The sequence below is a fragment of the Ruegeria sp. YKSD179 genome (genome assembly GCF_059612885.1).
In genome coordinates, this window is record NZ_JBXWRL010000043.1 from 1 (window position 1) to 49,676 (window position 49,676).

Sequence of the window (49,676 nt, forward strand, 5' to 3'; positions counted from 1 at the left end):
ATCCGTTCGGCTAGAGCCAGCCCCGCAGCCAAGGGGAGACCGCCACCGACAATGGCATTGCCGCCATAGAAGTTCGTGGCGGCGTCAAACAGGTGCATCGAACCTCCGCGTCCGCCCGAGCAGCCTTCGGCCTTGCCATACATTTCGGCCATGACCGAGGACATTGAGACGCCGCGCATCAGCGCATGTCCGTGTTCTCGGTACGTGGCGACGACGCGATCTTTGTCCGACAAGAGCGGGATAATCCCAGCGGCAATCGCTTCCTCTCCATCATAGAGGTGCAGGAAGCCGCGAATTTTTTCCTGAGTGTATAGCTCCGCACATTTGTCTTCGAAACGTCGGATACGGATCATGTCACTCAGCAAGCGTTTCACATGGTCGCGGTCCAGTCTTGGTTTGCTTGTGGTCATTTCTCGTCCGTCTCCAATGTAGAGATGTCACCTTCTGGCAGACCAAGCTCGCGCGCCTTCAAAAGGCGGCGCATGATCTTGCCAGAGCGGGTCTTGGGAAGGGCATTTCGGAAAACGATCTCGCGGGGGGCCACAGCCGCTCCAAGCCGTTTGCGGGCAAGGCCGCGAATGTCGCGCTCTAGCTCCTCATCCGCGGTTTGGCCGGAATTCAGGGTCACGAAGGCTTTGACGATTTCGCCCGCTGTCTCGTCTGGAATACCAATCACAGCGGCCTCGGCGACGGCTTCATGCTCAATCAGCGCACTTTCAACCTCGAAGGGGCCGACCAGATGGCCCGACGTTTTGATTAGGTCATCGGCTCGACCGACGAACCAGAAATACCCATCACTGTCCCGCATCGCGAGATCGCCTGACAAGTACCAACCATCATTGAAGCATTTTTCGTACCGCGCCTGTTCGTGAAGATAGTCCCGCATCATCGAGGGCCAGCCCGGTCGCAGAGCAAGCTCTCCTATCTCGCCATCCGGTAATTCCCGCAAGCCCCCGTTGTCTGGTTCCACAATGCCAGCAACAACGCCAGGCAGGGGTTTGCCCATCGATCCAGGCTTGATGTCATGCGCTCTAGTATTGGCAATCATGATGCCCCCGGTTTCTGTCTGCCACCAATTGTCGTGGAACGGTCGACCGAATACCTCGTTGGACCAGACCACGGCTTCGGCGTTCAGAGGCTCACCGACGCTTGCAAGAAACTGCAGAGCACTGAAGTCGTACCCTCGTGCGGCCTCACTGCCAGCGCGCATCATCATGCGGATGGCTGTTGGGGCTGAATACCAGACCTCAACGCGTTCCCTTTCAACGATCCCATACCAGCGTTCGAGATTGAATTCTGCCTCGTCCACGATCATCGTCACGCGGTTCACCAGTGGTGAGATAATCCCGTAGGTCGTTCCGGTGACCCAGCCCGGGTCAGCGGTGCACCAGTAGGTCACGCCGGGCTGCAGTTCGAGCGCGTATCGACCCGAGAGCGCGTGGTGCTGAACTGCGCCATGCACGTGAACCGCACCTTTTGGCCTCCCGGTGGTACCCGAGGTGAAGTGAATCAATGCCGGGTCTTCCGTCTGTGTGTGGGCAGCCAGAAATTCTGTCGAGGCCTCTTGCAATGCCGGGGCCAGAGCGACGCAATCATCAGGAGCTTCGTCGCCAACGATGAGGACCAAACGCAGCGACGTCATTTCCTGACGCCACGATGCGATTTTGCGTTTGTAGAGTGATTTAGTCGTGACCAGAACATTGGCATCGCCGATTTCCATCCTGGTTCTCAGGGGTTCTGGCCCAAAGGCGGCAAAGAGTGGCGTAAAGACCATCCCGGCCTTTAAAGTGCCAAGGGCCGCAGCATAAAGCTCAGGCCGCCGCCCCATCGCGACAAAGACGCGGTCCCCTTTTTGTTGTCCGTGGTCATAGAGCAGATTTGCAAACCGCGACGACATGGCTGCGAGATCTCCATAGCTGAGCGTTTGCTGCGCTCCGTCCTTGGATAGCCAGATCAGGGCAGTATGGTTTCCATGCCCCTGCGCTACATGGCGATCGACAGCTTCAAACCCGATGTTGATCGAGCCATCTGGCAAACCTGTGAGAAGTCTGCGGCCAAGGTCGTTTGTCGGCTGCTCTAGGGCATCCGAGGTTGGTTGCCAACACGCAGCGGCGCGCTCTTCGGGTGATTTCCCGATGATGCTCATTGCTACATCCTCCCGCAGAAAGTCTGGTGGGGAGGTCTGGGGGAAAGCAATGACTCAAATCAAAGCGCGCAATATAGCGGACGGTTTCATGGCTGACATCGATCCCGCGCTCGTGCAGCAGATCTTCGACATTTCGAAGCGAGAGCGGAAATCGGATGTACAGAATCACCGCAAGGCGGATGATCTCAGGGCTAGTTTTGAAGTACTTTAAGGAGGCAGGTTTGGCCATGTCCGAAGGCTATGCAACCGCCCTGCCCCGCTCAAGCAAAGTTCTTCTGACAAGACCAGCTACGTAACCGCCCTGCCCTACTCAAGCCAAGTTATTCTGACAAAACCCTTTAATTGCTCGCGCCCCGCGCGGCCTGAGGGTTCTCAGTCAGAAAACCTCGCAAAACGGTGAAGAGAGCCCTCGCATGTTGAATATCGTCAGCATGCATTGCAGCGCGAATATCGTCGCAGATCATTTCATGTACTTTTTGCGGCCCGTGGTGAATTTGCATAAGGTAATTCCCCATTAGCGCGGCGTCGTATGTGGTGAAATGCTCGTGTTCAGCGAGCGCGTCGATCTCTGCCCTCTGAGCGCGGACATGTCTTCGATATCTTCAACCGAAATCATGGTTCTTTGCCTCCCAATGAAAGAACATTAACAATCCGATCGACGCAGCACATTGATTTGGCTCAAACGTCGCTGGTCAAGCTGGATTGTATATAACAACAAGCTGGGCGACCGATGCGGACCCCTCATGGACTTTTTGACTAATGATTTCTGATCCAAGAAAGCCACCGCTGAACCACACTAAAAATGTCTGCTGATATCGCTCTTGCGCCAGATCAATGACCCCATCCGGAGGCCGATGCATATTGCTTGCCGTCATTAGGGAGCTCGGTCTGCTGGGTAGATTTTCAAATACAATGGCTCGGCGCATTGGCGGATGGCTTGTCTTGCTTTGGTTCTCGCTTCTGGGGTTTGGAGCAGCTGCGCAAGAGGTGACTGTGTATATATTCTGGCAAGAGGGGTGCCCGTACTGCAGCCGAGCAACAGAAGCGATCAAAGAAATGACGGTTACCGACTCCCAACTTAGCCTGAAGCGGATCGAACTCAGCACCTCAGACGAAGATGACGATCTATTTCGCAAAACTGTGATCGAGCTTGGGATCGAAAACCCAGCTGTGCCATTGGTAGTGGTAGGTTCGCAGCACCAAACAGGCTTTGCCGCTGGGCGAAGTGAAGCGGTTTATCTTGACATGATCGAAACATGCCGTGCGAGTCATTGTTTCGACTTGATCGGAAGCCTGAAAGCCGCAAATGAGACTGGCCACACGGTTGGCGCAGCGACGGAGTGGGCAACAGATGCAGGAACCTTGTATTTACCACTTTTTGGCAAAGTGTCGCTGTCCGATCTGTCACTCCCAGTTCTCACCTTGGCGCTGGGTGCCTTAGACGGTTTCAACCCCTGCGCAATGTGGGTTCTGGCACTTCTGATAGGACTACTTTTAGGCATAAAGGACACCGCACGTATGTGGACATTGGGTTTTGTGTTCTTGGGCACTACGGGGCTGATGTATTTCGCCCTGCTTGCGACTTGGTTAAACGTGGTGCTCTGGATTGGCGTGGTGACTTGGCTTCGACTGTCCGTTGGTGTTGTGGCTCTTGCAGCAGGTCTATTTTACTTGCGCGAGTACTGGACAAACCCGGAAGGGGTTTGCAAGGTCACCAAGGTCGATCGAAAACAGTCGGTAGCGGCTTCCTTCCGGGGGATCGTTGAAGAACCGAGCCTTTTGTTAGCTTCGCTTTCCATCGCAGTGCTGGCGGTAAGTGTAAACCTGATTGAATTGATCTGCTCGGCTGGCGTGCCAGCGGTTTTCACGCAGATTCTTGCGATGCACGATCTGTCGCCAATTGCCCATTATTCCTACCTAGCAGTCTACATCTTGGTGTTTCTTCTGGATGATGCATTGATTTTTTTGTTTGCGATGATCTCTCTGCGGGCAGTGACGGCGACTGGACGATTTTCACGAATATCCCACCTGTTCGGCGGTATATTGCTTCTAGTGCTAGGTGCTGTATTGATGCTCAGGCCTGAGTTGCTCGGGTAAAGCCAAGCAACTAGTCCAATTTTTCGAGACGCTACTGTAGACTCAACATCAGCTTGCACCAACGCCAAACACGTGAAGAATTAGGCCAGGTCAAAGATCGGCTGTCAAAGCAGACATTTTCAGCGACCAGCCAGCTAACGAGTAGGGATGCCTCTTACACCGGACTGCGCTTCAATAAAAAGCCAATGATCAGGAGGGGAAAAGGTGAACGTGCTATATGCCGCGACTTGAAGGCCCAAGAGAACCAGACCGAAAACGTGGATCAACTTGTAAGTTTCATTTTTGTAAACTAGCAACAGAATTGAAACCGACTGACCGACGCATACTGCGGCGACAAATATACCAATATCAACCGCTAAAAGGTTGTATCCCAAAACTGCAGTGTAAGCCGAGAAGGCTGTCACAATAAAAACAGCAGTAGTAGCGAGGCTCACTCCTTTTGAACTTAAAATGTCCCGCCTCGAAACTTGGGGTAGCAGCGGCATCAGATATGCCCAAAACAATCCGGGCCAAAAGGCTAGTTTCAAATGCTCCCAAATTGACTCGTTTACTGCTGCTACAAGAGCCACTGGCGTCCAACTAGCAAGCAAAGCAAACGCAAAGTGAAGCCCAAACCCGAACAGGATCATAAAGACGGTGCCAACTGCTTCGAGCCAGACTAGTCGAAACGAGTTTTCCAACATGTTTGACCCCCCAATCCAGATCGTCGCGCAATATTCTTGGATGGTCAAAGTGAAGTGGCCTAAATGATAGTTCAGGTACTCAAGCAGTTTTCACTGCCAGTTTGGGTGGCCAATCCCAAATCTTTTTTAGCGCTTAATAAAGTTGATCCTTGCGGACGGTTCACCGCAGTTGATGTGATTGCTAAGCCAAAAAATTGACCGTAGGTTGGAACCAAAAGTGGGGTCCAGCATGTACGGCAATAGATGGGCAATATTAACAGTGGGTCTTATTCCTCTGGCAATGGCGTCCTGTACCAATTTGTATCAAAATGCTGATGTTATGCCTACTCGTACTGACGGGGCCGCTTTTTTTTCGAAAAACTGTAATTCTTGTCATGGCGTGGATGGTACAGGGGGCGGACCTGCAGCCGAAAATCTTTCCGTTGCGCCCACAGATTTGACAATGTTAAGCGCGAAAAACGGAGGCACTTTTCCTCAAGCCCGCGCACTAAGCTATATCTACGGCGACCCAGAGAACAGCCACCTATCTCGCGTTATGCCTCAATTTGGCGGAGAAATGGCAGAAGATCTCGTCCCCGTCGAAATTGAAGGTATCTTGACACCAACGCCACGCGAACTGGCGGGGTTGCTGTTTTACCTCGAAAGCATCCAACAGTAGACGAATGGATTGTAACTAAATTCTCAATTTGACAATTCGCTGTGTCTGTCGATTGGTACCTTCCAGAAAACCCACTTTGCCTTTAGAAACTGAATTACCCGTAGAAATTTACTTTAAGACTATGCCATTGGGATCAGCTTTGCCGGTCATTGGCGCATCGACAGCGGCTTTATCGATTTCGAACAGCTCGGCGTTTTCGAGAAGAGTGGTTACCACCCAACTCCCTTCGCTTTCGCGCAGGCCATAGCCATAACCGCGCAGGCGAAAAGGCCCCTGCACCAGAGCAAACAAAGTCCCACTCACAAGACCGTCGCCTGAAATACCTTGGTTTGTTGGTACTTTTACTCCAAAGACGTTATGTAGGCAGTCAATGCGTCCACCGACCCTGAGTTCAGGTAGATTCCGAAATTCGGCATTCCGCTGTGGATTGACGGAAACCAAATTCGGGACCGGATTTGCTCTTCAGAGCGAAACTTGGCGATAGCGGCGAAGGCCGGAGGGTGTTCTTTCATGGCACCATCTCTGCTCACATCGTGGCAGCGCACACAGTATTCTCGGGCGATCTCACCGCCCTCCTCTGCTGTTCCTTCAGCTAATATTGGGCTGGCCAGTACAAGGGTTAGGATTATCGCAGCACGTTTCATGTTCTCTCCTCCTCCAAATGCAACAATGCCTTAAGGTCGGCTATTCCCCATTGATTCACATCAATGACCTAGCGGCGGGCTACCACCTTTGCGATGAACCGCACGTACAGCATCTGTGCCAACGCCCAATCAAGTCATCATGGGGATGGAGCAGACGTCAATGTCTCAACTGGCCGAGGCCGCGCGTGAGAGCATGTCGTTAGGCCAAACCGAGGGACTTGCTTCCGTCATGTTTACGGATGTTGTGGCATCTTCTGTCATCGCAAAAACACTAGGGGACCGTGCGTGGTCTGCGAAGATCAATGCTCATTTTGCGGCAGTAAGACGGGTCATTGAAGCGAATGGAGGCCAATTCGTCAAAACACTTGGCGATGGTACGATGTCGTCTTTTGCGTCAGCTCGATCTGCAATGTCGGCAGCAGGTAAAATTCAGCGTGATCTGGCGAACGAAATTGCCGAGCCCCGGCTCGCCGTCAGAATTGGAGTTCACACTGGCGATGTAGTGCAGTCCCATGAGGATTTCTTTGGCTCGGTTGTCAATATTGCCGCTCGTATCGCGGCTGTTGCGGGTCGAGGCGAGGTTCTTGTGTCTGACGTGACGCGTGCATTGGTTGGTGATGATCCAAACCTGAAGTTTGAACTTTTGGGCGAATTTGAATTGCCGGGTCAACAAGGTGCAAGCATTTTGCATGCCATGAATTGGCGATCTTGACCTTCTGAAGTGATGGTCCGCTTTGGGCTCGGTGCAGACGTTCGCTGCAACTTGCTTGAACGACCGCTGTGCGGACGAAGGAGCCATTGCCTCCAGCCGCGCGCCTTATCTGTCAGGCATCGAGAAAACCCCGGAGCGCCTGGATAAACACATCGAATGTTGGGTGGCCAGGGACAGGCAGGTGGTTCGCGCTTTCCAACACCAACAGCTCCGAGCCGGGAATGCCTGCAGCAAGTTTCTTCGCCTGCACCAAGGGATGTATTGAATCGTTACGACCTTGAATGATCAGAGTCGGGCATTCGACATTCTTCAATACATCGATGATTGATGCATTGTTGGACCGGTCGCGGTGATCGAGCATGAATTTCTGAGAGGCGCTTTCCTGCATTAGTCCCACCATTTGCCGCACGCCTTCGGCCGGACCCTCGGGAAAATAGGCCGTGAGAAAGGCAGTGGCGATCCCGCCTTCATGCTGGTCCCAACCTGCCTCCATCATAGCCTTCAAGACCTCGGGCTGGCCTTGCGCCTCACGAATCCCGCGGCCCTCTGCATACCCGCCAACCATGACAAGGTGTGTGAGCCTCTCAGGATGCGTTGCAGCGAATAGGACGGCTGGCAAACACGCACCAGATTCGCTCATGAGAGCAAATCGGTCTAACCCGGCGGCATCGGCAACGGCGACCATATCCTCGACATTCTCTTCGATGCTAAGCGCTTCATCCAACGCCTCCGACAGACCCGTTCCGGCCCAGTCCATTTGAATGAGCGTACGACCCTCTCGATAGGCATCATAGCCATCTCGCAAGATCGGTATGTGCCACGCCTTCTCCTTGCTAAGCGGCGGACCATCAAGTTGAAACAGCGGTGGCCCGGAACCGGAAACAAGATAGGCCAAAGAGTGCCCGCGCTTTGAGATCGTGTATCGCACCTTGGGAGCCATTGGTTTTTCCAAATTTGGGCGGTCGGTGGCGTCGCCGCCTGTAACAACAGCAACCATTTCCAGACCTCGCCCGTGATGTGTCCGAATTACCTTCTGCTGCTTTCCGTTGTCTCCAATCGCACGGCGTGCTGCAGCGATCCGGGCGCTGACGGCACTTTCGGAAACGACGCGTCCGCCCCAGACGGCGTCAATGATCTCATCTTTGGTCACTAATCTTGAAGGGTTCTCCGCCAGAAGCCGCAGCAAATCGAAAACTTGCGGTTCGATGGCAACTTCCAGACCGGCGCATTTCAGTCGGCGGCTGGCAGTGTCGAGTTCGCAATCTCCAAAACGGTAAAACAATGAGACAAACCTTTGATCCAAGCTGATCTTTGAAATTCTAGACAAATCCAAATGAATTCACAGGGATTTCTAAGGGCTGTCTTCAAGCGAAGATCTTTTACCCCTGTCACAGTGGCAACAGGAACAAGGAGAAAGACGATGAATGCCCCTTTTGATACCGCCCTGCTCAAGCATTTGCCCGATCACCTATCCCCGCTGACCGAAGCTGATCGCGCTGCCGAAAAACTATCGCGTCCCTATCGCCCAACGTTCCATGAGTTCGCGGCGCAGGTTTTCTCCGCGGTGCCACGGCATCGAAAATCTGAGTTGCCACGAACTGCGGCAACTACGCGGCTGTGAAAATCGAAAGACCAATTTGGGCTCAACGCAGTCACCTGACTGATTTACTCAGATGACCGGTTAGCGGCTTTGAGCGGACGTTCAACCCAGAAAACTCGGACTTTCGACCAGGAACGACCGCTCTCACCAAAAGCGGTCGCTGTCCCAAATCTTGGCTACGACCGGCTTGCGGACATTTCTGCCGTTTGATGACGCAGCAAAATACGTCAAGTCTCGCAGCTCAAGTCGCTAAGCTGGTCTCGACATGGAGGCGTTGTTTTCGCAATGCGGTCGTAGCTGGATCAAAATGTATCTGACTGCACTACGAAACCGCACCGACCGACTTGATCCGGGTTTTTCTGACTTCACCTTGATAAGTGTGCTAGAGAATTGCTGCACGATTGCGAGCAAGCAAGGAGCTTGAAATGGCTGCTATTAGCCCCCCGGTTTGTGATTTTGGCCAACCTGCGCCAGACTTCGTGCTGCCCGGCACTGATGGAAAAATTTATAATCTTGCCGATGTAAAAGGCACCAATGGAACGTTGGTAATGTTCATTTGCAATCACTGCCCATACGTTTTGGCGATACTGGACAAGATAATCCGCGACAGCTCAGACTTGATGGCTCTTGGTGTCGGTGTGGTCGCAATATGTTCAAATGATGCGCAAAAATATCCAGCCGACAGTTTTGAGAATATGAAGCTTATGGCTTCAAAACACTCTTTTCCCTTCCAGTATCTGCATGATGAGAGCCAGTCTGTTGCAAAAGCATTTGGTGCAACCTGCACTCCAGATTTCTTCGGCTATAATGCTGAGCTCAAATTGCAGTACCGGGGTCGATTGGACGCAACGCGCATGACACCTGGTCAGCAAGTTCTCCCACGCGAATTGTACGAAGCTATGAGGCTGGTCGCGGAGACTAGTCAGGGTCCCAAAGAGCAAACGCAATCCATAGGTTGCTCAATAAAATGGAAATAGTACGAGTGACCGGGACTGCCGCTCGAAGCAGTTGTACACAATAATTCGAATGAATGTCCGCTTTGCATCAGCGCCTCTATTGGTGCAACGCCGCGATCGAACCTCAAGCAGTGCTGATCGATCAACTCTATGACGTTTCGGCCGCCATTCGGCTTTCGCGGTGCCAAATGTAGATTCCAGATGTCGCAATGATCAAAGCTCCTGTGTAAGTGAGCCAGTCGGGATACTCTCCAAAGAGTACAATGCCCCACAGAATTGCGAAGAGTAAGCCTGCGTAAGAAAACGGCGCCAAGGCACTAGCCTCTGCAACCATAAATGCGCGGATCAGGCAGAAATGCCCTAGTGCACCTACGATACCGATTAGTGTCATCAAAACAATTGAAGTTAAATCTGGCGGGACCCAAAAAAACGGAACGATCACACTGACAACTAAGGCACCGAAAGTCGCTGTATACAGCAAAGATGTCCAAGGGTCTTCATCGCGACCCACAAAGCGTGTCGTAAGTGCATAACCCGAATAGGCCACGGCGGCACAAAGCGGCAGCAGCGCGGCGTTTGAGAACACATCTGAACCAGGGCGAATTATGATCAGTGCACCCACCAAGGCTGTGCAAACACCAATCGCTCTTCGCGGGCCAAAACGCTCGCCAAGGATCAGAGCGGCGCCCACAGTAATTAACACAGGGTTGAGCGACATGATCGCCGCCGCATTCGCCAGACCAATAGATACAAAACCAAAGAAGAAGAATGACGTTGCGATGAGCAAAAACACGGATCGAAGCAATTGCAAACCAGGATACCCTGTTTTCAAAACCGCCTTCATTCGAGGAGCAACCAGAAGTGAAACCACAACTGTTTGTCCGGCATACCGCGCCCAGATCGCCATGACTGTATCAGTTCGGTTTGCCACCTCCTTTGCCATCGCATCCATAACGCTGAAGAAAAACATTGTCGCAATTATTAGTAAGATACCTCGTCCAGCATTGCTTAGGTTGGATTTTGGTACCATGTGGTGTGTCTTCCATTTGTATCGCACGGGCAGGCGGGGTGGACTTAATTAGTTCCATTAAGCATCCCAGAAATGTGCATCTACCGTTTCCACAGCCTAATCCAAATAAGATCTTCACCATATTCTGTTTCAGCAAAAAACACCGTTTCAATTTGTCTAATTTAGGTTCGACCTGGTCATCCGAGTCTTTTTCAGGTCAGCGATTGCAGGCTCACTGCCGACGTTCAGGACAAAATTTCAAAACCCGACCATAAATGGCTGCTTCCCAAAGGAGCGGACGTTGGTGAAAAACGCGGCTATGTCCGAGTCGCGGACGAAGCAGACGTTCATCAGGCTTTGAATGTCCTCTTCCAGGTACTCGATAGCGGCCGGGGTCATTTTTGAACCTACTTAGCGTGTTCTATGGCCATTAAACACAAGAGCTCGAACATGATTGAAGCTCCCAGAAATGCTGTGCCGCCACTTTTGTCAAAGGGCGGAGAGACCTCGACCAAATCTGCTGCGACGATGCGCAATCCTTTCAATTCGCGAACGACTTGAACGGCTTCATAAGAATTTGGACCGCCAATTTCAGGCGTACCTGTTCCCGGCGCGAAAGCCGGATCGACAAAATCAATATCGTAAGACACGTAAGTGTCGGTTGGTCCCACAATATCTCGGGCCTCTTCCATCACGCTCGCCACGCCCCGCGAATGGAACTCCTCGATTGGAATAACGCGAATACCGACCGATGACGCAAAGTCCCGATCTTCGCTGTCATATGTTGTTCCGCGAATGCCGATCTGGACCACCTTCTTGGGATCAAGCAATCCCTCCTCGACAGCACGCCGGAATGGCGTCCCGTGTGTGTACTTTGTTCCACCGAAATAGCTATCAAACAGGTCCGTGTGACTGTCAAAATGTATCATTGACAGCGGTCTATCCTTGGCCATTGCGCGCAAGACCGGTAGTGATGTCAGATGATCACCTCCCGCGGTGAGAGGACGAATGCCAGCAGATCGAACGGTTTCGTAGAAAGCAGTCACTCGCTCCATAGTATCCATGAGATCAGCTGGGTTTGGAGAAACGTCGCCCAGATCCGCACAATTGGCAACTTCAAAGGGGCGGACACCTGTTGCCCCGTTTTGCGCGCGGATCATTGTCGACATGTCGCGCAATTGACGTGGGCCGTGGCGTGGACCGGAACGGTTAGTCGTGCCGCTGTCCCAAGGTACTCCAATCAGGCCAATATCGACCTCGTTAATCCGATCATCTGAGAGAGCCACATGTGGCAATCGCATAAAAGTTGCGACGCCGGCAAAGCGGGGAAGGTCGAAACCGGATACCGGTCGAAAATATGTGTCTGTCAAACTTAGTCTCCCGTGGTCTCACAACTTCGACCAGTTTGACGCGTCAATCACGCGATTGCACCTCCTTCGATCGGTCGCGAATGCGGCCTTCTGGCTTAGACCGCGGTATGCGACCTCGTGAAGACAGAGCTTTATGATTTCCTTCAATGCTTTGCGGCACTGCCGCGCCGCTTCTCGCGATACGCAATCAGTAGACCCGAAGAAAAAATCACCGCCCCACCGATCCAGGTGAAGACGTCAGGAACCTCAGAAAAGACCACCAGTCCGATCAGGGCTGTCCAAACAAGCTTCAAAAAATCGAATGGCATTAGCGCGGTTGGGTCGGTTTCCTTGAAAGCCTGACTGAGGGACACCTGGGCCATTGATCCAAACACACCGATCAGCGCCAACCAGAACAAGTTGTTCCAAGACACTGGCTGCCAGACCCAGATCGCTGGGCCTATCGAAAACAAGCAAAGGAAAATACCCATGTAGGCCACGATGGTGATACTCGAGTCTGTATGTGACAAAATCTTGATTTGCATCATCGCGACTGCCCAGAGCAGGGCAGAGCCAGTTACCAAAAGGGCGCCTGTATCTAGAGGGATGATACCTGGGCGCAGAATAATCAACATGCCAGCAAAACCGAAGGCTATTGCCATCCAGCGATACAGGCGAAACCGTTCCCCCAGGAACAGCACACTCAGTAGAGCCATAAAAATGGGGGCCGCAAAGCTGAGGGCGGTCACGGTGGCGAGCGGGGTCAAGCTGAGTGCCGTGAAGAACATGAACATCGCCAAGATGTTTATTACCCCACGCATTGCGTGAAGCCCGATGCGTTCTGTTCGCAGCATTTCGAACCGCGAACGAAGAAGGATCGGCAACAGGACGACTAAGCCAAAGAGATTGCGAAAAAAGGCCACCTGAACTGGCGGTAATTCCTGCGAGACGAAGCGCACTAACGCGTGCATGACCGAAAATGCGACGGTCGAAATGCACATAAGTTGAATGCCGCGCATCGCTGGCGATTGTCGTGCCCAGCGAGTGCGCACACTAGCGAGATCAATTCGAAATTCGTGCAAGTCGTCGCGGGCAGTTCTGTTTTCTGAGACCAGAGTCACCGTTACAACATGTTCTTACTAGTTGCCATCGGGTCGTGTCAGACAAACTTGGCCATGCGCTCAACCCAGGCATTGCTGAAAGCCATTTGAGATTATTTGGGGGACGCTATCCTTTAGGGTTTTCCGGGCAAAGCTGAACGACCGCTTCGGGCTCAAAGCGGACTTGCGGCAACGCAGCGGTCGGGCGCCTACCCGATCCCCAAAAGCGGTCATCACAAGAATTGTTATGATCTCGCCACTTCAGCAGCTTAGCATCCTAAGTGGATATGACAGATAGTCAGGAAGGTGATGTATCGTTTTTTTCCATATGCAAGAACCGGACGTTTATTTGAACTGGGCCTAACTCCGAGCTGCGGACGAAAGCTTCTTTGACCCATCGAAACGAATTTCACTCACAACCAAAGACTAAACAAAGCACTTTACTCGCTTAAACCCGCATCGCGCAGAGATTGCTCCATGCGTTGTCTATACCCGGCATCTTCCAAATGCAGGAGGGTCATGATGGAGGACGGGGATGTGTCAAATCCCAGCATTTCGTATTCTTCGAGAAGCCAGAGCGCGTCATCCTGACGCCCCATGGCCCCATAATTCGCGATCTGGAACCTCAGGCAGTACGGTGAAGATGGCATCTTGGCCAGACACTGGCCCAGAGCGGTTTCGGCTGCTTCATATTTCTCATCCAGAAAAAGCGCTTGTCCGAGCAGAAAGTAGTACCAGAACGGTGCGTTCGGATGGGTCGAAACAACAGGCTCGATGATTGAGACGGCTTCTCCGGCCTTACCCTGAAATGTTTTGAGCGAGGCGTAGAAAATTCGTGCATCATCATTGGCGGGCTGCAGCGACATTGCCTTTTCCAGATGTATTTCCGCCTTCGTGAAGTCGTCTTCAGCGGAAATGGAATGCAACCGCCCTGCAGCATAATGGGCGAGCCAGAGATCGGGATCGATGGAAAGCGCCTTGTCCGCAAAATAGAGCGCTTTTTCCTCGTCTGCCGCGCTCAGAGCCGACCACCCGTTTTCGAGGCGAATGGCATAGATCGCCGCCAGTTCCGCATAGGCACGCGCGTAGTTCTGGTCCAGTTCAATGGCCTTGAGAAAATGCCTTTCAGCCACATGGCTCGTTTCTTTGGAGAACGCCGTTGCTGCCTGACGGCCCAAAATGATCTGCTTGTAGGCATCTGGGTTGCTGGTTCCGGTTCCGCGCAGGCGGTCAAGGTCTTTTTCGGTGACCTTACCACTTATCTCAGTCGCAACATCTTCTATGATGCGGTCTCGGAACTCGACCAATTGCTGCAATGAACCATCATATGCTCCGGCCCATGTGATTGTTTCCTTTTCACCATCTATCAACTCGACGGCAATCCTGAGTTGATCATCGCGAATAAACATACTCCCATCTACGACATATCTGGCCCCGAGCGATCTGGTGGCTTCAATTGCCTCAAGCCCATGGCTGGTGACCGAAAAGGCCAAAGAACTCGGAACGACGCTCACTCCCGAAACCTCTGCCAACCGGATAGTCAGGTCTTGTGAAATACCGTCAGAAATCGCCCTGTCGCCAGAAGATCCCCCTGAGTTTTTGAACGGCAGAACCGCGACGACATCCCGTAAGACTTGCTTCTCGTGGGGAGGTTCGGGTCGCATCACCCACCCAAAAATTGCGAGGCACAAAGCCAGACCGGCAACCGCATAGGGCCATTTCCGAGCCAGCTTTCCCCGCTTGTGTCGGCGTGCGGCATCTTGAGGCCAGCAGAATAGCTCCAGCGATCTCGAGATGTTCTTGACCTTTTGCTTTCCCAATGGCGCAAAATCTTCGCTGATTTTACCGACGATCTGATCCGCAACAACGGCGGAGATCAGGATGCCGCCCACTGGGGCCAGCGGCTCCAATCGGGCGGCGATGTTCAAACCATCACCAAGTAGGGTGTCGCCCTCTTCTGCGACGTCGCCGAAATGCACGCCTATCCGCAGTTGAAACACATCTTCGTTGCAGCCCGACAGGTCTTTCTGGATGTCCAAAGCGGATCTTACTGCACTGACCGACGTTTCAAAGGTTGCAATGACGCTGTCGCCTGCGGTTGCAAATATCGAACCACCATTGCGCGCGATCACCTCGTCGACCACGGATCGCGTATTCGAAAGTGCTGCAATGGCACTGGCTTCGTTCGCTTCCACACTGGCGCTGTAACCAACGGCGTCCGCAACAAGAAAGCATGCCAGCCTGCGCGGCATTCGGAAAACCTCGCTGTCAGAACTTGTGAGTTAAATCCTAAGTGAAATTGTATCACGCGTCCATTTGGGCGGACCCTCAGACAAAATTTTCAGTACAGAGTGGACCATTTGTCCACGTCTGCTTCGGGCTCAACGCAGTCATCTGAGTCTTTCAGTCAGATGACGGCTTAGGATCGGATAGCGGTCATTGTTGGTGGTCATTTCGAGGAATTTCGCCTGAAGGTCTGCATTGAACGGCAGCGGACGTTCGCTGAAATCTGCTCAAAGTCTGCTTTGCGGACTAAGCGGTCGTCCCACTTTCGCGCGAAAGACGCCTAAAACTGCGCAGTCAGTGTCTGCCGATTTAGGGAGGAATAGTCCAGTAACCAGTTGCGTTTGGTCATCGAATTTTCTCCCATCCAGTTTAATAGGACGGGCAGTTTAGCGGGCGTCGGCAAACGGGGTATGATTTAAGTCAAACCAGGTAGATTAAGCGGCCACACAAAACTATTCTGGCAGTCCGGCGGAACTGAGCGCTGTCCTTAGTCGCTCGGCAGTACTCGTGTCTCTATAGGGTGCAATGTAGATGAGGCTGGACAGCGTAAGATCCGGTTGAAGTGCCAAGGCTTCTTGAACCTCCCAATTCGCCTCCTCCATGTCTCCAAGTTCTGAATATGCCGCTGCAAGGAATAATCTGTTTCTGAGTGCTTCCGGATTTCTTTCGGTCGCCTCCAGGTTGTACCTAATCGATTCTTGGTAGTTGCCGAGGCTAAAGTGTACTTCCGCGATAGCGTTGAGGTAAGGAAATGGTGCGCGCGGGTTGAGAAGCAAAGCGTATTTGAAACCTTCCAATGCTTTCTCGGGTTCGCCCGCATAATGCCTGTTCCACGAACGCATGGCATAGGCATCTGCGTAATTCGGGTCCAATTCAATCGCACGCGCAAACGCTTCCTCGGCGGCCTCGAACTCTCGTCTGAACATTTGGACGAGGCCGAGCGTGGATTGTACCGCCGGCAGGTCAGGATCGTTGTTTTGCGCCTCAACTGCCAGTGACAGCGCACGATCTAGCATCAGCTCGTTGTTTTGCAGCATATCGCCGCTGCGATTGGTGTAACTGGTGGCCAAAAGTGCCCTGGCAAGAGCAAATTCCGGATCTATTTGTAGTGCTTGGCGCAAATATTGCTGTGCCTCGAGTCGACCAGTAGAATTGAATCTGAAGATTGCCTCCCATGCACGTAAATAAAGGTCGTATGCTTCGAGGCTTGAAGTATAGCGCTTGGAGAGCTGTCGCCTTTCATCTTCGGTCAACTGTATCTCTAAGGCTTCGATAATATCTGCAGCGGTATTGTCCTGGAGCTCAAAAAGATTTTCCAGTTCTCCGTCATATCGATCAGCCCAAAGTTGCAAACCTGTATGCGCATCCGTCAGGCTGACATTTATCCTTACCGTTGGACCCGACCTTTGGATGCTTCCTTCGACAACATATCGAACACCTAACGCCTTTCCGACCGACTTAGGATCTGTCGATTCACCGCGGTCTCGGAACGAAAAGCTGGTGTTGCGTGCAATGACCAGCAAATCGCCAACATGACTGAGATCCGTAATCAGATTGTTTGTCATGCCGTCAGAAAAATATCGTTGGCCTGGGTCGCCGGACAGGTTGTCAAACGGCATTACGATAACCGACGGTTTCTCAAGTGCTGACTGCATTGCGGTCACATCGGAAGACTCGGGCATTTCCTCTAGTTTCGTCTTTTCCAAAAAATATATTGCAAGAAGCGCAACAACGACCGCCAGTCCGATCAGAGCGCTTACTTTTCGAAAGAAGTTTCGATTGGGAGCCCGTTTCTTCCCAGTCGCGCGCAAGAAATATTCAACGTCGGAGTTTCGCTTTGCGTGGAAAATACGAATGGGTTTTGGAATGTTTTTTACTTCAACCTCTCCGACATCCTCAAAAGATATTTCCTTGGCGCCCTGCAAGTGTTCTTTCACTACTGCGGTCACTGCTATGCCACCTGGCTCTGCCAACGCTTCTACGCGCGCAGCGACGTTAACTCCGTTCCCATAAATGTCGTCGGCATCGACTATGACCTCACCCAGATTTAGGCCAATTCTCAAAAAAAATGGTGTCGTTTCCTGACTATCTTTTTGCACTTCCATCAACTGTTCTTGGATTTCCAGCGCACAGAGCATGGCTTCGGTCACACTTGAGAACTCAACCAGCAATCCGTCGCCAATGTTTTTTACGATTCTCCCAACGTGATAGGAAATCACCGGTTCCAACAGGTTGGAACGAACTTTCAAAAGACGGTTGAGCGTGCCCTCCTCATCATTGGCCATATGCTGGGAGTAATCTACTACGTCCAGCATCATTATCGCGGCCAACCGCCTCTGAGGGTGCTCATTCATACAGTTTGACTTTCCCGGAGCACCTACAATCATAGTCCGCTTAAAAAGAGCCCACAACTACGCATCATGGATGCTGTTTCTACAAAACAAATGATTTCGATCAGGCTGCTCTGGGCTCGGTGCGGTCATTCGGCAAAATTCCGTCAAAGTCTGCCTTATGGACAATCCTACCGTTAAAATTGGCTACAGGCATCTCCGTGCACACCCATGAGCATCTCGATGGCGTCGCCCGCGAACTCAACGAGCGGCCAAGAAAGACCTTGAATTACTTCTCACCCGCAGAGAAGTTCGAAGAGTGTGTTGCGTCGATCGGTTGAACCGGCAGGACTAAACTGATGTTGAACGAATTGACCGTGTGGGTATGGGGATCCCACGCTGCCAGACAAGATAAAAAATCGTGCGCTTTCACTCACGCCAAATACCATAGGAGCATAAATTTGACGACTCAACGAAATGCCGGCGTTGGGTGCTTTGGAGGCTGATATTTAAGCAGTAACGGCATCAATAATGTCCAACAGGACCCTTTTGTTCCGGTTAAATTGGCAAAAGATGCTCGGGAGATTACCAGTCGACGTTTTCACGCGCTTTAAGGTCTGCTCCGATGGCAGAACTTAATTGGACGCTACGTTTGCCGGCGGTTCCAAACCTGAGATTTCGAGGATCAATTTTCGACGGATTGCTTCTGCAAGATCGTCTTCATTCGCCGCAGTTACGACAAAGGCGCCGATACCACCGATTATCTGCTGCTCGTAGATTTCGGCGAGATCCGGATAACGGCCCGGCGTGTCGCAGAACCGGCAAAGGATTGGAAGCCCGTTGATCGTTATGCCAGACGCAACCACTTCCGCTCGTGCGGTTGATATCGCGGGTCCTGAAAAACTGTTCGGGCTGTCACCCGAGAAATCTATAACTTTTCGCCAACCTTCAAAATCGTTCTGCTCTATGAGCCTCTTCGCGTCGAGCAAGGCTGCCCCGATTGCATTTCGCCCATAGGCTTGCCGAGGCGGGCCTATCAATGCTTCTGCAAATACCTGTGCGCTTTTTGCTCCATCGATTTTGGTCCAATCGACAACAATTGCGGTATTCGCAGCCCACTCAACATAGGTCACCGCTATGGCGCCATAAGCTGACTCCTGTATTGCAGCAAGCACGCGAGGATCGGTGATTGCGTCAGCGTATCCTTGGCGCTGAAACTCGATTTCCGCCTCGGTTATTGATCCGGAAGCATCTGCCAGCAAAACGAGTTCAAGCTCCACCTCTTCTGAAAGAGCAGGCAAACCTAATAGGATGAATAGCACGGACAGGATACGCATACAGAAAGGGTAGCGTATCTCTACAACTTTGAAACCGCTTAACGCATGATACGGTTTTTTATCCTAACAACTAAAATTCCACCCAGTTGGTGGGTGGCAACGAAAGAATCCGAACCGTCGAACCCGCCAGGCCTCGACCTTCAACAACTCTGCTTTACCTCTTGTTCATGCGTTGGATTGCAGTTCTATTTCTCTTTGTTCCCGGGATCGCGTACTCGAATGACTGGGACTTTTACTCCGAGCCTGGAGCAATCGCGATTATGCGTCATGCGCTTGCTCCTGGTACGGGTGACCCGGCAAACTTCGAAATTGGTGATTGCGCGACACAGAGGAACTTAGACGAGCGTGGTCGGGAGCAAGCACGAGCCATCGGCGCTGCATTGCGAGAGCGGGGCATTAGTTTCGACGCAGTGCTCAGCAGCCAGTGGTGCCGAACTCTCGAAACGGCTGAGCTCCTCAATGTGGGGCCCGTCAGTGAAGCTCCACCCCTCAACTCATTCTTCGGCGATTATTCGACACGGGACAGCCAGACAACCCAGACACGCAACCTGATCGCTAAAACCTCAGGTCGTTTGATGCTAGTCACCCATCAGGTGAATATTTCCGCCCTCACGGGACAGAATACGCGATCCGGCGAGGTTCTCATAATTCGATCCACAGCAAATGGTGTCGAAGTTCTTGGCAGCATTATGATACAGCCGTAATTCAAGCGGTTGAGGCAAAGCTTACGTCCACCCGTGGCCAATTGAGATTTTTCAACCATTTCCTAATTCATTTATTCGGGTCCGAAGAGGAAACCGACCACCCAAAATCAAGGCCACTTTAGGTAAGTTTTTTTGACCCAAAACCGTAATTCTATCTTTTTTGCGACAGGCAGTAACGTGCCGAGGCACACAAATAAGGGTTTCGTGCATAGTCACGCAACCAAGTCTCTCAGCTAATAAAATAATGCAACAAAGACGATATTGACAGTTGCTCTTACCGACCCAGCGAACTGTGCATGCTCGCACATCGCTGGTGCGCGTCTAGACCGAACACTTCATTGATCTAGCTCCCACCCAATAATCTTTTTGGAGACATCCTGATGAGCACCACCGCAAAACTATCCCGACGGACAATCCTTGCTGCAGGCGCTGCTTTGCCACTGGCTGCAGGGGCAACCGTTCAACCGAGTGCAGCACTTGCCGGAGCGAACGGAGCAAGGACCCCGAACGCAAGTAAGTATTCGTTCAATCTCGGTAATTTTGAAGTGTCGACGCTTCTCGTTGGAACTCGTACAGTCGAAGAACCCCAAAAGACATTTGGGATGAATGTATCTTCTGACGAGTTCAAGGCTGTTTCAGAAGAGAACCTCATTCCAGCCGACAAAACCCATTTCTTTTTCACGCCGACCGTTGTGAACACTGGCGTACAGGTCGTTTTGTTTGACGCTGGCCTTAATGCAGCAGGCACAACAGCAGCTCTTGAAGCGGCAGGCCTGGCGCCCAATGATATCGACATTGTCGTGATCACGCACATGCACGGCGATCACATTGGTGGTTTGACGGGCGAGGATGGCGCCCCGACCTTTGCAAATGCCAGCTATGTCACAGGGCAGCTCGAGTACGACACGACCGCCGACGCTGAAAACGAAGCATTCGATGCCAAGGTTCGTCCGCTTGCGGACAAGATGACGTTTATTGGAGATGGCGACACGGTCGTTTCCGGTATCACTGGTATGGCGGCCTTCGGCCATTTACCTGGTCACATGATCTACATGCTGGAAAGCGGTGGCAAGCAGCTCGTAATTACGGCGGACACGACCAACCATTATGTCTGGTCGCTTGCTTATCCTGACTGGGAAGTTCGTTTTGACCGTGACAAGGCAGCGGCGGCTACAACTCGCCGAAAAGTCTTGGGCATGCTTGCCACCGAACGGATGCCCTTCATTGGCTATCACATGCCGTTTCCCGCTGTCGGCTATGTTGAAACGCGTGGCGACGGCTTCCGTTTTGTGCCGCACACCTATCAGACGTTGCTGTAGACTAAAGGCTGCGACTTGCGACTGAAGCAATAGCGGGGCGCATTATTGCGCCCGTTCAGCTAATTGATCTGTGGTAAGTTGCGATGAAAAGGGAGATTTCCGATGCAGATTGGGAAAGCCGGGAAGGCAATAACATCCATTTCGACAGCAACTCACGACACCATCACGGTACGAAACCATGACCTAGCACACGAATTGATGGGCAGTGTAACTTTTACCGAGTACTTTTATTTGTTGACGACTGGGCGCAAACCAACACCGGATCAGGCCTACTTTCTTGACGTCTTGCTGGTTTCGATCGCGGAGCATGGGCTGGTTCCAACCAACCAAGCTGCCAGGATGACTTACGCAGCTGACCCCGATTTCCTTCAAGGAGCAGTAGCCGCTGGACTGTTGGGCTGCGGCAAGGTTATTCTCGGAACGACCGAAATAGCAGGACGCTTTCTTCAGGAAACACACACCCGGATCGCGAAAAATGGCGAATCGCTGGACGACATCATTGTCGAGATGCGCGATGATGGCAGGCGCATTCCAGGCTTCGGACACCCCCTTCACAAGCCAATAGACCCTCGCGCGCAACGCATTCTTAACCTTGCCGAAGAACGGAAGGTCATGGGCACATACACACAGCTCGCCCGTGAGATAGAAGGTTCTGTGTCTCGCTTTTGGCCGAAGCCCTTACCGATGAACGTCTCTTTCGCAATTCCCGCAGTACTCCTCGATTTGGACTTTCCGCCTTCAGTGCTTAAAGCGGTCCCCATTCTGGCTCGCACGGCAAGTCTGTTAGCTCACCTCGCTGAGGAGAGCGAAACGCCTATCGGATTTACGTTGGCGCACCACGCGGAGATGGGCGTCAACTTCAAACCAACCAGGTCGTGAAATGGGCCAGCTAAAACTGTCTGACTTGCCTTGGAACGAACTCGCCGCTGCGAATGATGCGGCATACCGGAAGCAGCTTGCGTATCTCTGGGAACACTCCGAGTTCTACCAGATAAAGCTCGCCGCGGCGGGAATAGCCTCGGCCGAAGAAGCCGGGGGACTCGACGACGTTTCGAAGTTGCCTTTCACTGAAAAAGACGAGCTACGTGCGTCGCGAGACGAAGATCACCCCATTGGGCGTCATCTTGCGGCCTCCATGACGGAAATCGTTCGGGTGTACTCGACCAGCGGGACTACAGGAACACCCAGTTACATCCCGCTTACTGCTGATGATTTGGCTAATTGGGTTGAAATTTCAACTCGATCTTATGGCGCCAGCGGATTGTCCAAGGGCGAACGTATGGTTACGACGTATAACGCCGGGCCGTTCGTTGCGGGCGTGACGCTGGACGCTTTTGCTAAACTCGGGGTCTGTCACATTCCAGTTGGTGCTGGAAATACCGAGCGCTTGATGACTGCTATTCAACTCCTAAAGCCTACCGTTCTCGGCTGTACGCCGTCTTATGCGCAGTACCTTTCGGAATGGGCGTTCGAGCGTGGAGTCGATACTGCTACGTCCTCGGTGAATAAGATTCTCGTCGCCGGAGAGCCCGGGGGTGGCGAACCCGCAATGCGGCAACGCATTGAAAATGCTTGGGGTGCGCGGGTGACTGAAGCAATGGGAATCGGTGACATATCTGTGTCGCTTTGGGGGGAGTGCACGCATCAGAACGGAATGCACTTCTCCGGCGCAGGTTTTGTTCACTTCGAACTTATTGACCCTGAAACCGGCACCAGCATCCCCATCGAAGACGGTTCAGAGGGCGAGTTGGTCTACACCCACCTTATGCACCAAGCTGCACCTCTTCTTCGCTTCCGCTCACGTGACAGGGTACGTCTAAGCACTGGAGCTTGTCCATGCGGCCGAGATACCCCGCGAGTGCGTTGCATCGGACGGACCGATGATCTTTTGATTGTGCGCGGCGTCAACGTGTTTCCTTCCGCTGTGCGAGACGTCGTCGGAAAAATCGGGGTTGAGGTCAGCGGAGCAATCTCGATCAGGCCAAAGACTAAATCAGTTAAGCAAGCACCACCATTACCAATCGTCGTCGAGTTGGCAAAAGACCAAGAAGCCGACGTTGGGCTGTCCAGTCTCATTCGCAAGCGCCTGCGTGACGAACTGCTGGTGACGACCGACATTACTTTAGTTCCTTTCGGCACTCTGCCCAGAACGGATTACAAGTCAAAGTTGGTCGATTGGTCCGAAACGGAATGAAGCCAAAATAGGGGGGCAAACGAAATGGAAAAGAGCAACGACCTGCGGAAAATCCAAACGCAGGGCGTCCACCACATAACGATTATCGGAGCGGACCGGAAAACCTCCATCGACTTTTGGGAAGGCGTGTTGGGCATGCCGTTCGTCTTCGATCAGCCGAACCTCGACAATCCGAACGAAGGGCACATTTACTTCGATCCCGGTGACGGTCGTTTAATCACGATCTTCACAAATGAGGACCGCAAGCCTAACCCGACCGCTGTTCCCGAGGACATCGGATCGCTTCACCATCTTGCGTTGAACGTGAGCCAGGCGACGTTCTGGCAAGTTCCGTCGAGACTTGACGCACGTGGCGTCGCGCATTCCGGCCCTGTTGATCGTGGGTTTATGGATTCAATCTACTTCCGCGATCCTCTCGGCCTTCGGATCGAATTGGCTTCCTATCGTTTTGAGCCGCCCGAAGGCTGCCGCCACGCCGACGTGATGATCGAAGCTCACCGTATCCGGGTGACGAGGGGAGATCACCATATCGACAAGGAACATCTTGCTGACGCCATTGAGCTCCTAGTGCGTAGGGATCAGCAGTCCCTGTCTACGGATCGCTCGGCTCGAAACCCTTACTCCTAAATAGTGTCAGGTAAGTATGGCTTCCTTTACGTGTTGAAAAGAAAGTTAAGATGGATAATTTTTCGACCCAACTCTGTCAACGCATTGGCCTCCCGGGCGCGCTTTCAGTGCTGCTTAAAGAGTATCCCCGCGAAGGCTGGGAAGCACATCCAGGCTTTGAAGGCCTCGTCCGCTTTTGGCTGGACCGCCACATGATGTTCCGTCGGCTTTTGGAAATGCTGACGACTGAAACCGAGAAACATTTGGACCAAAAAACGGACCCGATGGTCTTCAAGGCGCATGTATCAAAGCTTGGCTCGATGCTGGTTGGCGAACTAAACGGTCATCACAATATAGAGGACGCTCATTACTTCCCCGTATTGGCGAAGAAGGAGGTCAGAATACAACGCGGTTTCGAAATCCTTGACCGTGATCACCACGCTTTGGATGATATCTTGCATCGTTACGTTGAAGCGGCGAATGCAGTGATAAATGCCGAACTCCAATCAACTCGAGAGATTGGTAAGTTCCTCAAAGAGACAAATGCACTTAAGAGTTTGTTGTCCCGCCATTTGATCGACGAGGAAGAACTTGTAGTTCCGGTGATCCTCAAGCACGGCGCGGGTGGTTTGGGATGAAATTCACGCCTAGCGGCAAGCAACAAACCCTCAAGCGGCTCGAAAAAAACAAGCTCGTCCGAATACAGTCGTATGCGAAAAAGCAAATAGCCTCTCTGTCTGTTGTGCCAACGTTCAACTCATCGACTTGAAACGTCTACTGTGTGGATTTGATGACGACAGGGAGACGACCAGTTAAAGTTTGTTGAAGAATCCGCATGGTCACCGGCGAACAATTCCATTCGTGCTATTGGCTTGTATAAAATTCCACTTTGGTACTCTGGGAGTATTCCTTGGTTACGACTTTGATCGTTCTCGCGCATCCTGACAGGCGATCCTTCAATGGTGCGTGGGCGGAGGCGACGCGAAAAGCCTGCATGGACGCAGGAGACACGGTTTTGTGTTCCGACCTTGTCGCCATGAATTTCGATCCAGTTGAGAGCGAGCGGCATTACTCGCACCTTTGTCCTGACAGATCTTTTGATCCGCTTCAGGCCCAAGAGGAAGCAGCCAAACTCAGGTGCTTGCCCTCAGAAGTTGAAAACGAGGTCAGGAAATTGCGTCAAGCTGACCGAATTATCTTTCATTTTCCCATTTGGTGGTTCGCCCCGCCCGGAGTTTTAAAAGGCTGGTTTGACCGTGTTTTCGCGCATGGAGCGCTTCACAGCGTAGAACAAAGGTTTGATACTGGACAGTTTCGAGGAAGGAAGGCTCTTTTCTGCGTGACCACTGGTTCAAGCGGCTACGAGAGTTCATACAACGGCAAGGAAGGCGACATCCAAATGCTTCTCTGGCCTGCGGCGTATACGCTTCGATATCTTGGGTTTTCCGTTCTGAAGCATGAAATCGTCCATGGTGTTCACGGCTATCATGGAGAGGAACAACGCAGAGAGTTAGAGGCGCTGCTAAGGTGTGTTTTAGGTGATCAGCGCAGGTTGATTGAGGATTTTGACAATCGCCCTTTGCTCCAATTCAATCCGGACAACGATTTCGATTCAGAAGGTAAACTAAAGCCCGACCGACCCAGCCATACTCATTTCATTCGTCATGAACCTTGATCGCATCGCCCGGAGGTTTTGATCAGACGAACTTGTCTTGAGCCGGGCACAGGGCTTTCATCGCCTCAGTCAATGACTAAATTATCGCTATTCATATATTTCAAAGCCCGTCCCGAGATCATTCGCCAAAGTTCAAGCCGATTTCGGGTGGAGTAGCGCTGTCTACTCTGATGAGACTTCAGCCAAACGGAGGACGATAAGACACTTTCGTGGACGCGGGATCACCAACCTCGCCGTATTTGTTAAAGTCCGCTTGCTTCGTAGAAGCTCTTTCAGTTCACTCAGTAATTTACATTCAGTATCGAAAGAAGATTCTTGATTTCTTTTATCGCTTCTGCCCTGTCATCAGGCGACATTTTTTGAGTTTCCAAGGTGACGCGAAGCCCCTGTGAGGAAATGGTGTGGATTGTCTCAATGAACCTCGTGTTGCCTGAAGGAAGATCGACAAGGTAGTTCCGAACCGGTTCTTCAAAGCCTTTGACGACCCTTGGCTCCGCCTCCGTAGCGTCGAACTGATTTCGAACCAGAGAAAATGTCTCATGCGCAATCGCGATTCTTCCTGGTTCGGCCAATGTCTGAAGCCTCGCGGCAAGGTTAACTTCATTGCCAATGATGGTGTAATCCATTCGGTCCTCGCTACCGAAGTTTCCCACAGTGCAATAGCCTGTATTGATGCCGATCCGCATCCTGAGAGGCTTCTCTATTCCCAAGTCCCTCCACTCACGCTCCAGCTCTTTGCCTCGTAATTGCATCTCGATCGCGGTTTGCACGCAGGCGACGGCGTCCTCACGGACACCGAGGGTTTCGGGATCACCAAAAAACATCATGATCTCGTCACCAATGTATTTGTCGATCGTAGCTCCGTTGCGCAAGGCGATCTTCGACATTTCCGTAAGGTAGTTATTCAATAAGTTGGTGAGCTCTTCGGACTCCAGTTTGTCAGCGGTTTCCGTGAAGCCAACAATGTCTGCAAACAAGACAGAAAGCTTCTTGCGCTTGCTCGCTATTTCCACTGTCTGCTGCCCACTGAAAATCGAAGAGTATATCTGTGGTGACAAATACTTGGACAACTGCGCTGACAACCCTTCAAGCGTTGCATTTTTCCGAGACACTTGCTCGGTTGCTTCCTCTGCTCGTCGTTTTGCCTCACGCAGTGCCAACTCCGATTGTTTTTGATGCGTAACGTCAGCGTAAATCGCAACGGTCCCGCCGTCGCTAGTCTTGTGCTCTGTCACCTCTATCCACCGATCCGGCATGTGGCGCTGAATAAAGGGACCTTCCGGTTTTTTGTGACGGCGGAGGCGATCGCGTTTCCACTCTTCTTCTCGATTGATTGCATCCAATATCTGCCCTGATCCCGCAGCCGCCTGAACGACCTCTTCAAACAAGATACCTGTTCTTAGAACTTCGTTCGTGTTTGGTTGGACAAGATCCTGGTATCGCCGGTTGGACAAGACCAAACGATCGTCACTGTCATACAATGAAAACCCTTCCGCAATACTTTCGATGGCATCGATGAGCCTTTGCCTCGCTTCAGCTACCTGACGAAGATTATTTTCCTCAACCTCTACCGCCGTATCCCTAAAAACCGTGAGCGCTTTTGCCATCTCAGCAATTTCATCTTTTGCTTTGGTTTCGGGGACGTGTGCACGCAGATCGCCACCCGCAATGGCCAACATCGAACGGCTTAAATCGCTCAACCGCGCTACGAAATTTCGGTCAACTACCAGCCAAGTAAAAGCCAACAGCATTACCACGGTCAGAACACCAATAGCGATCCCTGCTATAATCGGGCGATTGTGGATTTCGCGCTCACGGTTTACCGCATTTTGCAACTCCGCGCGCAATTCGCGGTTGAGTTCTTCTAGTGCTCCGGACAACGTAACAAGAGCGGCATCCAGATATACTGCTCTTTCCAGTAAAGTATCCATGTCAACCGCATCGACCGACAGCGATTGTTCTGTTGCTTCAAGCTCGCTGCGCAAACGGTCAAAGGCTTCTTGAACCGTTGTCTCCGAACCAATTGTGCTTCGACCGGCGACGCCCTTGTGGATTGATGCCATTCGCGTTTCCAGGCGCTCAAAGGCGGATCGAAACGGCCGTACATCATCACCCTGTACTGAGCTTTCGGTCATGAATGAAACCGGCAGCTTTTTTGCTTCATCGCGCAGGTTCGAAACTAGGTCTCCAGCCGCGAGACTGTTTTCAATCGTCTCATGTGCAGACGAAATGAAGTTCACCGCATTTTGTAGCTCGCGAATGAAAACATTCACGATTAGAATCTGCAAAATAAGAAGCCCAACGGGAACGGTAATAGCAAGAAGCAGCTTATTACGAATCCGCATGACCCTAACCTTTTGTGATCCGGCTATATTTTACCCATTTCCTGCCATTTGTCGAAAATCGGCTCGATGGCAGCGCCAGCCAGGCCCATTGCCTCTTGAGGTGTCGCAATTCCCTTTGCAACATGCGCGAACATGTCTGGGATAATGCGGCGATTCTGCACCTCGTCGGTTGCAGCATTTGAAAAGCCGGGGAACCCGAAGTTTGTAAGAGTCTCAGGTACGGCTGAAAGAACATCGTACCGCCTATTTGTCTCGGAAGGGGCAAGTATCAGCTCGTCGAGATCAGGAACCGCACCCGGAAAAGCCGGCATGTTTTGGAACCCACTTTTGATCAACCCATCCCGAAACGACCCGATGTAGTCGAGAAGAAATTTTTGTGCGCCATCAACGTTGCGGGCGAAGCGCCAGATTACATAAGTATTGGTAGCAAACGCCGGACCACCTCCGCCAAATGGTCCACTGGGAAGTTTTGAAAGCGCAAGATCGGGCTCTACCGGCAAGCGCTTTGCTTCTGCGGCTCGCACAACAGACATGGTGTCGATGGTCAAACTTGCAGCGCCGGACAACATTGCTTGGTTATTGGATGCTGAAGTCCAGTTGAGGACTTCCGGAGACATCGTTTCCTCATAAAGAGCCTTCCCGAACTTCAATGCCTCAAGAGTATTTTTTGAAACCAATGCCGGACGGTCGTCCTCGCTCTGAACAAAAGACCCGAAGGCTGCCATCAGTGCGCGCAAGCTATGGTCTGCATTGTGTTCGGCGGCGTAACTGAGCCCTACGGGCGCATCGAACAGAAGCTTTGCGGCGCGACCTGCCTTTCTAATACTATCCCAGTCTTCTGGTACTGTTCCAACGGCGCTCCAAACATCACTGCGATATGTGACAACTGTCGGTGCATAACTTTCAGCGAAGCCATGGTAGCGACCTGTACGCGGATTGAAAACACTTCGGCGCGTGAAGTCATAGGCTTTGCCAAATCGCTTTTCACACTCAAGATGGATACCTCTGTGATCGATAGTGTGATCTTCCAGCGAAGGGCGTGGTGACAGAAAAAGTACCAAATCGTGCCCCTCGCCAGCTTTCACTTCTTCAGCAGCAAGTTGCCCGATTTCGCCGAGGCCCACGTTTGATACAATAACGTCCGTGTCGTTGTCTTGTGACCACGATTTTACAAACTCGTCGTTAAACCAAGCTTCATATGCCGGAACAAAGTTCTTCCAACGCATGATACGCAGCGTTTTCTGAGATGCATTTGCCCTGCTAGGTAATAGTGTAGGCGTGGTGAGGCCAGCGCCGAAACAAGCGCTAATTCCGGAAATTATTTCTCTTCTGTTCTTCAAGTCTCTTTCGATCTGGCTTTTGAGATGCCCGGAATTTCCGTTGCCCCCCTAAATTGACCACTAAACAAACCTGTCGAAGCCTAGCTTAGCATATGCCAAATTGTCTATCGGCGCGCAAGAAATTCAACTTGTGCAACTTATAGAGCAAAAGGCGCATGTTGCCTGTTTCGTACATGACCGCTTTGGGCTCGATACGGTCATCTGAGCATTTTTGTCAGATGTCCACAAAGCGATTAAAACCGGACTCTCAATACCGGTCGGCTCCGCGACAACGTCTGCTTTAGAGCGCCGCTGGCCGCTTGCGCTGGAACCGGACGTTGGTTTGAACGGGAACTACTTCCGAGTTGCGGTCTTAGCAGAAGTTGACCGCGTTTATCCCATTCACGAAAATGAACAGTATCTCGTCGGATTTGGAGGATCACCTATGCCGCTTATAGATGTTCAAGTCATGGAAGGTGTCTTTTCATCTGAAGACAAGAAACTAATGATTGAGAAAATCACGCAAGCGTTCGGCGAAGTTGCAGGAAAAACGCTCGAATCTGGTGTCTCAATTCGTATCCACGAAATAGAGAGCGGATGGTGCTGTCAGACGAATTCGAACTCGTCTCTGTTAGGCCAGTGAAGCTGTCCTTTATTCCATGCCAAGTTCGCGCCACTCGGCAAGAGCGGCGCTGCGTGTCAGCTTGAAGGTGTCTCGGCTGGTGAGCGATCGCTCCTGGTTGAAGTGGTTGTAGACGGAGGAGTGAACAGCGGCGAATTTCTGCAAACTTCGCATGCGCGTGAAACGCTGCATGGCGCGTTCTCGTCGTCGGAACGGCAGGTGCGAATTCTCAACGCGGTTGTTGAGCCACCTGCCCGTCTGTTGTTTTTCGAGTGCGCCCATTTCTCTAAGTGCGGCCTTGTAGGAAGCGAAGCGATCCGTCACGATCTCTTCGGCACCGCCGTGCCGCTTCATCAATTTCTTGAGGAATTTCAATGCTGCAGCTTTGTTTCGGCGCTTCGTAACGACGGCTTCCAGCACCTCTCCTTCGTGATCTACGGCGCGCCAGAGGTAGTGACGTTTGCCGTTCACCTTCACAAATACCTCGTCCACGTGCCACTTCCATTTTGAGAATGCACGCAGTTTCTGGACCCGCTTTCGTCTGATCTCGGAGGCAAACATTGGGCCGAACCTGTTCCACCAGTAGCGGACGGTTTCATGGCTCACGTCGATGCCTCGCTCGTGCAGCAGATCTTCGACATTACGAAGCGAAAGCGGAAACCTGATGTACAACATCACCGCCAGGCGGATGATCTCGGGACTGGTTTTGAAGTATTTGAAAGAGGGAGGTTTGGTCATTCCCAAACGCTATGCAAACCCCCTGCCCGCCTCAACCCAAGTTCTTCTGACAAGACCGGGACTGGTCTTGAAATACTTAAACCAGGCAGGTTTGTTCATTCCCCAACGCTACGCAACCGCCCAGCCCTGCTCAAGCAAAGTTAATCTGACATGACCATCCCCAGGGCGGCATCCGGCCTTGCGCCCGGACGGACGAAGCCCGGACCATTGTCGGTGGTAAATCGGCAATGGCTTAATGGCTCATCGTGACGGGATCGTACCCTACCGGCCTTGACGCCGCGCCCGCGTGGCTGGAAGATCGATGCTTTCGCCGTCAAACTCGACACCGAACAACTCGCTCGCCTGTGCGACAGTGTAATACCCCAGCAAAACGTCAGTCCGAACCAGGTCCGGATCGCGATCGAACGGAGCGCCATAGCCGCCGCCGCCGGGGGTTTCCACATGCACGCGGTCGCCCGGCGCCAACGGAATATCCTGTTCCTTGCTTAAATGTTCCGGCGTATAGGGTTGCCCATCACGCCAGACCGTGACGTGGTTCACCGCCCCGTCGCTGCCGCCCAGCGCGCCCTGAGGCCCAAACCGTCCGTGATCCATCACAAAACTCGCTTTCGCCTCGCCGCGGCGTAGTTCCATGAGATAGTCCAGCCCGAAGCCGCCGCGCTGCCGCCCGGCGCCGCCGGAGCCCTCGCGCAGCCGGTAGTGGCGATAGAGCACGGGGAAGGCCTGTTCCATTACCTCGACCGGCGGCGCCTTGGAAATGCCTATGGTCGAGCACCCGTTGGCCAACCCGTCATGGTCAGCATTGCCGCCATAGCCTCCACCAGATAGCTGGTACATCACGAAATCGCGGCCGCGGTCCGGGTCATGCCCGCCCAACGCGAAGTTTCCGCTGGTGCCCGCCGGCGCCGCTGTCACCCGGTCTGGCAGGGCCGGAACCAACGCCGCAAAGACAGCCTCGGCGATGCGCTGGCTGACCTCGGCCGCGCAGCCCGACACCGGGCGGGGATAACGCGCGTCAAGAAAGGTGCCCTCGATCCCGATGACCTGCAGTGGTTCGAAGGCCCCGGCGCTGATCGGCACCTCTGGGAAGATATGCCGCATCGCCAGATAGACCGAGCTCAGCGTGGTCGCGCGGACAGAGTTCATCGGGCCGGCACATGGCGGGCTGGAACCGGAAAAATCGAAACCCAGGGCGTCGTCCCGCCGCGATACGGCAAGCCGGATCGCCAGCGGCTCGTCGATCACACCATCGCTGTCGACCCAGGCGGTGGCCTCGTAACGGCGCTCGGGGATGTCGCCGATAAATGCCCGCATTTGCTGTGCCGCGCGTCGGCGCAACTCGGCAATCGCTTCGGCCACGACCGCGTCACCATAGCGATCCATCAACGCGTTCAACCGCGCTTCGCCGACCTCAAGCGCCGCGGCCTGCGCCTTGACGTCACCGATCCGCTGATCGGCCACCCGGATGTTCGAACAGATGATCGCGTAGATCTCGGCGTCCAGTTCGCCCTGCTTGAAGAGACGCACCGGCGGCAGGCGCAGACCCTCTTGTTCGACCGCCGTCGCGCTAGCGGAAAACCCGCCCGGCACCGCTCCGCCTGTGTCGGGCCAGTGCCCAGTGTTGGAGAGCCAGCAAAAGAGCCGCCCGCCGCGATAGAACGGCCGCGCAAAACGCACATCCATCAGATGCGTGCCGCCCAGATAGGGGTCATTGACGATGTAGACGTCCCCGGGTTGCGGGGTGGCTGCCTTGCCCGCCGCGATCATCTCGATCAGCGTTCGCGTCGAATACTGCATCGTGCCGACGAAGACCGGCAGCCCCCCCGCACCTTGCGCGATCAGGCTGCCGTCCTCGGCGCTGTAGATCCCGTCAGAGCGGTCGTTGGCTTCGGCGATCACCGGCGAGAACGCGGCGCGGGAGAATGACAGGTCCATCTCGTCGCAGACCTGCTGCAGCCCGGCCTGGATGACCGATAGGGTGATAGGATCGAGGCTCACGCCGCGTCTCCGATGTCGACCAGCAGATTGCCGAACACATCGCTGCGCGCCCGGTCGCCGGGCTCGATCAATATGGTAGTGTCCATTTGTTCTATCACCGCCGGTCCTTCGATCACCGCATCCACTGGCAGCATCTCGCGCCGATAGACCGGGGTTTCGCACCACTCGCCGAAGAACACCGGCCGTGCGATTCTCTGCGCCTCTGCCAGCGTTGCCTTGCGTCCCGCAGGATCGACCAGCATCGCCAGATCGACCGGGGCACGTTCGCCGACAACGGACGTGTTGACATTGACGACATTGGCGCGAATCTCGGCCAGTTCGACCCGGAACCGATCGAAATAGACCGCCTCGAAGCGCCGGCGGAGCTCGGCCCGGTCAATCGAGATGTCTTCGAGCGGCACACGAACCAGATGTGTCTGCCCGACAAATTGCATGTCTAGAGAATGCAGGCACCGCGTCGATTTCAGGGTGATGACCTCTGCGTCGATCAATGCCGTACCCTCGGCGCCCTGCGCCCCGAACACTGCGCGCAGTTCGTCCATGTCGAGCGTGTCGAGAGGCCGGTTCAGAGTGCGGACGTAATCGTGCCGCAGATCGGCCACGACGCAACCCACGGCATTGGTGATGCCCGGGCGCGGTGGCACTATCACCCGCGGGATCCCGAGTTCCCGCGCCAGGGCGCAGGCGTGCAGCGGTCCGGCACCACCAAAGGCGAAGAGCGCGAAATCGCGCGGATCGGCACCCAGCGAGACAGAGACCATGCGGATCGCTCCGGCCATCTTGGTGTTGGCGACCCGCAGCACCGCTTCGGCCGCGCCGGTGGCATCCAGTTCCAGTGGAGTGCCAATCTTCGTGTCGAACATATCGCGGACATGGCCCAGTGATACGCCGCCCTCGACGGCTGTGATCCGATCGGGATCGAGCCGCCCAAGCAGCAGGTTGGCGTCGGAAATCGTCGGCTCCGTCCCGCCGCGGCCATAGCAGATCGGGCCGGGATCGGCCCCGGCGCTTTCCGGGCCAACTTCCAGCAGGCCAGCCGCATTCACCCGTGCGATCGATCCGCCGCCAGCGCCGACGGTGCGCACATCGACCATCGGCACGTGGATCGGCATGGCATATTCGATCTCGGTTTCGTTCGATACGCTCGGTTCGGCTCCGCGGATCAGTGCTACATCGGTCGAGGTGCCGCCCATATCGTAGGTGATCAGATCGGGCACATCGGCCACACGCCCTGCATAGGCAGCAGCCATCACACCCGAGGCAGGGCCGGACATCACCGTCTTGGCGGCCTCTTCGGCGACCCGTGCGGCGGAGACCATGCCGCCATTGCCGTTCATCACCAAGAGTTCTCCGGCATAGCCTCCGTCGTGCAACGCCCCGGCCAGGGCATCGACATAGCGCGCGAGCAATGGCTGGACGCTGGCATTCACCGCCGCCGTGACACCGCGCTCGAATTCGCGGCTTTCCGACAGCAGGGCATGGCCCATGGTGATATGCGCGTTCGGCCATATCTCTGCCAGGATTTCCGCGGCCAGCAGTTCATGCGCGGGATTGGCATAGGCGTGCAGGAAATGGACGACGACCGATTCGCAGCCCTTGTCCAGCAGCGTCGCCGCGGCCGTCTGAACGGCGTCTTTATCCAGGGGCTCTACCACACAGCCAGCCGCATCCATGCGCTCGGGCACCTCCAGCCGCAGATCGCGCGGGATGATCGGGCGAAACTCGCCCTTCATTCCATAAGCTTGCGGTCGGGTGCGGCGGCCAAGTTCCAGCACGTCGCGAAATCCTGCGGTGGTGATCAGCCCGGTGCGGCTGAGCTTGCGTTCCAGCACTGCGTTGGTCGTCGTCGTGGTGCCGTGCACGATCAGGTCCAGTGCCGCAAGGTCGGCGTCGGCGGCCTCCAGCGCGTGCATGACGCCGCGGGCCTGATTGTCGGTGGTGCTGGACACTTTGGCCAGCCGCACCGCACCGTTCGCCTGATCGATCATCACCAGATCGGTGAATGTGCCGCCGACATCGACACCAATGACTTGTTCAGATCCCTGTTTGCCCATAGGGCGGAGTGAATGCCGAAGGACCGGGTAAAGTCAATCCACGTTGACCTCGGCCGTCGCCATCACCTTCTGACCATCGACCCTAAAGGCGCGGTGATCGTTGGTGTTGAGCGTGACACGCAGTTCGTATTTGCCTTTTGGCAGGGCACCTATGATCACCTTCGTTCCGAAAACCCGCTGCAGTTTCAGCCCGTTCAGGTAGAGATGGCCATGACCGATGCCGGGCTCGTGGGCACCGTCGACCGCGTCCTTGGAGAAGGTGAAATCGCCGGTTTCCAGATCGATTGCCCATCCCTCACCCTCTGGCGTGACCAGGATAGAGATGGTCGGCCGCGGCTCGCCCGCGGGCACGTCAAAGCCTGAACTGTAGTCCATCTCCATCCCGCCGGTAATGCGGGCGCGGGTCGTCACCTTGCCGGCACCCTCAAACCACAGTGCAACCGGTACCAGCCGTCCCTCTGACGTGTCGCCCGTCAACCCCACGAGCATCCCGTGCACCCCGTCCATCGCAAGTCCGGGTGTACTGTCAGAGGGAATTGCCAGCGGCCCGGTGCCGCCCGACAGCATGGCCCTATCGCCATCCTCGGACCCGATACCGGTCAGAAGGTCGGGACCACCGGGATTATCGATCTTGGCGGTCAGGGCATAACCCGCGCCCATCGGCACCAGTTCCGCCCCGGTTACCGTGACCGCGCGCGTGTCACCGGGATCGGTGAACACAAAGAACGCCCCCACCGCTATGGCAATAAGGCTTGCCGCGACAGCGACGCGACTGGGTTTCATTGCATGCCTCCCAGGGTATCATCGGCCACATGCAGCATATCCGCAGCCTTGCGATTCTCAAGTTTACACTTATTTCGGCTCCGGGCCTCGCCCATGCGCATGCGTCCGAACAGGGGTTGGTCCTGCTCTTGCCCACCAATCTCTATACCGGTGCCGGTGTTGCCGCAGTGGCATTGACGGTTTTCGCGCTGGTGTTGCTGCCGGGTCGCCTGGTGATGGCGCTGTTTCGACCGCTGCCGCTGTTCCCGGTCTCGCTGCATCCCGTCCAGACATTCACCAGCACAATGGCCGCGCTGTTTCTGGGCCTGCTTGTCTGGGCAGGGTTCGACGGCCCGCGCGATCCGTTGGCCAACCCGCTGGTGCTGGTGGTCTGGACGGTATTCTGGATCGGTTTCGTCACGGTGCAGGCCCTGATACTCGACCTTTGGTCTCTGGTGAATCCCTGGAGCGGGCCGTTGCGACTGATCCGCCGGGCCTTTTCGCCCGAACCCCATGCGGCATTGCCGCCCGCACTGGGCTACTGGCTCGGCGTAGCGTCCTTTCTTGGGTTTTCCTATCTGCTTTTGGCCGATCCCGCCCCGGCAGACCCGGACCGCCTGGCCCGCCTGGTGGCCGCCTATTGGCTGTTCCACCTGGTCATGGGCGTGGTCTTCGGCCCCCGCTGGCTGCGGCGGGCCGAGGGCTTCACCGTGATGTTTCGTGCCTATTCGCGGCTGGCGATGCTGGCCCGCTATGGCGTGCGTCTGACTCTGGGCCTACCCGGTTGGCGCATGCTTCGCCTGCGCCCCATGCCCCTGTCGCTGGCCGTGCTCTGCGTGATCCTGCTCGGAACCGGCAGTTTCGACGGTTTGAACGAGACATTCTGGTGGCTTGGTATATTGGGCATCAACCCGCTGGAGTTTCCTGGGCGCTCTGCCGTGTCGGTTCCCAACACACTGGGCCTGGTGATTGCCAATGCCACCCTTGTCGCCATCGTCACTCTGACCGTCCTGCTCGGCCTTCGCCTTGCCGGCTCCGACCTCTCGCCGAAGCGCGGTTTTTGCTATTTTGCACCGACGCTCTTACCCATCGCGCTGGGTTATCATGTGGCACATTACCTTACGTCGTTCCTCGTCGACGGCCAATACGCTCTGGTCGCCCTCTCCGACCCTTTCCTGACCGGCGCAGATTGGCTGGGGCTGGGCGAATTCTACGTCTCCACCGGTTTTTTTGGCACCAAATCCAGCGTGAGCATCATCTACCTGACCCAGGCCGGAGCAGTGGTGCTTGGCCACATCGTCGCCGTGCTTGTCGCCCATGCGACGGCACTGCGTCTGTTCCATGATCACCGCCGCGCCGCGCTCAGCCAGGCGCCGATGGCTCTGTTCATGATCGCCTATACATTCTTCGGCCTCTGGCTCCTGGCCTCGCCCAGATTCTGACCGGTTGGAAAAAAATATGGACAGAATCCCGGGCGCCTTGCACAGTTTGTCGCAGGGGTATCCGGTTTGGCCGGAGCACGACCCGCACGACAAACAGGGGGATTACGCCATGACGAAACCCATTACCACCAGTCGCCGCGGCGCGCTGAAGACGCTGGCCGCCGGCACCGCTGCCGTCTCATTGCCGCTTTGGGCCCGCTACACCCATGCGCAGACATCCGAGCCGATCAAGATCGGCTTTCAGGTTCACCGCACCGGCATCGGCGCGGCCTATGGCCGTTGGTACGACCGCACCACAACTGCTGCCGCGGCACTGATCAACGAAGGGGGTGGCATCAATGGCCGGCCCGTCGAAATCATCGCTGAAGACGATGGCACCGACCCCAAGCGCGGCGCCGAGGTGGTCGAGAAATTCGCCAACCAGCATGGCTGCGACATCGGCTTTGGCACGCTGTTTTCCCATGTGGTGATCGGCTCCGCCCCCCGCGCGGGCGAGTTGAAACTGCCATATTTCGTAGTTTCCGAGGGCCATCACGTCGCCAGCGGCATGCTGAACCGTTACACGCTGCAGCCCGGCATCACGGATGTGAAGAGCCAGGTGCAGGCGATGGCCCCGTATGTGCATTCGGCGCTGGGCAAGAAGGTCACGATGATCTACCCCGACTTTGCCTTCGGCCACGACCACCGCGACTATTTCTCCGCGGCAATGGAGGCGCAGGGCGGTGAAATTCTGGCCAAGATTGCCATTCCACCGACCGAGACCAGCTTCACCAAATACTTCCCAAAGATCCCGCGCGATACCGAAGTTCTCTACCACGTCATGGTCGGCCCCGCCGTGCTGACCTTCGTCAAGGAACTCGGCGAGTTCTTCGGCCCCTCGGCGCCGGCGATCTTCGGCTTCATCGATTCGCTTGAGGCTGTGGACATCACCTCGCCGGGCCTCGAATTCCTCGAAGGAACCTACTTCTGGGAGGGCAGTCCGCGCTACGCCCAGGCGGAACAATCGCCTTACGATGCCTTCTACCGCGAGCGCGTCGGGGTGGATGCCAATGGCGCCTCGGTCACCGACGCCTCCGATGTCTCGACTTACGCCCACATGTTCGGCTGCTGGGAGACGCTGCACATCGTCAAACGCGGCATGGAGGCCGCGGGCTATGCCGGCCCGGATGATCGCGCCAAACTGATCGAGGCGGTTGAGGCGATGACCGACATGCCGCATTCGAACGAACACCCCCAGGGCGCCAAGCGCTTCAACGGCAAGACCCACCAGGTGTTCGGCCACCAGTATATCAGCAGGGTCGAGGGCGGGCGTCTAAACGTGGTACACACCACCAGCATCGAAGACACGTTCTACCCTGACGAAGTAGACTACACGACGCAGTCGTTCTGACGATTCCACCGCAGGCTCTCGCCGCGCGGGCGGGGGCCTGCGGTGGGAGTTCTTGGACCAAGACGAAAGTGCCCGGGCGGTCCCCAGGAGAGGAGGCAGGCGCAAGTGGAATTCGGACCCCATCTGATGCTCGCCTCGCTGGAAGGCGGGGTAACGGCAGCGGTGCTGGCGCTGACCGCCGTTGGGCTGTCACTGGTCTTCGGCGTGATGCGCGTGGTCAACGTCGCTCATGGCGAGTTTTTCATGCTGGGGGCGGTGCTGGCCTGGTGGATCGCCACCAGCCTGGGCGGTCATCCGGCAATCGGCTTTGTCGCCGCCTTGGTCATCGCTCCTGCCCTCGTGGGCCTGTTGGCTGTTGCCGCCGACATGACGATCCTGAAACGGGTGGAGTATGACCCAGAACGCACCATCGTCGTCACCATCGGGCTTCTCTATATCATCCAACAGGTTACGCTTATGACTTATGGGCCCGACGCCCGCCCGGTCGAGCCGCCCTTCAACAGCCGCATCATGCTGCCGCTCTTAGAGTGGGGCGACGGCGGGCCGAAGTTCTACTTTCCAACCGGTTGGGGGGCGCCCTCGATCACCTCGTACAAGCTCTTCGTGATCGGCGCGGCAGGGGGGGTGCTGATCGGTGTTTGGCTGCTGATGACCCGCACGAAGATCGGTCTGGTCATGCGAGCCACGCAGCTCGATGGAGAAATGGCGCTGGCCTTCGGCGTTCCGGTCGAGCGCGTCTATGCGCTGGTCTTCGGGTTGGGTGCGGCGCTGGCGGCGCTGGGTGCGGTGCTGGTGGTGCCGATCCAGCAGGCGCATTACCTGATGGGGCACGACCCGCTGCTGCTGAGCTTTATAGTTGTCATCATCGGCGGCCTCGGGTCGCTACCCGGCACGGTGCTAGCGGCGGTTCTGATCGGCATGTCCGACGGCATCATCTCGGTCTTCTTCACACCGACTCTGGCCAAGATCCTCGCCACGCTGCTGGTCGCCCTGGTTCTGGTCTTCCGCCCACAAGGCCTGTTCGGAACCCGCCCGGCATGAGCGACCTGCAGAAGTCCTTTACCCTGCATTGCGGGCTTCTGGTGCTGCTGACCGTGTTGCAGTTCCTTTTGCCCGCATATCACCACGGCAGCCTCGCTCGGGTGATGGTGCTGGCCAGCTATGCCATCGGCTACAACATCCTGTTCGGCTATACCGGGCTCCTGAGCCTTGGCCATGCCATGTTCTTTGCTGCCGGCATGTATGGCATGGGGCTGACCATCCGGCATCTGGGCTTCGCTCCTGCTCCAGCGCTGCTGACCGGCATCGCCTCGGGCCTCATGCTCAGCGCCGCCTTCGGGGCGCTGGCACTCCGCACCGCCGGGGTAGCCTTCATGATCGTCACGCTGATGTTCGCCCAGGCGGGTTACCTGATCATCCTTTATTTCGGGGATTACACACGCGGCGACGAGGGCTTCGTTATCCAACAAGCGGAACGCATCCTCTGGGGCATCGACCTTTCGCAGCCCACCGCCCGCTACTTCGCGGCTCTGGCGCTTTTCGCCACCTGCCTGATGCTGTCACTGCATGTCCTGCGCCGGCCCTTCGGCAAGGCGTTGATCGCGATCCGCGAGAACGAGGAGCGCACGCGGATGCTGGGCTACGATACCTTCGCCCTTAAACTCGGCGCGCTGATTCTCTCGGGTACGATCTCGGCGGCATCGGGCGCGTTCTACGGCCTGCTCTTCGGCTATGCGGGGGCGAGTTTCGCCACGGTGCAATATTCGATCCTGCCCCTCCTTTGGGTTCTGCTCGGCGGCGCCGGCACCGCCATCGGACCATTCATCGGCGCGCTCTTCACGTTTTACCTTATCGACATCGCCAGCGGGCTGACGGACGCGTATATGCTGATCGTTGGCATGGTGCTGGTGCTACTGACTCTGTTTGCCCGCCAGGGCATCGGTGGTGAGCTGCGGGCCCGGCTCTGGAGGTGGCTGCCATGACCATCCTGTCGACGCGGAGACTAACGAAGGATTTCGGCGGGCTGCACGCGGTGCAAAATGTCGATTTCGACCTGCCGCAGGGCGAGGTGCGGGCGCTGATCGGTCCCAACGGCGCTGGCAAGACGACTTTTGTCGGCATGCTCTGCGGTCGCCTTAGCCCCAGTGCCGGCTCGGTGCACTTCGACGGCGCCGACATATCCGCCCTGCCCGCGCATAAACGAAACCAGCTGGGAATGGCCTATACTTTCCAGATCACCTCGATCTTCCCGCGGCTCAACTGTCAGGAAAACGTGGCCCTTGCGGTGCGCCGCCGTCACGGCGACGAAGCGGCAGAAGTGCCTGCTGCTCTGTCCCGCGTCGGCCTCGGTCATTTGGCGCAGGAACTGGCCGGTGATCTCAGCTACGGTCACCAGCGCTTGCTGGAGATTGCCATGGGTCTGGCCCAACGCCCGCGGCTCTTGATCCTGGACGAGCCCACGCAAGGGCTTTCGGACAGCGAGGTCGATGCGTTCAAATCCCTGATCCGGGAACTCAGCGCCGAGGCTACCATTCTGCTGATCGAGCACAATATGGATGTGGTCATGGCCTGCGCCGACCGCATCACGGTGCTGAATTTCGGCGAGGTGCTGGCAGAGGGCACACCGCAAGAGATCCGCGCCGACAAGGCGGTGCAAGCCGCTTATTTGGGGACGGGCTGATGCTGCGGCTCGACAACGTGGAAACCGGTTATGGCAAGGCAAAGGTTTTGCGCGGTCTGTCGCTGACCGTCGAATCCGGCGAAATCCATTGCCTGCTGGGCCGCAACGGCGCCGGCAAGACCACCACGATGAAAGCGATCACCGGGCTTTTGCCGCTCTGGGATGGACGGATCGAGATGGATGGTGTGGATATCGGCACACTGCCCGCCCACCAACGCGCCCAACATGGTGTCGGCTATATCCCGCAAGGCAGGCGTCTGTTCACCGAACTCACCGTTGCGCAAAACCTTGAAATCGGCCTGATGACACGTGGCAGCGGACGTGACGTGCGCGAACGTGCGCTCGACCTCTTCCCGCGACTGCGCGAACGGCTGACCCAGCGGGCGCAGACGCTTTCGGGCGGCGAGCAGCAGATGCTGGCCACCGCCCGGGCGCTTTGTATCAGCCCCAAGGCTTTGTTGCTGGACGAGCCGACCGAAGGCTTGCAGCCTTCGATGATCGAGGCGATCCGGTCGGTCATTGTGCGCCTCCGGGACGAGGGCGTTGCAATCTTGCTGGTGGAACAGCGTGTTGATGCGGTGCTGTCGGTTGCCGACCGTGTGACCTTCATCGAGGCAGGACATTGGCGCGAGACCCACACCGCTGCCGATCTTTCCACGCATCACGGTGTGATCGACCGCTACCTTGGGGTTTGACAGCCCCACACGCGAGGCGCAAAGTTAGACGGAAAGGGGGAGATGTGGCAGCCTATCACCGACCAACAGACCTGACAGAGGCGCTGGAACTTCTCGCCGCCAGCCCACTGACTGTCGCCGCTGGCTGTACCGATCTTTACCCCGTTATCCAGGGCCAATCCCTGCCTGGCGGCATCTTGGACATCACCGCCATCGCGTCGCTGCGCGGCGTCATCCGCGACGGCGGCGGTTGGCGGATCGGGGCCGCAACTCGCTGGGCCGACCTGATATACGCTGATCTGCCCCCGGCCTTCGATGGCCTGAAGGGCGCGGCGTGCGAGGTCGGCTCGGTGCAGATCCAGAATGCGGGCACACTGGCCGGTAACCTCTGCACCGCGTCCCCGGCCGGCGATGGCGCGCCATGTCTGCTCACGCTGGACGCTTCGGTCGAGTTGCAATCCGCCGGCGGCACCCGTGTGCTGTCGCTGCAGGAGTTCCTTACCGGCCCGCGCCAGACCGCGCTTGCGCCTGGTGAATTGGTCACCGCCATCTTGATCCCGGGCGAGGCGATTGCCGGCACCGGGCATTTCGAAAAGCTTGGCGCACGGCGCTATCTGGTTATCTCCATCGCAATGGCCGCATTGCGCCTGGAAGTCACGGACGACCGGATAACTAGCGCCGCCATCGCCATCGGTGCCTGCGGCCCCACCGCCAGCCGTTTGCCAGAGCTGGAATCCGCGCTGGCCGGGATTGCACCGGGTGAGGCCGCGGACGCGGTGACTCAAGACCTCATCTCCCCGCGTCTGGCCCCTATCGACGATTTCCGCGCCGACGCCGGCTATCGTGTCGTCGCCGCCACCGAACTGGTGCGCCGTGGTCTGACGCGCTTTGCCGCCCCCGCCGAGGCCGCGGCATGAACCGTCCGTTCGACTCGATCACGCTTTCCGTCAACGGCGCCCGTCAGGTGGTTGCGGCAACACCGGGTCGCCGCCTGTCAGATTTGCTGCGGGAAGATCTGGGGCTCTTTGGCACCAAGGTAGGCTGTGACGCCGGCGATTGCGGAGCCTGCACCGTGCTGCTGGATGGTGCCCCGGTCTGTTCCTGCCTGACACCCGTTGCCCAGGCCGAAGGAGCAGAGATCGAAACCGTCGAAACCCTGTCGCAACCGCACCCCGATGCGTTGCAACATGCCTTTCTTCGCCACGGCGCCGCGCAATGCGGCATCTGCACGCCCGGCATGCTGATGTCTGCAACCGCGCTTTTACGCGACACACCCCGGCCTAGCCGAGCGCAAGTCGAGCGCGCTCTTGGCGGCGTGCTATGCCGCTGCACCGGCTACGCCAAGATCGTCGATGCAGTGCTCGATGCCGCCACCTCCGGCCCGGCGCCGAACCTGCCCGACGCCGGTGCTGCGGTCGGCGCACGCATTGAGCGGCTTGACGGCGGGCCCAAGGTTCTGGGGACGGAGATCTTCGGCGCAGACCATATCCCGGACGGTGCGCTCGAGGTGCGAGCGATCCGCTCGCCGCACCATGCAGGTGATTTCGCACTCGGCGATACCAATGCTTGGGCGGCACGCCACGGCGTGGAGGTCTTCACCGCCGCCGATATCCCCGGCGTGAACCGATTCGGCACCATCCCGGCCTTCGCCGACCAGCCGGCGCTGGCTGAAACCCGCATCCGCCAGCGCGGCGAACCCGTCGCCATCGTCGTTGGTGAAACTGCCGCGCTCAACCGCCTCGACCTCGACGGGTTTCCCGTCGAATGGGTGCCGGAACCCGCCGCAACCGACCTGCGCGGCGCGCCAAATCGCCTATTGCACAAGGACCGCCGGAACAACGAACTGATCACAGGGTTCGTCCAGACCGGCGATACCGACGCTGCCCTGGAGGCATCTGGGCATTTCGCCGAAGTGGACATCGAGACGGCTTATGTCGAACATGCCTATATCGAGCCCGAGGCGGGCATTGCGTGGATCGACGGTGCCACGCTTTGTATTCAGGCTTGCACACAAGCGCCCGTCATGGATCGCGACGACTGCGCAAAGATCCTCGACTTGCCGCCAGAGAAGGTTCGCATCATTCCTGCCGCCGCCGGGGGCGGATTTGGTGCCAAGCTCGACCTGTCGCTGCAGCCGCTGATCGGGCTGGCCGCGTTGAAGACGGGCCGCCCCTGTCGCATGGTCTACAGCCGTGCCGAGAGCATGGCCACGACAACCAAACGTCACCCGGCGCGGATGCAGGCCCGCGTTGGCTGCGACGACCAAGGCCACATCACCGCCATGCGCTTCGACGGTGATTTCAACACAGGCGCCTATGCCAGTTGGGGACCGACCGTGGCGGTGCGCGTACCGGTCCATGCCTCCGGCCCGTACCGCACGCCGAACTACCGCGCCAAAGCCCGTGCCCTCCACAGCAACGGACCTACCGCCGGTGCATTCCGGGGATTTGGCGTGCCACAGGCGGCCATCGTGCAGGAAACGCTCTATGACGACCTCGCCGCCGCCACCGGACTCGACCGGCTGGAGTTCCGGCGCCAAAACGCCCTGCGCGACGGCGACCGGTCGGTCTGCGGGCAGAAACTGACAGGCATCGGCATCGCCGAATGCCTCGATGCCCTGCGTACGCCATGGAAACGCGCGCTCAACAAGGCCGCGGCCCGGAATGCCGCCGCCGGCCCCACCCGCCGTGGCGTGGGCGTCGCGTCATGCTGGTATGGCTGCGGCAATACCGGCCTGCCCAACCCGTCGACAATCCGCATCGGGCTTACGGCGCAGGGCGACCTGCGCCTGCATCAGGGTGCTACTGATATCGGCCAGGGGGCCAACACGGTGATCACCCAGATTGCGGCCGACGCGCTTGGCCTGCCGATCGGGGATTTCCAGATCGTCGGCCCCGACACGGCACTGACTCCCGATTGCGGCAAGACCTCGGCCAGCCGACAGACCTTTGTAACCGGCAAGGCAGCGCTGTTGGCCGCCCATGCACTGCGCCGTACGATCCTGGCCTACAGCAACATGGGTGATGGCGCATCGCTGCGCCTCGACGGCACCCGTCTGGTTGTCACCGAGGGTGCCGGCCGGCGCGAGATCGACCTGTCGACGCTGCCCGCCGACACCAATGGCTATGTTCTGGGTGCCGAAGAAACCTATGACCCGCCCACCCGTGGTCTGGACGAGAGCGGTCAGGGCATTCCATATGCCATCTACGGCTACGGTGCCCAGATCGCCGAGCTGGAGGTCGATATGCGGCTCGGCCAGGTCAAGGTCCATCGTATTACCGCTGCGCACGATCTGGGCCGTGTGGTCAACCCGCTTCTGGCCGAGGGCCAGGTCGAGGGCGGTATTGCCCAGGGCCTCGGCATGGCGCTGATGGAGGAATACCTTCCCGGGCGCACCGAGAACCTGCACGATTACCTGATCCCCACTGTCGGCGACATGCCGCGGATCGACACGATCTTTATCGAGAAACCCGATCCCGAGGGGCCGATGGGTGTCAAGGGTCTGGGCGAGCACGTTCTGATCCCCACCGCGCCCGCTATCCTGAACGCCATCCGCCACGCCACAGGCGCCCGCATCACCCGGTTGCCCGCCCTACCGCACCGGGTGCTTGCCGCAATCAAAGGGACCACATGACCACCCGCGCCGACACTTCTGCGGGCGAAATGCCCAACCGCAAGGCGGAAAAGATCCGTTGCGATGCCTGCCCCGTGATGTGCTATATCGCCGAGGGCCGCGCCGGTGCCTGCGACCGGTATGCCAATGAGGCTGGCCGCATCATCCGCTGCGATCCCCTGACCATCATTGACAGGCGGCTGGAGGCAGGCGGAGAAATCGTGCCCTTCCTCGCAGCCGACTGGAACGGATCTCTGGCCCCCGATCAGACGCTTTCGGTCACCGCAATCGGTGCCGGCACCACCTATCCCGACTACAAGCCGGCTCCCTTCATCGTGTCGCAAGACATCGACGGTGTGGATTTCGTCACCGTGGTGACCGAGGCGATCTTTTCCTACTGTGGCGCCAAGGTGAAGATAGACACCGACCGGCACCTGGGCTCCGAAGCCGCCACGGTGCGTGCCGCGGGCGAGGCCATCGGCCACGTGATGACCGGCGAATACGGCAGCCAGATGTTGTCGCTCGGCGGCGTCGACCACCTGACCGGCGGCACGAAGCCCGAGGGCCGCGCAACCTGCGACGCGTTGATGCGGCTCTGCAATTGCGAACCGGTGACGCTCAGCATCGACGGCGGCGCCGAGGTGGTGGTGCAGGCAGGCGCCGCGCCCATCGTCGACGGCACCTGCGAGGAACGGATGCGGGTCGGTTGTGGCAGCGCCACCATCGGCATGTTTGCCAGCCAGTGGCAGGGGTTGGTCGACGAGGTGGTGATCGTCGACGACCACATTACCGGGGTGGTCAGCGAGCATCAGGCGGGCAAGGTGATCGGCTGGCCCGATACAGGGATACGCATCAAGGGCCGCCGTTCTACTCCGGGGCGTTATTTCCAGGTGGCCGAGCCGGGTTTGGGCTGGGGCGGCACGGATATCGAGGATCCGCTATCCATCCTCGGGCCCTGGCGCCCGGAAAAAGGTGCGCGCCCCGGGCTGACGCTCTTGATGATCTCCACCACCGGCGAGCAGTGGGGCTATTACATTCTGAACGACAATCTTGTGCCTGAACCCGGCCCCTTGCCGGAGACATTGAAGACCACGGTAGACCTGATCGCCGAGAACTGCGAACCTGCGCTCTGCACTGTGCTGTTCATGGGCGGGGCGGGGGGGAGTCTGCGCGCAGGCGTCACGAGGAATCCGGTGAAACTTACCCGTTCGGTGCAGGCGCTCAAGACCAGCGTTACCGTCGGCGGAGCGCCTGCCTATGTCTGGCCCGGTGGCGGTATCACACTGATGGTCGACGTGACCCAGATGCCCGACAACTCCTTTGGCTATGTGCCCACTCCGGCGCTGGTGGCACCGCTGGAATTCACCCTGACGCGCGCGGAGTACCGGGCCTTGGGTGGCCACGACGAGGCGGCGCGCGACATCGCCGACATCCTGGAACATGGAGGAGAATACGGGTGCGCGGCACGGGCGGTCGGGCCGGTGAAAGGCGGTTAGCGTGTCATCATCCCACAGCACCACCCCGGCCTCCGAACCGGCAAACCTGCGCGGCGGGCCGGGAGGTCCCGGATCAAGTCCGGGACGGGCATGTGCCCGGATGCTGCCAGGCGACACCCGCCTGCACCTGCAGCATGGGCCCATAGACTTGATCATCGGGGCAGCCGGACCGGGGCAGCAGGAAGCATTTTGCCGCGCGGAGCGACGGTTCGAAACCGTGCTGGACAAGTTGGTGAAAGAGTTGCCCGTGCTGCGTCGGCACAACGTCGGTGGCGCGCCGGTGCTTGGACGCGTCGCCCGGCGCATGGTTCAGGCCGTTGAGCCGCTGTCAGAAGATTTCATCACGCCCATGGCCGCCGTCGCCGGTGCCGTGGCGGACGAGATCCTCGCGACACTTGCCGAGACCGGGGATATTGCCAGTGCCTATGTGAACAACGGCGGCGACATTGCCTTTCACCTGACGCCCGGCCAGCAATTCACCGCCGCGGTGGCCAGCACCCCTGCAGCACAAGTCGTTCTGACAGAGGACTTGCCGAGCCGCGGTATTGCTACCTCCGGTTGGCGTGGACGGTCGCTTTCGCGGGGCATTGCCGACAGCGTCACGGTATTGGCCGGCACTGCCGCTAGCGCGGACGCCACCGCCACGATGATTGCCAATGCCGTCGACCTGCCCGGTCATAGCGGCATCACCCGCGCCCGCGCCCGGGATCTTGCCCCGGACAGCGACCTCGGTGCGCGTACCGTCACGGCCGGAGTACCCGTGCTCACCGTGCCCGAACGCTCCGTTGCGCTGGAGCACGGCCTTGCGCGGGCGAGGGAGTATCTTGCGCGCGGCCTCATCCACGCTGCTTTTGTCACTCTTCAGGGCGAAAGCCGAAGTGTCGCCATCCCATCACTTTTGACCACCATCAGGGAAACCGAAAATGCCCGACTTCACGCTTCGCAAGACCATGCTCCTTGTCGAGGAGATTCACCATGATGGCGGTCCCCTGACTGCCACTCCCCGCCGGCGGGCAGCCATCATCGCGATGGTGAAGAACCCTTTTGCCGGGCGCTATGTCGGGGACCTGCAATCGGCGATGGACGACCTGAAACCACTGGGACTGATGATGACCGACCGGCTGATCGACGCGCTGGGCGGCGTCGAGGGCATCGACGGTTACGGCAAAGCCGGGCTGGCGGGCGAAGCCGGAGAGCTGGAACACACCGCCCTTTGGCACGTGCCCGGCGGCTACGCCATGCGTGCGCGGCTGGGCGAGGCGAAGGCGATTGTGCCGTCGTCAATGAAGCAGGGCGGGGTCGGAACCCGGATCGACGTGCCTTTGGGGCATATCAACGCGGCTTATGTGCGCAGCCATTTCGACGGCATGGAGGTCGGCGTACCCGACGGGCCGCGGGCCGATGAGCTGCTCTTTGCCCTGGCGATGACCAAGGGGCCGCGGGTGCATCACCGGATGGGCGGGCTGCAGGTGGAGGACGTGACGGGGAAAGACGGGCTCAGATAGGCGGCGCCGGACAGGTGTGCTGCCGGCCGCTTCGGTGAAGCGGCAACGCAGCGGCAGGGCGTTCCAGTAGCGGCCGCAGTCGGTTACCTTATACACGGGCGATATCTGCTCTCAGCGCGTCCCGCCGGATGCTGCGAAAAACCAAGGTCGGCAGTGCGCTCGAAGCAGTCATTCGCTGCGCGTTGGATTAATGACCGCTTTGCGGACAATGCCGCCGCTTGAAGTGCGTTTTCCGGTTCCCGCTTCAGAGGTTACTATTTCATCTCCGTTGCAAATTCCGTAGACGTCGAAATCCGCCCGTATCCCTGAAGAATATCCAGCATGGCCTCGCGGGTTACGTCGGAGTACCCGCCAACGCAATCAGCTAATAGCACGGCTTTGTACCCCGAGTTCGCCGCCCGCTTCATCGACGTCCCGACCATATGTTCAATGACCTGGCCAATGAGGTAGATTTTGGTTACGCCTTGTGCCCTTAGAATCTGATCAAGAGCAGTGCCCTGGAAGGCATCGGAGTTAAAATTATCGAGTTGAACTTCGCCCTCCAGCGGCGCAAGTTCTTCTATCGGCTGGGTTCCCCACGATCCTGCCAAGCATTGGTCGGAGCTTCGCGCGTGAGCGACAATTCCAAACAGGTCTTGCGGCACCTCAGGCGCATTTGGGCGAAACGCGACGTTCACGTAGACTACAAGCAGACCTGCTCTGCGAGCCGTTTCAAGCGCATGCTTTGCATTCGTGTATGTTTCATCTTTGGAGATTTGTGAAAACAACTCACTACCCCAAATACCGTTCGGATGCGCCACGCTATTCTGATAGTGAAGCACGAGAAATGCTGATGACATTAATTCACTCCCAAGATTCCAACTTCCTGGCCAAGTAATTGATTTCCTATCCAAAGGATGGTGACTCCGCCTGACCGATGATGCCTGCATCCTCGGTAGCCCAATTCTGCGCCTTCTCTAATCAATGGGCAGGTAAACATTGATCACAGCAAGGTCGGCGTCCTTGAACTCAGGCACACTAACCGTACGCGGCAATCGCAATGCCGGCGCTCGCAAATCAGTAATTCTTCATCTCAATCCGAATGCCATGCACGGTCTTCTCGCCGGTGTTCAGCACGCGGCCCAGCGGTTGTGGCGACATGTTGACCACGAGACTACCGGTACCGTCCCAGGCTTGAACTGCTTGCATGATGTCCCTGTGTGGCGGTTGGCGGTTTCCGTCGGGATCATAGTCGTGGATATCGGGATGTACTGCGTCCAGAACGAAGACTGACGGCCACCTATGGTGATGTAATGGCTCTTCGTCCTGCGGCTCCAGTGTGACCTCCAACACCCGCAGCTTGTCGTTCTCGAAAATCACTTTGTGATGTTTCGGTGCGGCAGCTACCGCATCATAGGCAGGGTCCCAGGTGGCCGGATCGGAATGCGTATCGAGGTTATCCATGTGAAGTTCCTCCTTCTCGCAACGGTGGCTGATCATAACTGAATTCCCCAAATGCCAAAATAGCCTTCCTACACTGGCTGCTTCGGGCTTGTCTTATGCTTTCCTTATCGATCTGCAAAGATTGAGCCACTGCCGGTCACGCCATTTATGGCTGGCAGTGGCGGCGGCTGGATCGCTTTGGGCTTGGTCG

Annotated in this window: 45 protein-coding genes and 2 pseudogenes; 25 read left to right on the forward strand and 22 right to left on the reverse strand. The window is 56.6% G+C overall.

The window, feature by feature from the left end:
• From AC2FNE_RS17930 to AC2FNE_RS17940, 3 genes and pseudogenes are all read right to left on the reverse strand, one after another.
• On the reverse strand, positions 1 to 410 hold a 410-nt coding region (locus AC2FNE_RS17930; protein ID WP_496805934.1), incomplete at its 3' end, for a thiamine pyrophosphate-dependent enzyme.
• Complete coding sequence (gene acsA, locus AC2FNE_RS17935; RefSeq protein WP_496805935.1) at positions 407 to 2,146, reverse strand: acetate--CoA ligase; 1,740 nt, start codon at positions 2,144 to 2,146, stop codon at positions 407 to 409. The genes acsA and AC2FNE_RS17930, both read right to left, overlap by 4 nt.
• A gap of 76 nt (positions 2,147 to 2,222) precedes the next feature.
• Positions 2,223 to 2,375 (reverse strand): annotated as a pseudogene (locus AC2FNE_RS17940) (IS6 family transposase); the annotation flags it as partial.
• A 683-nt stretch (positions 2,376 to 3,058) separates the two neighbouring features.
• On the opposite strand from AC2FNE_RS17940, the gene AC2FNE_RS17945 reads away from it, so the two are divergent.
• Positions 3,059 to 4,243: a hypothetical protein gene (locus AC2FNE_RS17945; RefSeq protein WP_496805936.1), complete on the forward strand. Its 1,185-nt coding sequence runs from the start codon at positions 3,059 to 3,061 to the stop codon at positions 4,241 to 4,243.
• Positions 4,244 to 4,377: 134 nt separating this feature from the next.
• Here AC2FNE_RS17945 and AC2FNE_RS17950 read toward each other — a convergent pair whose 3' ends face one another.
• Positions 4,378 to 4,926, reverse strand: a complete 549-nt coding sequence (locus AC2FNE_RS17950) for a DUF6512 family protein (RefSeq protein ID WP_170611219.1) — start codon at positions 4,924 to 4,926, stop codon at positions 4,378 to 4,380.
• A gap of 319 nt (positions 4,927 to 5,245) precedes the next feature.
• Between AC2FNE_RS17950 and AC2FNE_RS17955 the strand changes: the two genes are divergently transcribed.
• On the forward strand, positions 5,246 to 5,584 hold the full coding sequence (locus AC2FNE_RS17955; RefSeq protein WP_496805959.1) for a c-type cytochrome: 339 nt from the start codon (positions 5,246 to 5,248) through the stop codon (positions 5,582 to 5,584).
• Between the two features lie 108 nt (positions 5,585 to 5,692).
• On the opposite strand, the gene AC2FNE_RS17960 is transcribed toward AC2FNE_RS17955, so the two are convergent.
• A complete protein-coding gene (locus AC2FNE_RS17960) occupies positions 5,693 to 5,887 on the reverse strand; it encodes a hypothetical protein (protein WP_496774135.1) in 195 nt (64 codons plus the stop codon).
• Positions 5,888 to 5,925: 38 nt separating this feature from the next.
• Complete coding sequence (locus AC2FNE_RS17965; RefSeq protein ID WP_170609049.1) at positions 5,926 to 6,228, reverse strand: c-type cytochrome; 303 nt, start codon at positions 6,226 to 6,228, stop codon at positions 5,926 to 5,928.
• A 160-nt stretch (positions 6,229 to 6,388) separates the two neighbouring features.
• On the opposite strand from AC2FNE_RS17965, the gene AC2FNE_RS17970 reads away from it, so the two are divergent.
• Positions 6,389 to 6,940: an adenylate/guanylate cyclase domain-containing protein gene (locus tag AC2FNE_RS17970; protein WP_170609051.1), complete on the forward strand. Its 552-nt coding sequence runs from the start codon at positions 6,389 to 6,391 to the stop codon at positions 6,938 to 6,940.
• 112 nt (positions 6,941 to 7,052) lie between these two features.
• On the opposite strand, the gene AC2FNE_RS17975 is transcribed toward AC2FNE_RS17970, so the two are convergent.
• Positions 7,053 to 8,222, reverse strand: coding sequence for an alpha/beta hydrolase (locus AC2FNE_RS17975; RefSeq protein ID WP_480608711.1), 1,170 nt, complete (start codon positions 8,220 to 8,222; stop codon positions 7,053 to 7,055).
• A 138-nt stretch (positions 8,223 to 8,360) separates the two neighbouring features.
• Here AC2FNE_RS17975 and AC2FNE_RS17980 point away from each other — a divergent pair, with 138 nt between their 5' ends.
• Positions 8,361 to 8,561 carry a hypothetical protein gene (locus tag AC2FNE_RS17980; protein WP_170609149.1) on the forward strand — a complete coding sequence of 67 codons (201 nt, stop codon included), beginning with the start codon at positions 8,361 to 8,363 and terminating at the stop codon, positions 8,559 to 8,561.
• A gap of 404 nt (positions 8,562 to 8,965) precedes the next feature.
• Positions 8,966 to 9,517: a thioredoxin family protein gene (locus tag AC2FNE_RS17985; protein WP_496805937.1), complete on the forward strand. Its 552-nt coding sequence runs from the start codon at positions 8,966 to 8,968 to the stop codon at positions 9,515 to 9,517.
• A 127-nt stretch (positions 9,518 to 9,644) separates the two neighbouring features.
• On the opposite strand, the gene AC2FNE_RS17990 is transcribed toward AC2FNE_RS17985, so the two are convergent.
• The 6 genes from AC2FNE_RS17990 to AC2FNE_RS18015 form a co-directional block, all read right to left on the reverse strand.
• Positions 9,645 to 10,526, reverse strand: coding sequence for a DMT family transporter (locus tag AC2FNE_RS17990; protein ID WP_496805938.1), 882 nt, complete (start codon positions 10,524 to 10,526; stop codon positions 9,645 to 9,647).
• Positions 10,527 to 10,763: 237 nt separating this feature from the next.
• Positions 10,764 to 10,904 (reverse strand): hypothetical protein, encoded by a 141-nt coding sequence (locus AC2FNE_RS17995; RefSeq protein ID WP_496805939.1) that lies wholly within the window; start codon positions 10,902 to 10,904, stop codon positions 10,764 to 10,766.
• Between the two features lie 8 nt (positions 10,905 to 10,912).
• Positions 10,913 to 11,875, reverse strand: a complete 963-nt coding sequence (speB, locus tag AC2FNE_RS18000) for an agmatinase (RefSeq protein ID WP_496805940.1) — start codon at positions 11,873 to 11,875, stop codon at positions 10,913 to 10,915.
• Between the two features lie 143 nt (positions 11,876 to 12,018).
• The gene (locus AC2FNE_RS18005) at positions 12,019 to 12,975 is read right to left on the reverse strand and encodes a DMT family transporter (RefSeq protein WP_496805941.1); all 957 of its coding nucleotides are present in this window, start codon (positions 12,973 to 12,975) and stop codon (positions 12,019 to 12,021) included.
• Between the two features lie 419 nt (positions 12,976 to 13,394).
• Positions 13,395 to 15,206 carry an adenylate/guanylate cyclase domain-containing protein gene (locus AC2FNE_RS18010; RefSeq protein ID WP_496805942.1) on the reverse strand — a complete coding sequence of 604 codons (1,812 nt, stop codon included), beginning with the start codon at positions 15,204 to 15,206 and terminating at the stop codon, positions 13,395 to 13,397.
• Positions 15,207 to 15,692: 486 nt separating this feature from the next.
• Positions 15,693 to 17,594, reverse strand: a complete 1,902-nt coding sequence (locus AC2FNE_RS18015; RefSeq protein WP_496805943.1) for an adenylate/guanylate cyclase domain-containing protein — start codon at positions 17,592 to 17,594, stop codon at positions 15,693 to 15,695.
• A gap of 185 nt (positions 17,595 to 17,779) precedes the next feature.
• Here AC2FNE_RS18015 and AC2FNE_RS18020 point away from each other — a divergent pair.
• Positions 17,780 to 17,911 (forward strand): annotated as a pseudogene (locus tag AC2FNE_RS18020) (IS30 family transposase); the annotation flags it as partial.
• Positions 17,912 to 18,205: 294 nt separating this feature from the next.
• Here the strand turns inward: AC2FNE_RS18020 and AC2FNE_RS18025 are convergent.
• The gene (locus AC2FNE_RS18025) at positions 18,206 to 18,907 is read right to left on the reverse strand and encodes a DUF1194 domain-containing protein (RefSeq protein ID WP_496805944.1); all 702 of its coding nucleotides are present in this window, start codon (positions 18,905 to 18,907) and stop codon (positions 18,206 to 18,208) included.
• A 167-nt stretch (positions 18,908 to 19,074) separates the two neighbouring features.
• Here AC2FNE_RS18025 and AC2FNE_RS18030 point away from each other — a divergent pair, with 167 nt between their 5' ends.
• From AC2FNE_RS18030 to AC2FNE_RS18060, 7 genes are all read left to right on the forward strand, one after another.
• The gene (locus AC2FNE_RS18030) at positions 19,075 to 19,611 is read left to right on the forward strand and encodes a histidine phosphatase family protein (protein ID WP_496805945.1); all 537 of its coding nucleotides are present in this window, start codon (positions 19,075 to 19,077) and stop codon (positions 19,609 to 19,611) included.
• A 380-nt stretch (positions 19,612 to 19,991) separates the two neighbouring features.
• Complete coding sequence (locus AC2FNE_RS18035) at positions 19,992 to 20,930, forward strand: MBL fold metallo-hydrolase (protein ID WP_496805946.1); 939 nt, start codon at positions 19,992 to 19,994, stop codon at positions 20,928 to 20,930.
• Positions 20,931 to 21,032: 102 nt separating this feature from the next.
• Positions 21,033 to 21,809 (forward strand): citryl-CoA lyase, encoded by a 777-nt coding sequence (locus AC2FNE_RS18040; RefSeq protein ID WP_496805947.1) that lies wholly within the window; start codon positions 21,033 to 21,035, stop codon positions 21,807 to 21,809.
• Between the two features lies 1 nt (position 21,810).
• Positions 21,811 to 23,124 carry a phenylacetate--CoA ligase family protein gene (locus AC2FNE_RS18045; RefSeq protein WP_496805948.1) on the forward strand — a complete coding sequence of 438 codons (1,314 nt, stop codon included), beginning with the start codon at positions 21,811 to 21,813 and terminating at the stop codon, positions 23,122 to 23,124.
• A gap of 42 nt (positions 23,125 to 23,166) precedes the next feature.
• A complete protein-coding gene (locus AC2FNE_RS18050) occupies positions 23,167 to 23,751 on the forward strand; it encodes a VOC family protein (RefSeq protein ID WP_496774315.1) in 585 nt (194 codons plus the stop codon).
• A 50-nt stretch (positions 23,752 to 23,801) separates the two neighbouring features.
• On the forward strand, positions 23,802 to 24,368 hold the full coding sequence (locus tag AC2FNE_RS18055; RefSeq protein ID WP_496805949.1) for a hemerythrin domain-containing protein: 567 nt from the start codon (positions 23,802 to 23,804) through the stop codon (positions 24,366 to 24,368).
• A gap of 272 nt (positions 24,369 to 24,640) precedes the next feature.
• Positions 24,641 to 25,405 (forward strand): NAD(P)H-dependent oxidoreductase, encoded by a 765-nt coding sequence (locus AC2FNE_RS18060; protein WP_496805950.1) that lies wholly within the window; start codon positions 24,641 to 24,643, stop codon positions 25,403 to 25,405.
• A 281-nt stretch (positions 25,406 to 25,686) separates the two neighbouring features.
• Here the strand turns inward: AC2FNE_RS18060 and AC2FNE_RS18065 are convergent, their stop codons facing one another.
• Both AC2FNE_RS18065 and AC2FNE_RS18070 read right to left on the reverse strand, forming a co-directional pair.
• The gene (locus AC2FNE_RS18065; protein WP_496805951.1) at positions 25,687 to 27,750 is read right to left on the reverse strand and encodes an adenylate/guanylate cyclase domain-containing protein; all 2,064 of its coding nucleotides are present in this window, start codon (positions 27,748 to 27,750) and stop codon (positions 25,687 to 25,689) included.
• 23 nt (positions 27,751 to 27,773) lie between these two features.
• Positions 27,774 to 28,976 (reverse strand): extracellular solute-binding protein, encoded by a 1,203-nt coding sequence (locus AC2FNE_RS18070; RefSeq protein ID WP_496805952.1) that lies wholly within the window; start codon positions 28,974 to 28,976, stop codon positions 27,774 to 27,776.
• A gap of 325 nt (positions 28,977 to 29,301) precedes the next feature.
• Between AC2FNE_RS18070 and AC2FNE_RS18075 the strand changes: the two genes are divergently transcribed.
• Positions 29,302 to 29,712 (forward strand): tautomerase family protein, encoded by a 411-nt coding sequence (locus tag AC2FNE_RS18075; protein WP_496805953.1) that lies wholly within the window; start codon positions 29,302 to 29,304, stop codon positions 29,710 to 29,712.
• Positions 29,713 to 29,721: 9 nt separating this feature from the next.
• Here the strand turns inward: AC2FNE_RS18075 and AC2FNE_RS18080 are convergent, their stop codons facing one another.
• The 4 genes from AC2FNE_RS18080 to AC2FNE_RS18095 form a co-directional block, all read right to left on the reverse strand.
• The gene (locus AC2FNE_RS18080; protein WP_496805960.1) at positions 29,722 to 30,429 is read right to left on the reverse strand and encodes an IS6 family transposase; all 708 of its coding nucleotides are present in this window, start codon (positions 30,427 to 30,429) and stop codon (positions 29,722 to 29,724) included.
• Between the two features lie 261 nt (positions 30,430 to 30,690).
• Positions 30,691 to 32,427, reverse strand: a complete 1,737-nt coding sequence (locus AC2FNE_RS18085; protein ID WP_170499388.1) for a hydantoinase B/oxoprolinase family protein — start codon at positions 32,425 to 32,427, stop codon at positions 30,691 to 30,693.
• Positions 32,424 to 34,481: a hydantoinase/oxoprolinase family protein gene (locus tag AC2FNE_RS18090; RefSeq protein WP_496774328.1), complete on the reverse strand. Its 2,058-nt coding sequence runs from the start codon at positions 34,479 to 34,481 to the stop codon at positions 32,424 to 32,426. The genes AC2FNE_RS18085 and AC2FNE_RS18090 overlap by 4 nt, the downstream gene beginning before the upstream one ends.
• 33 nt (positions 34,482 to 34,514) lie before the next feature.
• Positions 34,515 to 35,264 (reverse strand): copper chaperone PCu(A)C domain-containing protein, encoded by a 750-nt coding sequence (locus AC2FNE_RS18095; RefSeq protein WP_496805954.1) that lies wholly within the window; start codon positions 35,262 to 35,264, stop codon positions 34,515 to 34,517.
• A gap of 29 nt (positions 35,265 to 35,293) precedes the next feature.
• On the opposite strand from AC2FNE_RS18095, the gene AC2FNE_RS18100 reads away from it, so the two are divergent.
• From AC2FNE_RS18100 to AC2FNE_RS18150, 11 genes are all read left to right on the forward strand, one after another.
• The gene (locus AC2FNE_RS18100) at positions 35,294 to 36,685 is read left to right on the forward strand and encodes a hypothetical protein (protein WP_496774332.1); all 1,392 of its coding nucleotides are present in this window, start codon (positions 35,294 to 35,296) and stop codon (positions 36,683 to 36,685) included.
• Positions 36,686 to 36,794: 109 nt separating this feature from the next.
• Positions 36,795 to 38,075, forward strand: coding sequence for an ABC transporter substrate-binding protein (locus tag AC2FNE_RS18105; protein ID WP_496805961.1), 1,281 nt, complete (start codon positions 36,795 to 36,797; stop codon positions 38,073 to 38,075).
• Between the two features lie 105 nt (positions 38,076 to 38,180).
• Positions 38,181 to 39,116 (forward strand): branched-chain amino acid ABC transporter permease, encoded by a 936-nt coding sequence (locus AC2FNE_RS18110; RefSeq protein ID WP_170499385.1) that lies wholly within the window; start codon positions 38,181 to 38,183, stop codon positions 39,114 to 39,116.
• The gene (locus AC2FNE_RS18115; protein WP_170731677.1) at positions 39,113 to 40,057 is read left to right on the forward strand and encodes a branched-chain amino acid ABC transporter permease; all 945 of its coding nucleotides are present in this window, start codon (positions 39,113 to 39,115) and stop codon (positions 40,055 to 40,057) included. The genes AC2FNE_RS18110 and AC2FNE_RS18115 overlap by 4 nt, the downstream gene beginning before the upstream one ends.
• Positions 40,054 to 40,755 carry an ABC transporter ATP-binding protein gene (locus AC2FNE_RS18120; RefSeq protein WP_170499383.1) on the forward strand — a complete coding sequence of 234 codons (702 nt, stop codon included), beginning with the start codon at positions 40,054 to 40,056 and terminating at the stop codon, positions 40,753 to 40,755. The genes AC2FNE_RS18115 and AC2FNE_RS18120 overlap by 4 nt, the downstream gene beginning before the upstream one ends.
• The gene (locus tag AC2FNE_RS18125) at positions 40,755 to 41,450 is read left to right on the forward strand and encodes a branched-chain amino acid ABC transporter ATP-binding protein (RefSeq protein ID WP_170499382.1); all 696 of its coding nucleotides are present in this window, start codon (positions 40,755 to 40,757) and stop codon (positions 41,448 to 41,450) included. The genes AC2FNE_RS18120 and AC2FNE_RS18125 overlap by 1 nt, the downstream gene beginning before the upstream one ends.
• 44 nt (positions 41,451 to 41,494) lie before the next feature.
• Positions 41,495 to 42,346 (forward strand): FAD binding domain-containing protein, encoded by an 852-nt coding sequence (locus AC2FNE_RS18130; RefSeq protein ID WP_170731680.1) that lies wholly within the window; start codon positions 41,495 to 41,497, stop codon positions 42,344 to 42,346.
• The gene (locus AC2FNE_RS18135) at positions 42,343 to 45,063 is read left to right on the forward strand and encodes a molybdopterin-dependent oxidoreductase (protein ID WP_496805955.1); all 2,721 of its coding nucleotides are present in this window, start codon (positions 42,343 to 42,345) and stop codon (positions 45,061 to 45,063) included. The genes AC2FNE_RS18130 and AC2FNE_RS18135 overlap by 4 nt, the downstream gene beginning before the upstream one ends.
• Entirely contained in the window at positions 45,060 to 46,538 is a 1,479-nt protein-coding gene (locus tag AC2FNE_RS18140; protein ID WP_496805956.1) for a 6-hydroxynicotinate reductase, read from the forward strand. The genes AC2FNE_RS18135 and AC2FNE_RS18140 overlap by 4 nt, the downstream gene beginning before the upstream one ends.
• Positions 46,539 to 46,638: 100 nt before the next feature.
• A complete protein-coding gene (locus AC2FNE_RS18145) occupies positions 46,639 to 47,517 on the forward strand; it encodes a UPF0280 family protein (protein WP_496805957.1) in 879 nt (292 codons plus the stop codon).
• Entirely contained in the window at positions 47,462 to 48,043 is a 582-nt protein-coding gene (locus AC2FNE_RS18150; protein WP_496805958.1) for an amino acid synthesis family protein, read from the forward strand. The genes AC2FNE_RS18145 and AC2FNE_RS18150 overlap by 56 nt, the downstream gene beginning before the upstream one ends.
• A 254-nt stretch (positions 48,044 to 48,297) precedes the next feature.
• Here the strand turns inward: AC2FNE_RS18150 and AC2FNE_RS18155 are convergent, their stop codons facing one another.
• The gene (locus AC2FNE_RS18155) at positions 48,298 to 48,882 is read right to left on the reverse strand and encodes a cysteine hydrolase family protein (RefSeq protein ID WP_170481214.1); all 585 of its coding nucleotides are present in this window, start codon (positions 48,880 to 48,882) and stop codon (positions 48,298 to 48,300) included.
• Positions 48,883 to 49,099: 217 nt separating this feature from the next.
• Entirely contained in the window at positions 49,100 to 49,486 is a 387-nt protein-coding gene (locus AC2FNE_RS18160; RefSeq protein WP_170481316.1) for a hypothetical protein, read from the reverse strand.
• Between the last annotated feature and the right edge of the window lie 190 nt (positions 49,487 to 49,676).

Excerpts from the sequence above, each read along its gene's own strand:
- acsA (WP_496805935.1), bottom strand. The coding sequence starts at position 2,146 with ATGAGCATCATCGGGAAATCACCCGAAGAGCGCGCCGCTGCGTGTTGG.
- AC2FNE_RS17945 (WP_496805936.1), top strand. The coding sequence starts at position 3,059 with ATGGCTCGGCGCATTGGCGGATGGCTTGTCTTGCTTTGGTTCTCGCTT.
- AC2FNE_RS17950 (WP_170611219.1), bottom strand. The coding sequence starts at position 4,926 with ATGTTGGAAAACTCGTTTCGACTAGTCTGGCTCGAAGCAGTTGGCACC.
- AC2FNE_RS17955 (WP_496805959.1), top strand. The coding sequence starts at position 5,246 with ATGCCTACTCGTACTGACGGGGCCGCTTTTTTTTCGAAAAACTGTAAT.
- AC2FNE_RS17965 (WP_170609049.1), bottom strand. The coding sequence starts at position 6,228 with ATGAAACGTGCTGCGATAATCCTAACCCTTGTACTGGCCAGCCCAATA.
- AC2FNE_RS17970 (WP_170609051.1), top strand. The coding sequence starts at position 6,389 with ATGTCTCAACTGGCCGAGGCCGCGCGTGAGAGCATGTCGTTAGGCCAA.
- AC2FNE_RS17980 (WP_170609149.1), top strand. The coding sequence starts at position 8,361 with ATGAATGCCCCTTTTGATACCGCCCTGCTCAAGCATTTGCCCGATCAC.
- AC2FNE_RS17985 (WP_496805937.1), top strand. The coding sequence starts at position 8,966 with ATGGCTGCTATTAGCCCCCCGGTTTGTGATTTTGGCCAACCTGCGCCA.
- AC2FNE_RS17990 (WP_496805938.1), bottom strand. The coding sequence starts at position 10,526 with ATGGTACCAAAATCCAACCTAAGCAATGCTGGACGAGGTATCTTACTA.
- AC2FNE_RS17995 (WP_496805939.1), bottom strand. The coding sequence starts at position 10,904 with ATGACCCCGGCCGCTATCGAGTACCTGGAAGAGGACATTCAAAGCCTG.
- AC2FNE_RS18010 (WP_496805942.1), bottom strand. The coding sequence starts at position 15,206 with ATGCCGCGCAGGCTGGCATGCTTTCTTGTTGCGGACGCCGTTGGTTAC.
- AC2FNE_RS18015 (WP_496805943.1), bottom strand. The coding sequence starts at position 17,594 with ATGAATGAGCACCCTCAGAGGCGGTTGGCCGCGATAATGATGCTGGAC.
- AC2FNE_RS18025 (WP_496805944.1), bottom strand. The coding sequence starts at position 18,907 with ATGCGTATCCTGTCCGTGCTATTCATCCTATTAGGTTTGCCTGCTCTT.
- AC2FNE_RS18030 (WP_496805945.1), top strand. The coding sequence starts at position 19,075 with ATGCGTTGGATTGCAGTTCTATTTCTCTTTGTTCCCGGGATCGCGTAC.
- AC2FNE_RS18035 (WP_496805946.1), top strand. The coding sequence starts at position 19,992 with ATGAGCACCACCGCAAAACTATCCCGACGGACAATCCTTGCTGCAGGC.
- AC2FNE_RS18040 (WP_496805947.1), top strand. The coding sequence starts at position 21,033 with ATGCAGATTGGGAAAGCCGGGAAGGCAATAACATCCATTTCGACAGCA.
- AC2FNE_RS18045 (WP_496805948.1), top strand. The coding sequence starts at position 21,811 with ATGGGCCAGCTAAAACTGTCTGACTTGCCTTGGAACGAACTCGCCGCT.
- AC2FNE_RS18055 (WP_496805949.1), top strand. The coding sequence starts at position 23,802 with ATGGATAATTTTTCGACCCAACTCTGTCAACGCATTGGCCTCCCGGGC.
- AC2FNE_RS18065 (WP_496805951.1), bottom strand. The coding sequence starts at position 27,750 with ATGCGGATTCGTAATAAGCTGCTTCTTGCTATTACCGTTCCCGTTGGG.
- AC2FNE_RS18070 (WP_496805952.1), bottom strand. The coding sequence starts at position 28,976 with ATGCGTTGGAAGAACTTTGTTCCGGCATATGAAGCTTGGTTTAACGAC.
- AC2FNE_RS18080 (WP_496805960.1), bottom strand. The coding sequence starts at position 30,429 with ATGACCAAACCTCCCTCTTTCAAATACTTCAAAACCAGTCCCGAGATC.
- AC2FNE_RS18090 (WP_496774328.1), bottom strand. The coding sequence starts at position 34,481 with ATGGGCAAACAGGGATCTGAACAAGTCATTGGTGTCGATGTCGGCGGC.
- AC2FNE_RS18095 (WP_496805954.1), bottom strand. The coding sequence starts at position 35,264 with ATGAAACCCAGTCGCGTCGCTGTCGCGGCAAGCCTTATTGCCATAGCG.
- AC2FNE_RS18100 (WP_496774332.1), top strand. The coding sequence starts at position 35,294 with ATGCAGCATATCCGCAGCCTTGCGATTCTCAAGTTTACACTTATTTCG.
- AC2FNE_RS18105 (WP_496805961.1), top strand. The coding sequence starts at position 36,795 with ATGACGAAACCCATTACCACCAGTCGCCGCGGCGCGCTGAAGACGCTG.
- AC2FNE_RS18115 (WP_170731677.1), top strand. The coding sequence starts at position 39,113 with ATGAGCGACCTGCAGAAGTCCTTTACCCTGCATTGCGGGCTTCTGGTG.
- AC2FNE_RS18120 (WP_170499383.1), top strand. The coding sequence starts at position 40,054 with ATGACCATCCTGTCGACGCGGAGACTAACGAAGGATTTCGGCGGGCTG.
- AC2FNE_RS18125 (WP_170499382.1), top strand. The coding sequence starts at position 40,755 with ATGCTGCGGCTCGACAACGTGGAAACCGGTTATGGCAAGGCAAAGGTT.
- AC2FNE_RS18135 (WP_496805955.1), top strand. The coding sequence starts at position 42,343 with ATGAACCGTCCGTTCGACTCGATCACGCTTTCCGTCAACGGCGCCCGT.
- AC2FNE_RS18140 (WP_496805956.1), top strand. The coding sequence starts at position 45,060 with ATGACCACCCGCGCCGACACTTCTGCGGGCGAAATGCCCAACCGCAAG.
- AC2FNE_RS18145 (WP_496805957.1), top strand. The coding sequence starts at position 46,639 with ATGCTGCCAGGCGACACCCGCCTGCACCTGCAGCATGGGCCCATAGAC.
- AC2FNE_RS18150 (WP_496805958.1), top strand. The coding sequence starts at position 47,462 with ATGCCCGACTTCACGCTTCGCAAGACCATGCTCCTTGTCGAGGAGATT.
- AC2FNE_RS18155 (WP_170481214.1), bottom strand. The coding sequence starts at position 48,882 with ATGTCATCAGCATTTCTCGTGCTTCACTATCAGAATAGCGTGGCGCAT.
- AC2FNE_RS18160 (WP_170481316.1), bottom strand. The coding sequence starts at position 49,486 with ATGGATAACCTCGATACGCATTCCGATCCGGCCACCTGGGACCCTGCC.